Source organism: Luteibacter sp. OK325 (assembly GCF_003050935.1).
GTDB lineage: Bacteria > Pseudomonadota > Gammaproteobacteria > Xanthomonadales > Rhodanobacteraceae > Luteibacter.
In genome coordinates, this window is record NZ_QAOX01000001.1 from 287,646 (window position 1) to 345,316 (window position 57,671).

Annotated in this window: 49 protein-coding genes (2 of these 49 cut by a window edge); 20 read left to right on the plus strand and 29 right to left on the minus strand. The window is 65.2% G+C overall.

The features are described 5' to 3' along the window. The 4 genes in view from C8J98_RS01240 to C8J98_RS01255 are tightly spaced (at most 19 nt apart) and all read right to left on the minus strand, a layout consistent with a single transcriptional unit that may run on beyond the window. Positions 1-780: the 5' portion of an ABC transporter permease gene (locus tag C8J98_RS01240; protein WP_107910148.1), read on the minus strand. 543 nt of this gene lie to the left of the window's left edge; only the first 780 of its 1,323 coding nucleotides appear in the window; it begins with the start codon at positions 778-780; the stop codon falls past the left edge of the window. Positions 781-790: 10 nt separating this feature from the next. Then, positions 791-1,957: an ABC transporter permease gene (locus C8J98_RS01245; protein ID WP_107910150.1), complete on the minus strand. Its 1,167-nt coding sequence runs from the start codon at positions 1,955-1,957 to the stop codon at positions 791-793. Between the two features lie 14 nt (positions 1,958-1,971). Then, positions 1,972-2,658 (minus strand): ABC transporter ATP-binding protein, encoded by a 687-nt coding sequence (locus C8J98_RS01250; protein WP_107910152.1) that lies wholly within the window; start codon positions 2,656-2,658, stop codon positions 1,972-1,974. Positions 2,659-2,677: 19 nt separating this feature from the next. Beyond that, a complete protein-coding gene (locus tag C8J98_RS01255) occupies positions 2,678-3,934 on the minus strand; it encodes an efflux RND transporter periplasmic adaptor subunit (RefSeq protein ID WP_107910154.1) in 1,257 nt (418 codons plus the stop codon). 120 nt (positions 3,935-4,054) lie between these two features. Here C8J98_RS01255 and C8J98_RS01260 point away from each other — a divergent pair, with 120 nt between their 5' ends. Continuing rightward, positions 4,055-4,741 (plus strand): fumarylacetoacetate hydrolase family protein, encoded by a 687-nt coding sequence (locus tag C8J98_RS01260; protein WP_107910156.1) that lies wholly within the window; start codon positions 4,055-4,057, stop codon positions 4,739-4,741. Between the two features lie 71 nt (positions 4,742-4,812). Next, positions 4,813-5,220: a large-conductance mechanosensitive channel protein MscL gene (gene mscL / locus C8J98_RS01265; protein ID WP_107910158.1), complete on the plus strand. Its 408-nt coding sequence runs from the start codon at positions 4,813-4,815 to the stop codon at positions 5,218-5,220. 784 nt (positions 5,221-6,004) lie between these two features. Here the strand turns inward: mscL and C8J98_RS01270 are convergent. The 3 genes from C8J98_RS01270 to C8J98_RS01280 form a co-directional block, all read right to left on the minus strand. Then, on the minus strand, positions 6,005-9,001 hold the full coding sequence (locus C8J98_RS01270; protein WP_107911097.1) for a TonB-dependent receptor: 2,997 nt from the start codon (positions 8,999-9,001) through the stop codon (positions 6,005-6,007). A 151-nt stretch (positions 9,002-9,152) separates the two neighbouring features. Then, on the minus strand, positions 9,153-10,121 hold the full coding sequence (locus C8J98_RS01275) for a helix-turn-helix domain-containing protein (RefSeq protein ID WP_107910160.1): 969 nt from the start codon (positions 10,119-10,121) through the stop codon (positions 9,153-9,155). A gap of 18 nt (positions 10,122-10,139) precedes the next feature. Beyond that, the gene (locus tag C8J98_RS01280) at positions 10,140-10,427 is read right to left on the minus strand and encodes a hypothetical protein (RefSeq protein WP_146171485.1); all 288 of its coding nucleotides are present in this window, start codon (positions 10,425-10,427) and stop codon (positions 10,140-10,142) included. 149 nt (positions 10,428-10,576) lie between these two features. Here C8J98_RS01280 and C8J98_RS01285 point away from each other — a divergent pair, with 149 nt between their 5' ends. The 3 genes from C8J98_RS01285 to C8J98_RS01295 all read left to right on the plus strand — a co-directional run bounded on the left by C8J98_RS01285 (position 10,577) and on the right by C8J98_RS01295 (position 14,207). Further along, positions 10,577-11,290 (plus strand): response regulator, encoded by a 714-nt coding sequence (locus C8J98_RS01285; RefSeq protein WP_107910163.1) that lies wholly within the window; start codon positions 10,577-10,579, stop codon positions 11,288-11,290. Beyond that, complete coding sequence (locus tag C8J98_RS01290; RefSeq protein WP_107910165.1) at positions 11,290-12,681, plus strand: ATP-binding protein; 1,392 nt, start codon at positions 11,290-11,292, stop codon at positions 12,679-12,681. Before C8J98_RS01285 ends, C8J98_RS01290 begins: the two co-directional genes overlap by 1 nt. Positions 12,682-12,764: 83 nt before the next feature. Then, entirely contained in the window at positions 12,765-14,207 is a 1,443-nt protein-coding gene (locus C8J98_RS01295) for a M20/M25/M40 family metallo-hydrolase (protein WP_107910167.1), read from the plus strand. 103 nt (positions 14,208-14,310) lie between these two features. Here the strand turns inward: C8J98_RS01295 and C8J98_RS01300 are convergent, their stop codons facing one another. From C8J98_RS01300 to C8J98_RS01310, 3 genes are all read right to left on the minus strand, one after another. Further along, positions 14,311-17,412, minus strand: a complete 3,102-nt coding sequence (locus C8J98_RS01300; protein WP_107910169.1) for an efflux RND transporter permease subunit — start codon at positions 17,410-17,412, stop codon at positions 14,311-14,313. A gap of 9 nt (positions 17,413-17,421) precedes the next feature. Continuing rightward, positions 17,422-18,555 carry an efflux RND transporter periplasmic adaptor subunit gene (locus tag C8J98_RS01305; protein WP_107910171.1) on the minus strand — a complete coding sequence of 378 codons (1,134 nt, stop codon included), beginning with the start codon at positions 18,553-18,555 and terminating at the stop codon, positions 17,422-17,424. Positions 18,556-18,671: 116 nt separating this feature from the next. Next, positions 18,672-19,133 (minus strand): MarR family transcriptional regulator, encoded by a 462-nt coding sequence (locus C8J98_RS01310; RefSeq protein ID WP_107910173.1) that lies wholly within the window; start codon positions 19,131-19,133, stop codon positions 18,672-18,674. Positions 19,134-19,209: 76 nt separating this feature from the next. On the opposite strand from C8J98_RS01310, the gene C8J98_RS01315 reads away from it, so the two are divergent. Continuing rightward, positions 19,210-19,716 carry an O-acetyl-ADP-ribose deacetylase gene (locus C8J98_RS01315; RefSeq protein WP_107910175.1) on the plus strand — a complete coding sequence of 169 codons (507 nt, stop codon included), beginning with the start codon at positions 19,210-19,212 and terminating at the stop codon, positions 19,714-19,716. A gap of 6 nt (positions 19,717-19,722) precedes the next feature. Here the strand turns inward: C8J98_RS01315 and C8J98_RS01320 are convergent, their stop codons facing one another. From C8J98_RS01320 to C8J98_RS01370, 11 genes are all read right to left on the minus strand, one after another. After that, positions 19,723-21,387 carry a BatD family protein gene (locus tag C8J98_RS01320; protein ID WP_107910177.1) on the minus strand — a complete coding sequence of 555 codons (1,665 nt, stop codon included), beginning with the start codon at positions 21,385-21,387 and terminating at the stop codon, positions 19,723-19,725. A gap of 2 nt (positions 21,388-21,389) precedes the next feature. Further along, positions 21,390-23,270: a tetratricopeptide repeat protein gene (locus C8J98_RS01325; protein WP_107910179.1), complete on the minus strand. Its 1,881-nt coding sequence runs from the start codon at positions 23,268-23,270 to the stop codon at positions 21,390-21,392. Next, positions 23,267-24,247 carry a VWA domain-containing protein gene (locus C8J98_RS01330; RefSeq protein ID WP_107911099.1) on the minus strand — a complete coding sequence of 327 codons (981 nt, stop codon included), beginning with the start codon at positions 24,245-24,247 and terminating at the stop codon, positions 23,267-23,269. Before C8J98_RS01330 ends, C8J98_RS01325 begins: the two co-directional genes overlap by 4 nt. Beyond that, positions 24,240-24,722: a DUF4381 domain-containing protein gene (locus tag C8J98_RS01335; protein ID WP_107910181.1), complete on the minus strand. Its 483-nt coding sequence runs from the start codon at positions 24,720-24,722 to the stop codon at positions 24,240-24,242. Before C8J98_RS01335 ends, C8J98_RS01330 begins: the two co-directional genes overlap by 8 nt. Continuing rightward, positions 24,722-25,642, minus strand: a complete 921-nt coding sequence (locus tag C8J98_RS01340) for a DUF58 domain-containing protein (protein ID WP_107910182.1) — start codon at positions 25,640-25,642, stop codon at positions 24,722-24,724. The genes C8J98_RS01335 and C8J98_RS01340 overlap by 1 nt, the downstream gene beginning before the upstream one ends. Then, positions 25,639-26,631, minus strand: coding sequence for a MoxR family ATPase (locus tag C8J98_RS01345; RefSeq protein WP_107910183.1), 993 nt, complete (start codon positions 26,629-26,631; stop codon positions 25,639-25,641). Before C8J98_RS01345 ends, C8J98_RS01340 begins: the two co-directional genes overlap by 4 nt. Before the next feature lie 137 nt (positions 26,632-26,768). Next, complete coding sequence (locus C8J98_RS01350) at positions 26,769-29,006, minus strand: type IV pilus secretin PilQ (protein WP_107911101.1); 2,238 nt, start codon at positions 29,004-29,006, stop codon at positions 26,769-26,771. Between the two features lie 19 nt (positions 29,007-29,025). Then, complete coding sequence (locus C8J98_RS01355; RefSeq protein ID WP_107910185.1) at positions 29,026-29,553, minus strand: pilus assembly protein PilP; 528 nt, start codon at positions 29,551-29,553, stop codon at positions 29,026-29,028. Next, complete coding sequence (gene pilO / locus C8J98_RS01360) at positions 29,553-30,200, minus strand: type 4a pilus biogenesis protein PilO (RefSeq protein ID WP_107910187.1); 648 nt, start codon at positions 30,198-30,200, stop codon at positions 29,553-29,555. The genes C8J98_RS01355 and pilO overlap by 1 nt, the downstream gene beginning before the upstream one ends. Beyond that, complete coding sequence (locus tag C8J98_RS01365; RefSeq protein ID WP_107910189.1) at positions 30,197-30,955, minus strand: PilN domain-containing protein; 759 nt, start codon at positions 30,953-30,955, stop codon at positions 30,197-30,199. Before C8J98_RS01365 ends, pilO begins: the two co-directional genes overlap by 4 nt. Further along, the gene (locus C8J98_RS01370) at positions 30,955-32,013 is read right to left on the minus strand and encodes a pilus assembly protein PilM (protein WP_107910191.1); all 1,059 of its coding nucleotides are present in this window, start codon (positions 32,011-32,013) and stop codon (positions 30,955-30,957) included. The genes C8J98_RS01365 and C8J98_RS01370 overlap by 1 nt, the downstream gene beginning before the upstream one ends. Before the next feature lie 237 nt (positions 32,014-32,250). Here C8J98_RS01370 and C8J98_RS01375 point away from each other — a divergent pair, with 237 nt between their 5' ends. Both C8J98_RS01375 and C8J98_RS01380 read left to right on the plus strand, forming a co-directional pair. Continuing rightward, complete coding sequence (locus C8J98_RS01375; protein WP_107910193.1) at positions 32,251-34,827, plus strand: penicillin-binding protein 1A; 2,577 nt, start codon at positions 32,251-32,253, stop codon at positions 34,825-34,827. A 31-nt stretch (positions 34,828-34,858) separates the two neighbouring features. Continuing rightward, the gene (locus tag C8J98_RS01380; RefSeq protein ID WP_107910195.1) at positions 34,859-35,518 is read left to right on the plus strand and encodes a hypothetical protein; all 660 of its coding nucleotides are present in this window, start codon (positions 34,859-34,861) and stop codon (positions 35,516-35,518) included. A gap of 137 nt (positions 35,519-35,655) precedes the next feature. Here the strand turns inward: C8J98_RS01380 and C8J98_RS01385 are convergent, their stop codons facing one another. From C8J98_RS01385 to glnE, 4 genes are all read right to left on the minus strand, one after another. Continuing rightward, positions 35,656-36,951 (minus strand): citrate synthase, encoded by a 1,296-nt coding sequence (locus tag C8J98_RS01385; RefSeq protein ID WP_107910197.1) that lies wholly within the window; start codon positions 36,949-36,951, stop codon positions 35,656-35,658. Positions 36,952-37,219: 268 nt separating this feature from the next. Next, a complete protein-coding gene (locus C8J98_RS01390) occupies positions 37,220-37,465 on the minus strand; it encodes a type B 50S ribosomal protein L31 (RefSeq protein WP_046966218.1) in 246 nt (81 codons plus the stop codon). 196 nt (positions 37,466-37,661) lie between these two features. Beyond that, entirely contained in the window at positions 37,662-38,594 is a 933-nt protein-coding gene (locus C8J98_RS01395; RefSeq protein ID WP_107910199.1) for a nucleoside hydrolase, read from the minus strand. A 50-nt stretch (positions 38,595-38,644) separates the two neighbouring features. Beyond that, positions 38,645-41,533, minus strand: coding sequence for a bifunctional [glutamate--ammonia ligase]-adenylyl-L-tyrosine phosphorylase/[glutamate--ammonia-ligase] adenylyltransferase (gene glnE / locus C8J98_RS01400; RefSeq protein WP_107910201.1), 2,889 nt, complete (start codon positions 41,531-41,533; stop codon positions 38,645-38,647). Between the two features lie 126 nt (positions 41,534-41,659). Here glnE and C8J98_RS01405 point away from each other — a divergent pair, with 126 nt between their 5' ends. After that, the gene (locus C8J98_RS01405) at positions 41,660-43,552 is read left to right on the plus strand and encodes an LTA synthase family protein (protein ID WP_107910203.1); all 1,893 of its coding nucleotides are present in this window, start codon (positions 41,660-41,662) and stop codon (positions 43,550-43,552) included. Positions 43,553-43,705: 153 nt separating this feature from the next. On the opposite strand, the gene groL is transcribed toward C8J98_RS01405, so the two are convergent. Continuing rightward, positions 43,706-45,352: a chaperonin GroEL gene (groL, locus tag C8J98_RS01410; protein ID WP_107910205.1), complete on the minus strand. Its 1,647-nt coding sequence runs from the start codon at positions 45,350-45,352 to the stop codon at positions 43,706-43,708. A 60-nt stretch (positions 45,353-45,412) separates the two neighbouring features. Next, a complete protein-coding gene (locus C8J98_RS01415; protein ID WP_046968171.1) occupies positions 45,413-45,706 on the minus strand; it encodes a co-chaperone GroES in 294 nt (97 codons plus the stop codon). Between the two features lie 194 nt (positions 45,707-45,900). On the opposite strand from C8J98_RS01415, the gene cutA reads away from it, so the two are divergent. The 7 genes from cutA (at position 45,901) to accC (ending at position 52,143) form a co-directional block, all read left to right on the plus strand. After that, positions 45,901-46,230 (plus strand): divalent-cation tolerance protein CutA, encoded by a 330-nt coding sequence (cutA, locus tag C8J98_RS01420; protein ID WP_107910207.1) that lies wholly within the window; start codon positions 45,901-45,903, stop codon positions 46,228-46,230. Positions 46,231-46,302: 72 nt separating this feature from the next. Further along, positions 46,303-48,558: a protein-disulfide reductase DsbD gene (locus tag C8J98_RS01425; RefSeq protein WP_107910209.1), complete on the plus strand. Its 2,256-nt coding sequence runs from the start codon at positions 46,303-46,305 to the stop codon at positions 48,556-48,558. Beyond that, on the plus strand, positions 48,555-49,094 hold the full coding sequence (locus tag C8J98_RS01430; RefSeq protein WP_107910211.1) for a TlpA disulfide reductase family protein: 540 nt from the start codon (positions 48,555-48,557) through the stop codon (positions 49,092-49,094). Before C8J98_RS01425 ends, C8J98_RS01430 begins: the two co-directional genes overlap by 4 nt. Positions 49,095-49,105: 11 nt before the next feature. Further along, entirely contained in the window at positions 49,106-49,660 is a 555-nt protein-coding gene (locus tag C8J98_RS01435; RefSeq protein WP_107910213.1) for a DUF1415 domain-containing protein, read from the plus strand. Positions 49,661-49,828: 168 nt separating this feature from the next. Then, positions 49,829-50,278 (plus strand): type II 3-dehydroquinate dehydratase, encoded by a 450-nt coding sequence (aroQ, locus tag C8J98_RS01440; RefSeq protein ID WP_063573856.1) that lies wholly within the window; start codon positions 49,829-49,831, stop codon positions 50,276-50,278. A gap of 27 nt (positions 50,279-50,305) precedes the next feature. Beyond that, a complete protein-coding gene (gene accB, locus C8J98_RS01445; RefSeq protein WP_107910216.1) occupies positions 50,306-50,764 on the plus strand; it encodes an acetyl-CoA carboxylase biotin carboxyl carrier protein in 459 nt (152 codons plus the stop codon). Positions 50,765-50,775: 11 nt separating this feature from the next. Further along, positions 50,776-52,143 (plus strand): acetyl-CoA carboxylase biotin carboxylase subunit, encoded by a 1,368-nt coding sequence (accC, locus tag C8J98_RS01450; protein ID WP_107910218.1) that lies wholly within the window; start codon positions 50,776-50,778, stop codon positions 52,141-52,143. 225 nt (positions 52,144-52,368) lie between these two features. On the opposite strand, the gene prmA is transcribed toward accC, so the two are convergent. Continuing rightward, entirely contained in the window at positions 52,369-53,268 is a 900-nt protein-coding gene (prmA, locus tag C8J98_RS01455) for a 50S ribosomal protein L11 methyltransferase (RefSeq protein ID WP_107910220.1), read from the minus strand. Positions 53,269-53,330: 62 nt separating this feature from the next. Here prmA and C8J98_RS01460 point away from each other — a divergent pair, with 62 nt between their 5' ends. The 3 genes from C8J98_RS01460 to purH all read left to right on the plus strand — a co-directional run bounded on the left by C8J98_RS01460 (position 53,331) and on the right by purH (position 56,221). Continuing rightward, the gene (locus C8J98_RS01460) at positions 53,331-54,134 is read left to right on the plus strand and encodes a zinc-ribbon and DUF3426 domain-containing protein (protein ID WP_107910222.1); all 804 of its coding nucleotides are present in this window, start codon (positions 53,331-53,333) and stop codon (positions 54,132-54,134) included. A 222-nt stretch (positions 54,135-54,356) separates the two neighbouring features. Then, the gene (locus C8J98_RS01465; protein ID WP_052767339.1) at positions 54,357-54,590 is read left to right on the plus strand and encodes a helix-turn-helix domain-containing protein; all 234 of its coding nucleotides are present in this window, start codon (positions 54,357-54,359) and stop codon (positions 54,588-54,590) included. A 41-nt stretch (positions 54,591-54,631) separates the two neighbouring features. Further along, positions 54,632-56,221, plus strand: coding sequence for a bifunctional phosphoribosylaminoimidazolecarboxamide formyltransferase/IMP cyclohydrolase (gene purH, locus C8J98_RS01470; protein WP_107910224.1), 1,590 nt, complete (start codon positions 54,632-54,634; stop codon positions 56,219-56,221). 57 nt (positions 56,222-56,278) lie between these two features. Here purH and C8J98_RS01475 read toward each other — a convergent pair whose 3' ends face one another. After that, positions 56,279-57,274: a bile acid:sodium symporter family protein gene (locus C8J98_RS01475; protein WP_107910226.1), complete on the minus strand. Its 996-nt coding sequence runs from the start codon at positions 57,272-57,274 to the stop codon at positions 56,279-56,281. A 106-nt stretch (positions 57,275-57,380) separates the two neighbouring features. Between C8J98_RS01475 and C8J98_RS01480 the strand changes: the two genes are divergently transcribed. Then, a protein-coding gene (locus C8J98_RS01480; RefSeq protein WP_233260068.1) for a LysR family transcriptional regulator crosses the window boundary here: on the plus strand, positions 57,381-57,671 show its start. 588 nt of this gene lie beyond the right edge of the window; 291 of the gene's 879 nt are visible here — the first part of the coding sequence; it begins with the start codon at positions 57,381-57,383; its stop codon lies off the right edge, out of view.

Genomic DNA, 57,671 nt, shown 5'->3' on the forward strand with positions numbered 1-57,671 from the left:
CGACTGCACACTGCTGCCGCGCCGGTAGGCCGACCCCACGCTCTGCGTATCGGCCCACAACTCCGACTCGAGCGCGTCGTGTGACTCGAACACACCGACCACGGTCCAGGTCTGCCCGGCCAGACGCAGAGTCTTGCCGACATCGATACCCTCGAACTGCGCTTTCGCCCCTTTGCCAACGATGATTTCGCCCAGGCCCGGCCGGAACTTCCGACCTTCGACGATCTTCACCTGGTCCCTGAGTGTCCAGACATCCTCGCTGACGCCGCGAATCGGCACGTTGGAATCGCTGTTCGGATCGCCCTTGCGCGGCAGGTTGGCCACCACCACCAGTTCGCCGGAGGCGATGGGCTTGCCTTGCGCGTCCTTCTTCACGCCGGGCGCCTGCATGACCACGTTGGCACTGTCACGATCGAGAATGGAATTGAGCTCGGCCTGCGAGCCACCGCGCAGCACGATCGCAGTGCGGTCGTTGCCGGTAGAGCGCAGGGTCTCGGCGAAGCCATCGCTCATCGCGAGCATGGCCACGAGCACGCCGACGACGCCGGCGATACCGACCACCACGACCGAAGACGAACCCAGTCGCTGGGTCACGGTCGCCAGTCCCACGCGGGTGACCTGCCAGGTCTGCCGGCCCCGACGGGTCAGTGCCATCCACAGTACGAGGATCACAGCGAGCGCTACGACACCTTGCCAGGGCAGCGCGGTCCACAGCGCGAGGAAGGCGGCGACGATCAGCAACATCAACAGGCCGAAGCCAAGTTTCTTCATCGATTTCATGTCGTATTCCTCAGCGCCCGGCGAGCGCGTCGACGATGTTGAGACGCATCGCGCGGATGGCAGGCAGGGCGCCGACGAGCGCGCCGATCACCACCATCAGTACGACACCGAGAATCCACGTGGATGCACCGATCGGCGGCAGGTTGAGCGCGCCGCCACTGAGCTTCGTGACAATAGGCACGACGATGCCGGCAGCCGCCAGCCCCAACACGCCGCCCAACACCAGCAACAGCACGCCTTCGGCAAGCACCATGCCGAGCACGCTCTGGCTGGAGAAGCCAATGGTCTTCAGCACGGCGAGTTCGTTCGTGCGCTCACGTACGGCCTGCGCCATGGTGTTGCCGGTCAGCAGGATCAGGGTGAAGAACACCGCACCCATGATCGCCGAGACGATGAGGCCGATGTCACCGAGCTGTTTTGCAAACGAAGCATTGAATGCCTGCTCGGTCTGCGTCTTGGTTTCGTGGTCCGAGTTGGCCGACAGCGCATCGATGGCCTTGGCCACACTGTCGGCTTTGTCGGCGGACGTGAGCTTCACCACGTACCATCCCACCGTGGTGCCGATGCTGTGAAACGCGTTGGCATCCTCAAAATACTTGTGGTGGAAGAAGAACTGCTGGTCCGTGCCGTTGGCCGCGCCCTTGGCTGGCGTGTAAATACCGACGATGTCGAACGGCCAGGTCTTGTCGCCGTTGCGCTGCGGGAAAATCGTCGACTGCAGGGGAATCTTGTCGCCCACCTTCCAGCCGAAACGCTTCGCCAACGCCTCGCCCACGATGGCACCCGTCCGCGTGGTCTCGTAGGCCTTGCGCTGGTCCGCCGGCAATTCCATCTCGTGGTAGATGTCCAGGTAGTTTTCGCTGACCGCGAAGCTGAGCACGAAGTTCTTCGGATCCTGGTAGATGCCGCCGAACCAGTTGGCGTAGCCCACGGACTTCACCCCGGGGATGGCCTCCATGCGCGTCTGCAGGCTTGCCGGTAGCGATTGGATGATCGAATAACGCGACGTGGTGATCAGGCGATCCACACCGATCACGCTGTCACCGGAATCGAAGGCTGCACGTGTGGCGTCGAGCATGCCGAAGAGCAGGAAGGCAGCGAGGATCGACACCAGGGTGAGGAAAGTGCGGGACTTGCGCCGGAACAGCGCCGCCCAGATCAGATGCATGTATTTCATGCCGGCTTCCTCGCTCAGGCCACGGCTTGCTCGACAAGGGTGCCCTTGTCGAGATGCAGCGTGTGGTTTGCGTACTCCGCGGCCTTGGGATCGTGGGTCACCATGACGATCGTCTTGCCGTGCTCGCGATTGAGTTCGCGCAGGAGGCCGAGAATCTCTTCGGCGGACTGCCGATCGAGGTCGCCCGTCGGCTCGTCGCAGACCAGCAGCGTGGGGTCGGACACGATGGCCCGCGCGATCGCCACACGCTGCTGCTGGCCGCCGGAGAGTTCGGAAGGCTTGTGCGTGGCGCGGTCGGACAGACCCACCAGTTGCAGCGCGATGGACGCATTCTGCTTTCGTTGCGCCGCCGACAGCTTGGTCAGGAGCAGGGGCAATTCCACATTGCGCTGACCGGTGAGCATGGGCATGAGGTTGTAGAACTGGAAGACGAAACCGACGTGCGCGGCGCGCCACTTGGCCAGCGCGCCAGAGCCGAGCTGGTCGATACGTTCGCCGGCCACCGTGATGCTGCCGCCGGTCGGCGTATCCAACCCGCCAATCAGGTTCAGCAAGGTGGTCTTCCCCGAGCCCGAGGGGCCCATCAGGGCGAGGAAGTCGCCTTCCTCGATCTTCAGGTTCACACCATGCAGCACTTCGACCTTCTGCCGGCCGCGCTCGTAAACCTTGGAGAGATCCTGGATGTCGATCAGGGTGGCCATCGTTATGTCTCCGTACGCGTCAGGGTGTGGTTTTGGCGATGCTGACGGCGGCGCCGTCGGCGAGAGAATCGGGAGGTGCGACGACGACGGTTTCGCCGGTGGCCACGCCGTCGGTGACCAGGCGCATGTCACCGCTGGACGGCTTCGCGGATGTCACGGGCCGGCGCTTCGCCGTGTTGTCTGCAATAACGAAGACGACGTCATGGCCATCGCGCTGCACGACGGCCGCGGCGGGAACGAAGACCCCCTTTGGCACCGCGGACTGCGCCGGTGCACGACGCTCGAGGAAGGAAACACGCACGCCCATGTCGGGAACGATGCGGCTGTCTTTGTTCTCCAGCGCGACGCGTACCTTCACGGTGGCCTTGCCACGATCGGCGGCCGGGACGATGGCGATCACGTGGGCGGGAATCTTCCAGTCGGGATAGGCGTCGAGCACGGCCTCCGCAGGCATGTTCGGCTGCACGCGGCCGATATAGGCCTCGTTGACGTCCACATCGATCTCCAGCGAATCCATGTCGACGATGGTGCCGACGCCGGTCCGCGTGAATCCACCGCCGGCCGAGAGCGGCGAGATGATCTCGCCGACCTGGGCCGCCTTGTCCGTGATCACCCCATCGAACGGGGCGCGAACCACGGTGTAGTCGAGGTTGACCTGCCCGACCTGGACCTGCGCGTCGGCCGAGTCGGCCTGGCGCCGCGCGGTGTTGAGCTGGGCGCGAAAGGTATTTGCCTGGGTGCGGGCCTGTTCCGATACCTGTTTGGACACCAGACCGCGTCCGACCAGCGCCTCGGCGCGGTCGGCATCGCGCAGGTCCTGGTCGAGCTGGGCCTGGGTCTGAGCCACGGTGGCGTGGGCCGCTGCGGCGCTTGCCCGGGCAGCGTCCAGACTGGCGCGCAAGGCGTTGTCCTCGAGGCGGGCGAGCACCTGGCCCTTCGTTACACGGTCACCCTCTTCGATCAGCACCTCGGTCAGCGCGCCGGTAATCTGCGCGGAGACCGTGGCCTGGCGACGTGCCGTCACGTAACCCGTGGCCTGGAGCACCGCGCCGGCTTCCGCATTGGCGGATGGCGACACGGCGGTCGCGGTCTTCACCTCGACCGGGCGATGGGCAACGAAGACCCAGGCACCGGCACCCGCCGCAAGCAGTACGACAAGGACGCCAGCCGCGATGAGAGCGAGCCGGGTTCCGTTGCCCCCACCTCCGCCACCGTGGGCTTCCTTGTGCGATTTATCGATCTTCAGCTGCCGCAGCAGCTCGGCGTTCGAATTCATGCTTCCCTCTGTCCCCTGCGGTCCCATCGGATGGCAAGATCATGCGACCCGGGCCGAAGCTGCACCACTTCCGCCCATCAGTCATCTGCCGTGACAGGTGTCACCTGCTAACCTGATGCGATGAATACGATCATCCCCGCGCCGGCCCAGCCGAGCATCCCCGTCCTCGGCCAGACCGCGCGTTTCCCGGTCCGCCGTATTTTTTGCATCGGCCGCAACTACGCCGACCACGCCCGTGAAATGGGCGCCTCGGTCGACAAGGCAAACCCGATGTTCTTCACCAAGCCCGCCGATGCCATCGTCACCGATGGCGCCGACGTGCCCTACCCCTCGGCAACCAGCGACCTCCACCATGAAGTGGAAATGGTGGTCGCCCTGGGTGCCGGCGGCTCGGACCTTTCCGTCGAGCAGGCCGGCAAGCTGGTCTGGGGCTACGGCGTAGGCCTGGACCTGACCCGCCGCGACCTGCAGGCGCAGGCGAAGGCCAAGGGCGCGCCGTGGGACGTCGCCAAGGCCTTCGACCACTCGGCCCCCATCTCGGCCCTGGTCCCGGCATCGGAAGTGACACCGACAGCCTCCACGCGCATCGCGCTGGAGATCAACGGTGAGTTGCGCCAGGAGGCCACGCTGGGCGACATGCTCCTCGACGTGCCGGAGATCCTCAGCGCGCTATCGAAGCTGTTCGAGCTGAAGGCAGGCGACATCATCTACACGGGTACACCGGCCGGCGTATCCGCCCTCGTGCGCGGCGATACATTCCGTGCGACCCTCGACGGCGTCGCGACGCTGGAAGGCCGCGTGAGCTGACTTCGCGAACTGCCGACATCCATCTCGCTAGTTTTCAACGTTCCACGTTCAGCCAATAAGGAGAAAGACCGATGAGCTTCGTCGCGGAATTCAAGCAATTCGCTCTACGCGGTAACGTCGTCGACCTGGCGGTCGGTGTCGTGATCGGTGCGGCATTCGGCAAGATCGTCACCTCGCTGGTCGACAACATCATCATGCCGCCGATCGGCTGGCTGATCGGCGGTATCGATTTTTCCGACTGGAAATGGGTCCTCAAACCGGCCGATGCCGTCGCGAAGAAAGCCGAAGTCGCCGTCCAGTACGGCGTTTTCATCAACGTGCTGATCCAGTTCGTCATCGTCGCCATCGCCATCTTCATCGTGGTCAAGGCGATCAACCGCCTCACCCGCCGCGAAGAAGAAGCCCCGGCGGCGCCGGCTGCCGATGTCGTGTTGCTGACGGAAATCCGCGACCTGCTTCGTTCACAGCAGGGGCGCTAGATAAAACCATGTGGGAGCCGCTTCAGCGGCGAAAAGCCAACGGAGGGGAGGGGTGACGCGCAGAGCCTTCGGTGCCCACCCTCGCTGCTCAGACAGTCCTCCGCGCTCGGTGCGGAAGACCGCTTCGCGGCCCATGTCTTATGTGGCCTGCGGCCGCTCACTTGTGCGGAACTCGCCTCGAGGGTGGGCACCGAAGACTCTCCCGAACGCTGAGGTTCGCGTGGGTCGGGCCAAAGCCCACGGCAACATCGCCGGCAGGCACGCCGGCACAGGCGCGATGACGGTGTTCGGCAACCGGGTACCCGCAATCGCTTTCGCATGGGCCAGGAGTTCTGCGAGCGGGCGGGGCCGACGACGGCACCACGCAACGGATCTCCTTCCACTCAACCGTATCGTCGTGAGAGACCTTGGTGTCCACCCTCGAGGCGAGTTCCGCACAAGTGGAGCGGCCGTAGGCCAGATAGATACATGGGCCGCGGTAGCGGCCTTCCTTTTCGAACGCGGAGGACTGTCTGAGCAGCGAGGGTGGGCACCAAGGTCTCCTCCGCGAGACGCCCAAGTGTAAGGTGCGACGGCGAAGCCGAGCCGCCCCCCGCGGCCCCGCGAACATGGCACCGCATGCCTTCCCGAAAATGCGCGACGAACCTAAAAAAAAGAGGCCGCCGATGGGTATCGGCGGCCTATCTGGGGAGACTCGTTATGCCCGGGAGTTGAGCCGTCACCGGCTCGGGCACTTATTATTGGTATTCGGATTATTCGTGGTCAGCTGTGAACGCGGTTGCTATCAGAAGTCGTAGTTGATGCCGAAGCGGACGTAACGCGGCTGGCTGAAGTAAGTGACCTTGTTGTAGTTCGTATCGAGCGCGGTCGAGCTGCCGTACTGCACGTATGTCGCCGTCGGAACGGACTCGCCGAGCGCGTTGTAGATCATCACGTTGAAGCCAAGCTTCTGGTCGGCCCACATCGGACGGTATTCGGCCGAGAGGGAGACGATGTGCTGCCACGGCTCGCGACCGGCCGCACCCGGCGGTGAAGCGACGCCGCCGCAGTAGTGGTAGTAGCTGCCGTACCCGACCGGATTGCTCTCATCCGCGCCGTAGAAACCCAGGCACGTCTTCGGCGTGCCGGAAAGGATCGCTATGTTGGCCGAGAGCATCCACTCCGGCGCTGCCTGCCAGGACCCGTAGATCTTCAGCTGATGCTTACGATCGTTGGCGAGCAGGCCGTTGGAGTTTTCCATGAGCTTGCCGAAGTCCCAGTCCACTGTCGCGGAAACGTCCGTCTGCCCGATATCGGAGCGCACCTGGCCCTCGGTGTCGCCGTAGCTACGCGAGAAAACGTAATCCACCTTGGCCTGCCACTTACCATCGAACGGATGCTCGAAGAAGGTTTCCAGGCCGTAGTAACTGCGCTTGGCCTTCGGCATGCCGAAGTCATCCGCGGAGACGCTGACATTGTAGTAACCGCCCGCCGGGTCTGGAATGCGGTAGGTATTGCTACGCCCCGGGTTCGACAGGTAGCAACCGTTGAGCGTACTGGGATCCACGTCGTACCCGAGCGACGTCGCCTTGTCGGTAATCGTGCCGGTATCGCAGATGTCGTCGAGGATGTTGCGCAGCTTGCGGACCTGCGCCTTCATGCCCCACACGTAGTCCGGATTGATCTGCTGGGTGAAGCCGAGCAGGTATTCGTCCTGGTATTCGGACTGGATGTTGCTGGCGGCAACCGTCTTTGCATCCGGCGACTGCCCGTACTCGTTGTTCGCCGAAACCGCACCACCGGTTGCCGATGCAAGCTGGGTCACACCCGTCGGATTGCCGTTTCCGTCGATACCGGTATAGGTGTAGTACTCATTGGTGTAAAGCGACCCGGCAGCAGCGCGCAGCGCAACCGATGCGGGCATGGCCAGGTAGTAACGACCGGCGTTGCCGTAGACCTTAAGCGTCGAGTCGCCGTTGACGTCCCAGCTGAAGCCCAGGCGCGGCGCCCACTGCGGCTTGGTCATGCGAAGGAAGGCTTCACCATTCGGGTTGTAATTGGTGAACTGATCGTTGCGCAGGCCGATCTTCACCAGCCAGCGGTCGTCGACCTGCCAGCTGTCCTCGATGTACTGGGCGCGCTGTTTGACTCGAACCGAAGCAGCCGTGCTGTAAAGGTAGTGCGACACGTAGTAGCCGGTTTCGCCGCCTGCACCTGTGTTCGGAGCTGCGACAAACGGGCTGTCGCTGATCGCCGTAGCCGGGTCGCCGAAGCCGTAGTCCCACGCGTCGGCGGTCTGTCCGTCGTCGATATCGTGCGAGTTGAGGTTGTCGATACCACCGGTGATCGTGTGATCACCAATCTTCCAGGAAAGATCCAGGCGCAGGTTGTTCGTGGTTGCGCGGTGGCTGGGATCGTTGGCTGTCAGCACGGTCTGAGAATTGACGATGTTGTTGCCCCCGGTGATCGCCGGGTTCTGGTTCTCCGGATCGTCGATATACATCTGCGTGGGATCGTATCCCGGCGTATCGCTGAAGTACGTCATCTTCTGCTTGCCGTAGAGGGCGGTAAGCGTCAGGTCGTCGGTGATGTAGCTGGTGAACTTGGCGACATACACATCGGCACTGTTCTTGGTCGAGGTGTCGTAGCTGTTCAGCCCACCGGTCGTGTTGGTCGCATAGTCGTAGTCATACAGGTTGCCCTTGTACGACGTCTTCTGCGATGCGCCGGTCAGTTCAAGGATATTGTTATCGGTGATGTTCCAGTCGATCTTCGAGTACCACTTGGGGTCGTGGTACTCGTAGTTCGTGTTGTACGACGAGGTGACCGAACCCACGCTGTTGCCGACGTTCTTCGACTCTTCCACCGCGGCGAAGAAGAACAGCTTGTCCTTGATCAACGGGCCGCCGACATACGCGCTTTCCGTGGTCGTCCATGACTTGTTGTCCGAGTAGCGACGGTAGATGTTGCCCGCATCGGAACCGGTCACGTAGTACGAACCGGGACTTACACCCTCGAGCGAGGCCGGCGTCCACTGCACCTGCGCACCGAAGTGCCATTCGTTCGTACCGCGCTTACCACTCTGGCTGATGACGCCACCGTCGGAGCGCCCATAGGCGGCACCGTAGCCGCCGCTGAGGATCTCCTGCTGGTCGATAGCCCCATAGGGAAGGCTGATGCCGCCAAAGCCGCTCAGCGGATCCGTCGTGTTGAAGCCATTGAGGTAATAAGCGTTCTCGGAGACCGACGAACCGCTGAAGGAAACCAGCGAACCGCCGGTGGTGCCACTCTTGAAGCCGCTGTAGCCGGGCACGACGCCCGGCGCAAGCAAGGCGATGGCTTCGGCGCTGCGCGACAGCGGCAACTTGGCCAGCTGCTCGGACGTGATGACCGTGCGGGCGTCGACGCTGGTCACGTCGATGGCCGGCAATGCGTTGGCGGATACGGTGACCGAACCGAGACTGGTCGCAGCGGCGCTGGCGGCTGCAAAGGAAACCTCGGTACCGGAGCCGACCTGCAGGGTGACATTGTTGCGCGAGTCGACGGCCTTGCCACCCTGCATCAGCGCCACCGTATACGTGCCGAGCGGCAGCGAACCGATGCTGTAACGCCCTTGGGCGTCTACCGCCACTTCGCGCGTCAGGCCGGACGTACTCTTTGCCTGCACCGTCTCGCCTTCGGCGACCGGCGCCTGACCGAAGATACTGCCCGTGGTCGACTGGGCGATGGCCCCGGCGCTACCCAGCGCCACGCTCAGCGCGAGGCTGATCCGGCTCAGGCGCGCCCATTGAAATTTATTCATCAGCACTGTGAAGCACTCCCCGAAAGATGGATTGACGTCTCCGCCGGGCAGGCGCCCGGCAGGCGCTTTTCCCCACGTGGCCCGGCGACAACCTCAATTTAGTGTTAAGACGACGTTTCGAGGCGGCGGAAAGTGCCGTGTGACTTGTCGATTAATCGGACGTATGGACGTCCGAAAGAAGTTGCCTTCCGAGAGTTCCTTCGAGGCTGGCCTGACGGTATCCACGCGGGGAAATCCCGAAGAGCTCGCGAAATGATCGACTGAAGTTCGTCATGTCGCCGAATCCCCACGCTTGTGCCACCTGCGCGATGCTGCGATGACGCAATGCGGGATCCGCAAGTTCCCGACGGCACCGGGCAAGCCGCTCGGCACGCACCCAGCGCATCAGCGTCAGCGGTTCGTCGGCAAACAGTTCGAAGAGGTAGCTTGGAGAAAGGCCTACGCCTGCGCCGATCATCTCGATGCACAGTGATGAGTCGGCGAGGTGGTCCCGTACGAAGCGACGAACCTGCTGCCTGTACTGCTGGCGAAGTTGCGAAGGTGAAGGCTCGAGTGAGGCCGTTGACTCGAAGGCCGCCGCAAGCATGTGCGGAATGGCATCCGCCACGCGATCCGCTACGGCTTCGGTGAGTTCGCCAGCATGTGCGAACAACTCCTGGAAGAGGACACGCAGGTAACCCACGGCGCTGAGGTGCCCATGGAGGCCGATGGCGGACAACTGGTCGATCCGCGGCATGACCTCGCGCAGCGCTGCCAGTGGCATGTAGAGCGTCTGCACGGCGGCGGCCCCCATCTGCAGGCGGAAGGGCCGGGACAGGTCGATCAGGCAGAAATCCCCTGGGGCGATCTCACCCTGCCGGCCGTGCTGCTCCACGGTGGCGCCTCCCTCCAGGTGGTGGCTGAGCAGCGCCGCCCCCCGATGGATGCGAGCGAGGGAGTCTCCGGTCAACACGTGTGGACGGTGACGGAACGTGGCCAGGCGCAGTCGCTCGCCGGCATAGCCGTCCAGTATCGTGCTCACGCCCTGCCGCCGGGACAGACTTTCCCAGAACAGGCGCGTGGACGCACTTGCACCCGGAGGCGCCGGAAAGGCGGTTACATCGTGGTACTGGGTAGACAACGCAGGGCGACTCCCGAATCAGGGGCTGGAGCGGCGTGGTGGCGGGCCGTCGCCGGGCCCTGGCGGCGGCCCCGGCGGCGAATCGAACCCTTTGTCGGCCATGCACAGTTCCATCAGGTCCGCATCGACGCCATCGTCGGGGTCATCCGCCTTGCCATCGATGTCGATCCAGCAATCGTCGAGGGCAGCCTCGACCTGAGGATCCCGTGATCGAGGCGCATGCGGCGGCTCCTGGGCCCAGGCGACGGCGGCCAGCGCCACGCCGAGGGCAAACAGCAGGGGCGGCAGCGTGGAAAAGGGCTTCATGCGGGTGGCATCCATGGGACCGAACGGTGAGGCCAAGCTAGTTGGCGCTCGTCACCGCCCGTTGTCTGCGTGTGTCCGGTTTGTGTCAGTTTCTTTGCCGGGCTGGCAAACGCGCCGTAGACTGGTCTGGTATCAAGCTACGCATGGCTATGGATCTCCAGTCGCTCATCCTTGTCGTCGACGACGACCCCGAACTGCGCAGCCTGATCACGGAGTTCCTCGGTGGTCACGGATACCGCGTGCAGGCGGCCGAGAACGCCTTGCAGATGAATCTGGCGATCGAGCGCGAGCGTCCGGACCTTGTCGTGCTCGACGTGATGATGCCGGGCGAGGACGGGCTCAGCGCCGCACGACGACTGGCCGCCGACAAAGGGCCGCCGGTCATCATCCTCAGTGCGCTGGGCGGCGATACCGACCGCATCATCGGCCTGGAAGTCGGCGCCGACGATTACCTCGCCAAGCCCTGCAATCCGCGTGAACTGCTCGCGCGTGTTCGTGCTGTCCTGCGCAGGACCGGTAACACCGAGCCCGTGGCGGTCGAGGATGCGCGACCTTATGGCTTCGCGGGCTGGCGCCTGGATGTCACGCGCCGCGACCTTCGCGACCCCACCGGCATCTTCATCAACCTCTCCGACGGCGAGTTCGCCCTGTTGCGCAGCTTCGTCGAGCACCCACAACGCATCCTCAGCCGCGACCAGTTGCTCGACCTGGTGCATGGCGGGCGTTCGGAAGTGTTCGACCGCGCCATCGACACGCAGATCAGCCGGTTGCGCCGCAAGCTTAACGATCGCATGCAGGCGGAGATGATCCGCACCGTGCGCAACGAGGGTTACATGCTGGTGCCAAAGGTATCGCGCCTGTGATGCATCTGCCCCGCCTGTCGATCTTCTCGCGCACGTTCCTGATGATGGTCTGCGCCTTGCTGGTTTCCGCGGCGATCGGCTTTGCCGTGCTCGTCATACGGCCGCCCCTGCGTCTGTCCGCCGTCAGCCTGTTCGAGCTCGCGGCGGTGCTCCAGCCTGAGCGATCGCCGTTTGCCGACCATCCCCTGGGCGAAGCGCGTCCGTTCGGTGACGGCGCCGGTGGACCGCCACCGGGTGCCGATTTCGATCGTCGCGGCGAAGCCGAACTCGACGTGGTTTCGTCCGCAGGGCCACCGGCCGGGCCAGCTTCATTCGACGAGCCCGCCTCCGCGCGTATCGCCATGCGCCTTGCGGACATGTTCAATGTGCCCGGCGAGCGGCTGCGCGTCTTCGTCACCAACCACGACGCACCCGGATCGCACGGGCCGACCCGACTTGGACTGGGCGGTGGCTCCATCGTCGCCCTTCGCCAGTCCGACGGTCGCTGGCGGGTCGCCAGCGTGCCCGTCGAACCGTTCCCGACGGTACTGCAACAGCAGGTCTTCCTCCTGCTCGCCCTCGGCCTTCTCATCCTCCTGCCCGTTGCCTTCCTTTTCGCCCGTGCGCTCGCCGCACCCATCCGGCGCTTTTCGGAAGCCGCGCAGCGGCTCGGCGGCGACACCAGTGCACCGCCGTTGCCGCGTGAAGGACCGCCGGAGATGCGCCAGGCGGTGGACTCCTTCAATGCCATGCAGGCGCGTATCAACCGTCTGCTGCAGGAGCGCACGCAGATGATCGCCGCCATCGCGCATGATCTGCGAACGCCGCTCACGCGCCTGACGTTTCGCCTGGACGGCTTGCCATCGCCGCTCGCCGACAAAGTAGAAGCGGACATCCAGGAAATGAAGGCGATGATCTCTGCCGCACTGGACTTCATTCGCGACCGATCGCAGGGCGTGCATCGTCAGCGGCTGGATGTGCGCCTGCTGGTGGAAAGCGTCGTCGACGATCTCGCCGACATCGGCCACGATGTGACGGTACAGCCGGGTGCGGCGATCACCCTCGAAGGCGACCCGATCGCGCTGCGGCGCGCCGTGGTGAACCTGGTCGAGAACGGACTCAAGTACGGGGAACGCGTTCGTCTGCGACTGCGCAGCACCGGCGACGGATGCGTACTGGAAATCGACGACGACGGTCCGGGCATCCCTGAAGCCATGCAACAGCAGGTGTTCGAGCCATTCTTCCGCCTGGAAGCGTCGCGCAACCGCGATACCGGTGGCATCGGGCTGGGCCTGGCCACCGTTCGCGCGATCGTGCTGGACCATGGCGGCAGCGTGGCACTGCGCAACCGCAAGGACGGTGGTCTGCGTGCCGTCGTCAACCTGCCCGCGACAGCGCCACCCGGAACCTGAGCTGGTCCAGGCATGACTTCCTACCTACGCGGGGACACCCCGTCGTGGGGTCATAATCGACCTTTCCGTCCCCGGGGGTCCCCATGCGCCATACGCTTCGTCTCCACGCGCTAGCCGCGTGCCTTGCACTCGCCTTTTCCGCCCACGCCGCCGACAAGGCCACGACCATTCCGGACAAGGCGGTGACCGCGGCGACCGAGCTTCGCGACCGCGCGATGAACGACAACACCGGCTATGAGTTCGTTTCCGCACTCACCACCGAGGTCGGTCCGCGTCTGGCCGGCAGCGCCGCTGATGCTCGAGGCGTCGCCTGGACAGTGGCGAAGTTCAAGGCGATGGGTTTCGATAAGGTCTACACCGAGAAGGTGAGTTATCCGCTGTGGCAGCGCCGCAGCGAGCATGCCGAGATCGTCGCGCCGTTCCCGCAGCCGCTGGCACTCACCGCGCTCGGCTATTCCGCTGGCACGCCCGCTGGCGGTCTCACCGGCGACGTGGTCGCCTTCAACGATCTCGACGCACTCAAGGCGGCGGACCCGGCGAGCGTGAAGGGCAAGATCGTCTACGTCAGCACCCACATGCAGCAGCAGAAGGATGGCCACGACTACGGCATGGGTTCGGCCACGCGCACGCGCGGTGCCGTGCTCGCCGCGCAGATGGGCGCGGCCGCTTACCTGCTGCGCTCGGCGGGTACCGACGCACACAGCCGCACGCCGCACACGGGTGTCACGGGATTCACTGATCCAAAGCAGGCTATTCCCGCTGCTGCCCTGTCGCTGCCGGACGCCGACCAACTCGAGCGGGTGCTCAAGGAAGGCAAGCCGGTCACGCTCAAGCTCGAGCTCGACGTCGGCTTTGCAGGAACCTATGAAGGCGCCAATGTGATCGCCGAAGTCACCGGCCGCAAGCACCCGAACGAAGTCGTCGCCATCGGCGGCCATCTCGATTCGTGGGATCTCGGTACCGGCGCGATCGACGATGGCGCCGGTGTGGCTATCGCCGCGGCGGCCGCGAAACTGATCAAGGACATGCCGCAGCGTCCTGACCGCACGATTCGCGTCATCGCGTTCTCGAATGAAGAGATGGGCCTGTGGGGCGGTCGCGCGTATGCCGAGGCGCATGCGAAAGAGGTGTCGAAGTTCCAGCTTGGCACCGAATCCGACTTCGGCGCCGGCCGCATCTGGCGTATGACGGCGAGTGTGAAGCCCGAAGCGCTCGGCGCGATCCAGCAGATCGCCAAGGTGGTCGAGCCGATCGGTGTTGCCTACGATCCGAACAAGCCGGGCGGCGGTGGTTCCGACCTGTCGCAGATGCATGGCAAGGGCATGGCGGCCCTGTCGCTCACCCAGGACGGCACGGACTACTTCGACTTCCACCACAACGCCAACGACACTCTCGACAAGATCGACCCGAAGGCACTGGCGCAGAACGTGGCTGTCTACGCGGCGTTCGCCTATATGGCAGCCCAGGCCAACGGCGACTTCGGCTCGAAGCCGGGCGCGTTCGCAAAGGACGGCGCGCACGATTGATTGCATAGGTAAAGGTGGGAGCCGCTTCAACGGCGAAAAGCCAACGGAGCGGAGATGCCGCAGCGTCTATCGCCGATGAATCGGCTCCCACATAAGGCTGGCCTCAGTGCGCCGGATGTGTCTCGAACTGCTTCGCCGGTGCCAGGCGATCCTGCAGGCGATTCATATACAGGTAGATCACCGGCGTGAGGTACAGCGTCAGGATCTGAGAGACCACCAGGCCACCGACCACAGCCAGGCCCAGCGGGCGCCGTGTTTCGGCGCCCGCACCGATGCCCAGTGCGATGGGCAGCGTGCCCGCGAACGCGGCGGCTGTCGTCATCATGATCGGGCGGAAACGCACGCGGCAGGCTTCCGCGATCGCCTCGACCGGAGTGACGCCTCCCTGGCGCTGACGCTCCAGGGCGAAGTCGATCATCATGATCGCGTTCTTCTTCACGATGCCGACCAGCATGATGATGCCGACGAAGGCGAAGAGATCCAGCGATGCGTTGAAGATTACCAGCGTCAACAACGCGCCCACCGCGGCGGCCGGAAGACCCGACAGAATCGTCAACGGATGGATGAAGCTCTCGTAGAGAATACCCAGCACGAGGTAGATCACGAATACCGCGAGCAGAAGGAGAAGGCCCATGCCCTTCACGGAATCCTGGAAGGCCTGCGCCGTGCCCTGCACGCTGCCGCTCAGTGTAGGGGGCAGTTTCAGCTCGGCCGTCGCGCGATCGATGCGCGTTACGGCGTCGCTGAGCGAGACACCGGGTGCGAGGTTGAACGACACCGTCACGGCCGGAAGCTGGCCCTGATGGTTCACCGTCAGCACCTGCGGCTTGCGCTCAAAGCTCGCCACCGTATTCAACGGTACGAGCTTGCCGCTGTCGGCGGTGACATACAGCTTCGACAGCACGGCGGGATCGTCCTGCATGCGCCGCTCGACCTGCAGAATGACCCAGTACTGCGTGGCCGTCGCGTAGATCGTGGAGATCTGGTTCTCGCCGAACGCCGTGCCGAGTGCCGTCTGCACCTGGTCCATCGTCAGGCCCAGCGGCGCCAGTTTGTTGCGATTGACGGTGACCACCATCGAAGGACTATTGAGGTCGAGATCGGTAGTGACGTCCTGGAAACCGGGCAGTTTCTGGAAGGCGGCGACGAGCCTGCCCGACCAGTCATACAGCGCGTGCAGGTCGGTCGACTGCACCGTGTACTGATACTGCGCCTTCGACTGCCGCCCACCGACCTGGATCGATGGCGGGTTCTGGATATAAGTGCGAATACCCGGCACCTCGGCAAACTTGTGCCGTAGCTGCTGGATGATCTGGTCAGGGGTGGTGTGCCCCCGCTCGGCCGGATCCTTCAGACGTAGCAGAAGCGAGCCGGAGTTCACCGTGGCGCGCGCACCGCCGGCACCCACGCTGGACATGACACCTTCGATGTTCGGATCTTTTCGCGCGATATCGGCCAGGGACTGCTGGCGCGCGGACATCGCGGCGAAGGAGATGTCGGTGGGGCCTTCGGTGGTGACACGCAACTGGCCGCTATCGCCCGCGGGGATAAAGTCTTTCGGCGTGATCACGAACAACACGCCGGTCGCGGCGAGGCTCAGGGCGAATACGCCGACCACGATGCGTGGATGGCGCATACACCAGGCCAGCGTGCTGGTGTAGCCGTTGGTCATCGCCGCGAATCCACGATCGAACCAGACCACGATGAAGCTTCGCTTGTCGTGTGCGTGCGCCTTGACGAAGCGGCTGCACAACATCGGCGTAAGCGTGATCGAGACGAAACCTGAAATGAGGATCGACACGCTGATGACGACGGCGAACTCATGGAAGAGCCGCCCGACGATGCCGCCCATGAACATCACCGGGATGAACACCGCGACCAGCGACAGGGTCATCGAGAAGATCGTGAAGCCGATTTCGTTGGCGCCTATGACGGACGCTTCGAACGGCGTCTCGCCGAGCTCGATGTGACGCATGATGTTCTCGAGCATCACGATGGCATCGTCGACGACGAAACCCACCGCGAGCGTCAGCGCCAGCAGGGAGAGATTGTCCAGGCTGTAACCCAGCGCGAACATCGCACCGAAGGTGCCGAGCACGGAAATAGGCAAGGCGATGGCGGGAATCAACGTTGCCGAGGCATTACCGAGGAACAGGTAGATCACGATGACGACGAGAATGCCGGCGAGGATCAGCGTGAACTGCACGTCGTGCACCGAATCGCGGATGGAATCTGAACGGTCGTACATGACAGCCAGCTTCACCGAGGGCGGCAAGGTCTCGCTGAAGGCCGGCAGCAGGGCGAGGATCTTGTCGACCGTTGCCACCGTGTTCGCCCCCGGCTGGCGCTGAATGGCCAGGGTGATGGCGCGGTTGCCGTTGTACCAGCTCGCCTTCTGGTCGTCCTGCACGCTGTCACGAGGCACCGCGATGTCGGAAAGGCGCACCGGCGCACCGTTGCGATACGCCACCACGATCTGGCCGTAGTCGGCGGCGCGCATCAGCTGGCCGTCCGAACGGATGGAAAGCAGTTGGCGCCGCCCGTTGAGCGAACCGGTGGCCTTGTTGACATTGGCCGCGGCGATCGCGTCACGCATCTGGTCCACACCGATGCCGGTGGCAGCGAGGCGATCCGGATCGACCGCGATGCGCACGGCGTATTTCTGCGAACCGTATACGTTCACCTGCGCCACGCCGTCGACCATCGACAGGCGCTGCGCCAGCTCGGTCTCGGCGTAGTCGTCCACCGTGGAAAGCGGCAGCGTCGACGATTGCATGGTCAGGAACAGGATCGGCGCATCGGCCGGGTTGACCTTGCGATACGTCGGCGGCGTGGGCATGTCCTGCGGCAACTGGCGCTGCGCGGCGGATATGGCCGCCTGGACGTCCTGCGCCGCACCGTCGATGCTTCGGTCGAGCGAGAACGTCACGGTGATCGTGGTCGAGCCGAGCGAGCTGGACGAGGTCATCGAATCGATGCCGGCAACCGTCGACAGCTGCGCTTCGAGCGGCGTGGCCACCGACGAGGCCATCGTTTCCGGGGACGCACCAGGTAACGAAGCGCTGATGTTGATCGTGGGGAAATCGACGTTCGGTAGTTCGTTCACTGGCAACCGCGGATACGCGGCGATACCGAAGATGACCAGCGCTGCCATCAGCAGCGTCGTCATCACCGGGCGACGGATGCAGAGTTCCGGCAGGTTCATCCGCGCTCCTCAGCCCTTGTCGATGCGCACGCGCGCGCCGTCTACCAGAAGCATCTGGCCTTCGGTAACGACCTGCTCGCCACCCTCCAGGCCCTTGTCGATGACCGCGCGATCGGCGGCAGTGGCGCCGGTGGTGACGCTGCGCTGTTCCACCGTCTTGTCCGGCTTGACGACGAAAACGAAGGAGCCCGACGTGGAACTCTGCAGCGCGATCACCGGCACACTGACCGCGTCGGTCAGGCGCGTGGTCGGTAGCATGACGTCGGCGAACTGACCCGGGGTAAGTCGGCCATCCGCGTTGTGGAAACGGCCCTTGAGGATGATCGTGCCGGTGGTCGCGTCCACCGCGTTGTCGATGAACTCCAGCTCGCCTTGCAGTGGCGTGCCTTTATCACCAGGAATCGTCGCCTGCACGGGCAGCGCGCCGTTGCGCAGGCTGGTGCGCACCGCGGCAAGACTGTCCTCGGGAATGGAGAACGCGACGCGGATGGGGTCGACTTCGTTGAGCACCACGATATCGGTGGTGTCGGCGGTGAGCGTGGCGCCGGGATAGGCCAGGGGTGCACCGGTCACGCCGTCGAACGGCGCACTGATGGTGGTGAAGTCGAGTTGGGTCTGCGCGGCACGGGCGGCGGCGCGATCGCTTTCCAGCGCCGCGCGGGCAACACCGAGGTTGGCCTTGTACAGGTCGTAATCCGCCCGGCTGACAAAGCCCTTGCCGAGCATATTTTCGTAGCGGGCCAGGTCGGCCTCGGCTTTCACCAGTTGCGCCTGGTCCCGCGACACATTGCCCTGGGCCTCGTCGAAGGCCGCCTTCAGCGGACGCGGATCGACCCGGGCCAGCAGATCGCCTTTCTTCACGTGGGTGCCGGGTGTGAACGCGAGCACGTCCAGTTGCCCGTTGACGCGGGACCGCACGTTCACCGTCGAATACGCTTCCGCCCGTCCGATTACCTTAAGCGACAGGTCGATTTCGCCGCGGGTCGCGATCGCCGTGGTGACCGGGACGCCTGCCGCGCCCTTGTCACCGGGTTTCGGGCCGTCCTTGCCGCCCGCGTCGTGGCGCCAGATCGTCGCCGCGATGGCACCGGCGGCGACCAGGACCGCTATGAGGAGAAATTTCTTCCCTGGGGAACGTTGCATGTGAGCTCCGGCCGAATCCTGAAGGTCCGGTCGCCGCGCTGGGGCACGCGGGCATGGTCGTTGGTTCGGACATCCGTCTGGAGAACGCATGTCGGGACATTCGGTTGACCGGCCGGTCAGCTTTCTTCGGACGGGCCGTCGAGGCTCTGGAGGTTGTCTTTCATGCGGTCCAGCACCGCGAGCATGATTTTCAGGTCATCAGGGGAGATACCGGCCGTGGAGTCGCGGCGAAGGCCGCGGGCGATATCTTCCATGCCATCGATGACACCCCGTGCTTGTTCGGTGTCATGAAGGCGCCAGGCGCGCCGGTCTTTCGGATCGGCACGCCGCTCCACGAAACCGGCCGCCTGCAGGCGGTCGATGACCCGGCCCACCGCGATCGGCTCCATGTCCAGCTGTTCGGCCAGCTCGTTCTGCCGCATGCCCGGGCGCCGATGCAGGGCCTTGAGGGCCCGCCATTGCGCACGGGTCAGGCCAAAACGCACCGCCCTCCGGTCGAAGTGCTTGCGAAAGAGCAGGGTGACGTCGTTGAGCAGATAGCCGAACGAGATGTCTTCAACTTTGAGCTGGTCGGCCATAACCTTGGGCAAGGTGCGAAAGGGCGGTAGGGACATCCTAGCCAATTGCGGCGCAACCGTCACAGAAGGATTCAGCATGGCTTTGGAGTTGATCGAGACCGACATCACGCTGCTGGCGGTCGACGCCATCGTGAATGCGGCGAACGAGTCCCTTCTGGGCGGCGGCGGGGTGGACGGCGCCATTCACCGGCGGGCCGGAACGGCCCTGCTGGCCGCATGCCGGGCGCTGCCGGAGGTCGCCCCGGGGGTCCGCTGTCCGACCGGGGACGCGCGTATCACCCCCGGATTCGCCCTCCCTGCCCGCTTCGTCATCCATACCGTGGGTCCGGTCTGGCATGGCGGCAGCCGTGAAGAACCCGAACGACTGGCCGCCTGCTATCGGAATGTTCTCAAACTGGCTGAGGCACAAGGGGTCGCATCCATCGCGTTCCCCGCCATAAGCGCCGGGGTTTACGGGTACCCGGCCGATGCGGCGGCGCGGGTCGCGGTGAACACCGTGCGCGAGGCGCCGTGGCGGCCCGACCGCGTGCTCTTCTGCACCTTCGGTCCAGCGATGACCCAGGCCTACGACCGGCTGCTCTGACGGCGATTACCTGGGATAGAGCGGCGGCAGGCCGGACGAACCGTCGTCACCGGGCGGGATCGACCACGCCAGTCCCCGCGTGAACGCGGCTTTCAGCGCCGCGCCGTCCACGGCTCCGCCGGCGAAACGCGCACGCTGCAGCATGGTGATCGCGGTGCGTTGCTCCTCGCTGCCCAGCGCCGCCGACAGGGCGCCCGTGCTGCGAAGAGACGGCCGCACCGTCCGCGCCCAGGCGAGCAGCAAGCGGTCCATCGTTGCGGGATCGGCCGACGTGGAGGAAAGGAACGCCTCGCGCGCGGGCCGCTCGCGCACAGGCTCGCTTGGGACCGGCGTTGCCGCGCCTGGCGCCGGGCGGCGGCGGCCGAAAATCACCCATGCCGCGATGGTGACCAGCCACAGGACGACAGCCGCAAGGAAGAACCAACGCCAGGGTGTTGACGGTATCGACGAGGTCGGGGCGGCGGTGGCCGGCATACCCGCGGATGGCCGCGCCACGGACCCGCCAACGGCGGGCAGCGGTGTCGCACCTGCTCCGGCAACCACTTCGATATCGCGCGCCGGCAAGGTAGCGACTTCCGCCTTGTCGGTGACCACGTTCCACCAGTGCAGCGTCGTTTCGGGAATGTGCAGGGTTCCGCTACGCGTCGGCACCACGGCGAAGCCCTGCTGACGGCGTCCGGTCACCCACGCCCCGCTGGTGCCGCCGCCGGTGACCGCTTTGTCGGGATAGACGTCCGCACCGTCGATCTTCGGCAGCGACAGCGCCGGCAGTGCTTCGAAGGGCATGCCCACGGCGTCGAGGCGCATTGTCAGGGTGATTGGCTGACCGATGCGCCCCTTGCCATCGACTGGCATGCCTTCCAGGGCGAGCTTCAGTTCGCGCGCGGGAATCCAGGCAGCGTCCGGCGCCGACGAGGGGCGTTCGCGAACAGTCACGTGGAGCCGGTCGGCCACGGCACTGACCGGCGCACCGGCACCGAAAAATGAGCCAGCGTCGCTGGGATCGACCGCCGTACCCTGGAAGGTCGGCGGCTGGATCTCGAGGCTGCCCGCGCGCTGCGGAAAGATGGCGTAGTGACGCTCGATGACGTTGAAGCGTCGGCCACCGCGCGTGCTCTGGTAGTTAGCATCCTGGCCGACGCGGCGTATCTCGGCGCCTTCCGCCGAAGGATCGCCGAGCTGACCGTCGGCGAGGTTCACCGCAAAATACAGCCGCAGTGTGTAGTCGATCTGCTGGCCCACGTAGGCCTGGATCGGCTCGGCCTTTCCTTCGAGTACCACCGGCCGGTCGGCGGCCGAAGCGTTGGTGTCCGATGAGGCAGCCACGGCGAGCGATACCGGCTGGGTACGCTGGCCGCCAATGGCGAGCGCCGGGACGGTGAGTTGTCCCTCGTGGCGCGGACGCAAGGCCACGCCGAGGATGGTGTGCGCCTCGCGGCGCCCATTGACGATGCTCAGGGAGTGATTGGTCGACGTGCCCAGAACGACGAAGTCCGTCGTCAGCGGCGACAGGTCCGGCGCGTCCGCCGACTCATCGCCTATCTCGATATTCAGCGTGACCGTCTCACCCACACCGACGGTGCTGCGGTCGAGCGATGCCACCGGCGGCGCGGATTGCGCCACGGCCAGGGATGGCATTGCCAGCGCGAGGGCCAGCATCAGGTAACGCATCGTCACTCCTCCGGTTCGGCGCCGTGACGACGCTGGTATTCGAGCATGAATTTTCTCCGCAACAGGCCACCCGGATCGTCCGGTACGCGCATCAGTGCGCGGCGCACGTCGGGCGGCAGCTTCGAGGAAGCGTCTTCGGCAGAGATCTCACCGAGGTCGTGTTGCTTGTCGTCTGTCGGCTTGCCTTGCTTGCCGGCGAGTGCCGCATCCATCTGCTGTTTCAATGCGGCCTGCGCCTGTGCCGCCTGCTGGCGTTCGGCGGCCGACTTGGCCTCCGCCTCGCCCTGAGGCGCTTGCGACTTGCCTGCCTCCTTGCCCTTGTCGCCTCCCTCGCCTTCGCCGGTCTTGTCCTGCGAGCCCTGCTGGTCCTTCTGCTCGCCTTTGCCATCGGCGCCCGGCTGCTGGCCCTGTTGGCCTTGTTGACCCTGCTGATCCTTACCCTGGCTCCCCGACTGGCCCTCCTTCTTGTCCTGCTTGCTCTTGCCGTCTTGCTTGCCGTCGTTTTTTTCCTGGTCCTGCTGTTTCTGCTTCTGCAGGAAGTCGGCTACCGCCTTCCGGTTCGCGGCGGCATCGGCATTGGCAGGATTGGCTTTCAGCGCGCGATCGTAGGCGGCGATGGCGTCTTCGTAGCGCTGCTGTTTAGCGAGGGCGTTACCGAGGTTGTATTGCGAATCCGTGTCCGTGCCGTGGGCGAGTGCGGTCTCCGACGCCGTGTAGTCTCCCGCCCGGTACGCCGCCGCGCCACGTAGGCGATTGCTTGTAGCCAGTGCCTGCGCACGCTTCGCATCGCCATCGGCGAGCGCCTTCGCAGCCTGCTGCTCGCGCGTGCGGAAGACGCCCGTAAGACCGTCGGCATGGACGGGCGCCGTGGGCAGCAACATCAGCGCCAACACGAGCAACCATCCGCGTCGAAACGCCAGCGCCACGATCGGCAGCAGCGGAAGAAGCAGCCATGGGCCGCGGTCCTGCCATTGGCCCGACATCGCACCGGTGACGGCCTTGCCCTCGCCGTCGCCATGCAGTGCCGAGGCGAGCGCGGCCACGTCCGACTGGTCGTCCGTGGTAGTGACATAGCGACCGCCGCCAGCGGATGCGACGGCGGCCAGCGATGCGTCGTTGCGAGGCGCCATGACGATCGCACCCTGCGCGTCCTTGAGAAATCCACCATCGTCACCGGGGACGGGACCGCCTCGTGGCGTGCCCAGGCCGAGAACAGACACACGGTCGCCGGCCGCGCGTGCGCGCGCCGCGGCGCCCGCCGCAGCGGCGTCGGCGTGGTCGGTCACCAGCACGATCGAACCACCCCGCGCGTCGGCGTGGCGAATCAGGTCGGCGGCCATGTCGATCGCCTTGCCCGGATCGTCGCCGGCCACGGGCATGGTGTCCGGGGCGAGCGCGGTGAGCAGGTCGTCCACGCTGTGTGCGTCCGTGGTCAGCGGAGCCACGGTGAACGCTTCGCCGGTATAGGCGATCAGGGCGTTCATTCCGTCGCGGTTCGCTGCGTAGAGTTCGCGCACTTTGTAACGTGCGCGACTGAGTCGATCCGGAACGACATCGTGGGCAAGCATGTGCGGCGACATCGACACGACGACAACCTGGGCGGCGCGCTCGGCGAACAGTTGCTGCGATTGCCGGTCCCACGTGGGTCCGGCCAGAGCAAGTACGGCCAGCGCGGCGGCAGCGACGAAGGCGAGCACGGGCGCGCGCGATGCAGCGGGTTTCCCGTCGAGCAGATGCGGCAGCAGCAGCGGATCCGCCAGACGCGCCAGCACGCGGACTTCCGAGGAACGCCTGCCGACCAGCCATGCAAGCACGGGCACGAGCACGAGCAGCCAGAGCCAGCGCGGCTCGATGAAATGCAGCTGGCCCAGCCATGCGGTCATGCGACCGACCTCCGCCCGAGGTAACGCGGCAGCGCGGCAATGGCGAACAGGACAAGCGAGGCCAGCAAGGGCCAGCGAAACAGTTCGTAACGCGGCCTGAGGGCGGCGCCCTGCTGGGGCACCGGCTCGAGTGCATCGATCGCACGATAGGCCTGGGCGAGTTCGTCGCTGTCCGTAGCGCGGAAAAAGCGGCCGCCGGTCTGGTTGGCGATGTCCGTGAGCATGGACACGTCCAGGTCGGCGGACGGATTCACCACGCGACTACCGAAGAAATCCGGCACACGCATCGCCGTTGCGCCGATGCCGATCGTATAGACGCGAACGCCAGCTGCCTTGGCGGCGCGTGCCGCCTCGCGCGGCGCGATGGATCCGGCGTTGTTCACCCCGTCAGTGAGCAGGACGACGACGCGCGCCTGCTCGGGCATGTCGGCAAGGCGCTTGACCGCCACGGCCAGCGCGTCGCCGATGGCGGTTTCGCGCCCGGGCAAGCCGACCACAGCGCCATGCAATTGCGCACGCACCGCATCCAGATCGTAAGTCAGAGGTGTAACCAGGTAAGCCTGCGAGCCGAACAGGATCAGACCGAGTTCGTCACCCGCGCGGCGATCGATGAAGTCGCCAGCGATCGCTTCGACCGCGGCAAAGCGCGTGACGTTGCGGCCGGCGAGTTCCATGTCGTCGAGCGACATGCTGCCGGACAGGTCGACGGCGAGCATGGTCGCGCGTCCGCTGCGTTGCTGGGGCTCCGGCGGCCCGAGCCACTGCGGCCTCGCCGCCGCGGTCACCAGGCAAAGCCAGGCAAACGCCAGCAGCAGGGTTGCCGCGAACGGCGCGCGCGTCACGGCCGCCGCGACCAGTGACAGCCCCGGCTGCGGCAGGTTCATCGCCTGCGCGGGCTTCAAGGGGCGCAACGCATGGCGCAGCAGCCACGGCAGCGGAAGAGCGGCAAACAGCCAGGGCCATGCAAAGTCAGGCAACGACATGCGACGACCCCCTTCGCCACGCCACGCGTACCCAGGCTTCGACGTCTTGCGCGGTCGGCAGCACGTCGAGGGTCGCCTCGGGACGGTAGATGGCGTCTTCGATGGCGGCCAGGCGATGGATGTCCTGCCGGGGTGACAGGGTTGCCAGGGCATCGTGCCAGGCCACGCCCTTCAGCACCACGCTGTGCGGATCGCGCGTGCGGGCGACGCGACGCAGCAGCTGATTGGCGGCCGTGGCGAACGCCGCGACATTTCCGTCTTCCACATAGCGCGCGGTCGCGTCGCGCAGGTCGCCCAGCGCGGCGTCGACACGACGATGCCACGCTGCCCGGCGACGAAGGAAAAATACGCCTGCGACGATCGCTGCAACCAGCAGGGCGAGCAGGACCCACCACCCGGGCGCGAGCGGCCACCACATCGACACCGTCGGCACGTGGATATCACGGAGTTCGGGGCCGGCCTGCGGCATCAACGTGCCCTCCCCGTGCCAAGCAGCGCGACCACGGCATCGAGCGGGTCGGCGCTGGTATCGACCGTGCGCTGTCGCAGGTTGAGTCCGGTGGCGAGTGCGGACAGCCTGCGCACGCCCTCACCGAGCGTGCGAGCGAAGTCCACCCGCTGGCGCTCGCCCTGGAGGACGACATCGTAGTGCATGCCACCATGGGCAAACGGGTAGCGGCCTGCCGGCGGCTGGGCGAGTTCGAGCGGGTCCGCGACATTGAGGATGGACACTTCCGCCTTGCCGACCAGACCGAGCATGCGTCCGTGTGCGGCAGCGTCGACGGCGAAGCCGTCGCTGACCAGAAGCACGCGGGAGGCACCATGCATCAGGCGGCCAGCGCGCTGCAGTGCCGACGAAAGTGTCTCGTCCGCGCCCGGTGGCAGGGCATCCCAGGCGGCGATCGCGCCGGCCACGGCGAGCGCTCCGCGTGTTCCGGCCTGGGGACGAAGGAGCTGACGCTGGCCGCCGAACACGAGCACGCCGACGCGGTCGCCGCCACGCACCGCGTACCAAGCGGCCATCGCCGCAGCATGCGCCGCCTGGACCGATTTGAAGCGCGTGCGTGTACCGAAGCGCATGCTCGCGTTGCTGTCCAGGAGGATCAGGAGACGGCCTTCACGCTCTTCCTCGAAGAGTTTGGTATGTGCGACGCCACTGCGTGCTGTCAGTCGCCAGTCCATGCGGCGCACATCGTCGCCGGCCTGGTAGACGCGGGATTCGGCGTAGTCCATGCCGCGTCCGTGCAGCCGTCCCGGCCGCTGGCCACTGCGTGGTACGCGCGAGACCACGGGCGGCGTGGGTGCACGCGCCACGCGCGCGCGCAGCGCGATCAGTTCGGGCAACGACACGTGGACGCGCCCATCCGGGATGGGGACGACGGCGCTCACGGCAGCGGGACGAGATCCAGCAGGCGAGCGATCACCGAATCGATGCGCACGCCTTCGGCCTCGGCCTCATAGCTGGGTAACACGCGGTGACGAAGCACCTCGTGAGCGATCACGTGGATGTCTTCCGGTATGACGTAGTCGCGCCCGGCAAGCCAGGCATGCGCACGAGCGCAGCGGTCGAGTGCGATCGTTGCGCGCGGACTGGCGCCCCAGGCGATCCAGCGCGCAAGCTCCGGCCCGTATTTCGCCGCATTGCGTGTCGCGACGACCAGTTGCGTGATGTAGAGCTCCAGCGGTGCGGCCATGTGCACGGAAAGCACCGCGTCACGCGCGGCGAAGACATCGGCTGGTCGTAGCACGTGTGCCGGTGGTGACACCGGATGCATGGCTTCGCGAGCCTGCTCGCGCGCGAGGCGGAGGATCGCCAGTTCGGCGTCGGCGTCCGGATAGCCGATGGTGACATGCATGAGGAAGCGATCGAGCTGCGCCTCAGGCAGGGCGAACGTACCTTCCTGCTCGATGGGGTTCTGCGTGGCCATGACCATGAACAGATCGGGCAACGGCCAGGTGCGGCGCCCGATGGTTATCTGCCGCTCGGCCATGGCCTCGAGCAGCGCCGACTGCACCTTGGCCGGCGCGCGGTTGATTTCGTCGGCCAGGACGATGTTGTGGAACAGCGGCCCCCGCTCGAACTCGAAGGTGCCGGTCTGCGGGCGGAAGATATCCGTGCCGGTGAGGTCGGCCGGGAGCAGGTCGGGAGTGAACTGGATCCGGTGGAAATCCGCCTCCACGCGGGTCGCCAGGGCCTTGATCGCCGTGGTCTTGGCCAGGCCGGGCGCGCCTTCGACAAGCAGGTGGCCGTCGGCGAGCAGGGCGATCAGCAGGCATTCGACCAGGTGCGGCTGACCGATGATGCCGCGGGACAGTTCCCCACGCAGGCGGACGAACGCTTCCTGGAGGGGCGTCGTGGCAATCGGCAGCTCGGACATCGGGGGCTCTCGTGCGGGTAGAGGGTCGATGAGACCACAGCGGACCGCAGAAGTTTAGGGCCGGGAGTCATCCCTGGCCTTGGGCGCAAAAAAAAGGGCGGCCCGGAGGCCGCCCTTTTCATTCACTACGATCGCGATTAACGCAGGGAATCGGAGAGGATTCGCGGCGTTACGAAGATCAGCAGCTCAGCCTTGTTGTTCGTGCGGTTCGTGCGGCGGAACAGCACGCCCAGACCCGGGATATCGCCCAGACCCGGCACCTTGTCCGTCGTATTGGACTTGGTGATCTCGTAGATACCGCCCAGGACCACCGTCTGACCGTTGTCGACCAGCACCGAGGTGTTGATCTCGCGGGTATCGATCGAGGGCACGAAGCCACCGCCCGGCGAGGGCGTCTGGCTGGCCAGCGCGTCCTTCTTGACGTTGATCTTCAGGTATACGCGGCTGTCGGCCGTGATCGTCGGGGTGACGCGCAGTTCGAGCACGGCGTCCTTGAACTGGACCGTCGCGTTCGTTGCACCACCGCCCGAGCTGGAGGCCTGGTAGGTCACGTAACCGATCTGGGTACCCTGCTTGATCACCGCTTCCTGCTGGTTGGCGGTGATGACGCGGGGGCTGGAGATCACTTCGCTGCGGCCTTCGGTCTGCGCGGCGGACAGCTCGAGGTCAACCATGTAGTTGGCACCGAGGATAGCCAGGCCGATGCTGCCCGCAGGATTTGCGACCGGCAGGTTGACGTTGTAGCCACCCGGATAGGTGATGAGATTGGATGTATCCGTGCCAACGTTGAGGTTGTGTACGTTGGTGGCAAGGCCGGCGGCACCGGTGCCGCCGCCGCCCGCCGTGCTCGTGCCACTGCTCAGATCAGGCGTCGTGCTGATGACCTGACCGCTCGGGTTCGTGCGGAACGCCTGGGCACCCCAACGCACACCCAGCTGGCGGGTGAACTGGTCGGTCGCCACCACGATGCGCGATTCGATCAGCACCTGCTGCACCGGACGGTCCAGCGTGCCGATGAGCTCACGCAGGTCGCGGATCTTGTCCGGCGTGTCGTTGATCAGCAGCGTGTTGGTGCGGTCGTCGAACGAGACGCTGCCGCGGTTGGAAAGGAAGCCGCGCGCCGTCTGGCCTGCACCGCCGCCGCCCGACGCCTGCATGCTGCCCGAGGTCAGCAGCTTGGCGATGTCTTCTGCCTTGCCGTAGCTGATCGGGATGTAATCGGAGACCAGTTCGGCGGTGTCCTGGGCCTTCTGGCGCGCATCGGCCAGGTTCTGTTCGTAGGTGGCCAACTCGCCCTGGGGTGCAATCCAGATCACGTTGCCGCTGCGACGCTTATCGAGGCCCTTCGCACGCAGGATCACATCGAGTGCCTGGTCCCACGGGGTGTTGACCAGACGCAGGGTGACGCTGCCGCCCACGGTATCGGAGGCGACCAGGTTGAGCTTCGCTTCATCGGCGATCAGCTGGAGAGCCGAACGCACCGGGATATCCTGGAAGTTGAAGGTCAATCGCGAACCCGAATAGGTCGGCTCCTGACCCTTGGCGGCCTTTCCGGTCGGCGCGACAACCTTCTTCGCCGCCACTTCGATCACGTACTCGGTACCGCTCTGGTAGGCCGACGTCTCGATCTCACCCTTGGTGCGGATGTCGAGGCGGGCGCCGCCCGCGGAGGCCTTCGATTCGATCGACTGCACCGGCGTGGCGAAGTCGAGCACGTCGAGTCGCTGGGCCAGCTTCGCAGGCAGGCTGGAACCGGCCAGGCTGACGATGACGTGGTCGCCTTCACGATGCATCTCGGGCGTGGAAGCCGAGCTGCCCAGGGTTACCAGGACGCGACCTTCGCCATTCGGCCCACGGCGGAAGTCGATGTTCGACACCGGCGTACCGGCACTCGAGGGCAGCGCCTTGGTCGGGTCGGACACGGTGGCCGTGGTCGTCGTCGCACCGGTCGGGCCGTTGTTCACGGTGACGATGAGGTTCTTGCCCTCGACACGCGTGCGGTAGGCCGATTCGCGGAACAGCTCGATGGTGACGCGGGTGCGCCCACCGGCGGCTACCACCGAAACACCGGCCGTGGAGCCTTTGCCGATGTCGATGTGCCGGCTGCTGAACCCGTTGGTCGTGTCAGCCAGGTCGATCGCGATACGAGGCGGATTGTTGGTCGTGAAGACCTTCGGGTCCGGCGCGGTTTCGGAGAACGCGAGGGTCAGTTCGATGCGCCCCCCGGGCTGTGCGTCGTAGCTGACATTCTGCAGGGCGTTTGCTGCCGATGCGCTGCCTGCGAACACGCCGGTGAAAGCGAGCGTGGCGCCGAGCACCCAGCGGCGCGCGCGATGGCGCGCGCTACCCGGCAGATGATGGAAGTTGGTCGTCATGTGCGTCATCCCCGAGTTCTTATTTTTCGCCGACCGCGATGCTTGCCGGACGCTCCATCCACCCGCCCTGGCCATTTGGCACCAGTTCGACCAGATCGATCCGATCCTCCCCGACGGCCGTAACGCGACCGTAGGCCTGCCCCATGTATTCATTGCGGTGGATGCGATGGATCACCCCACCCGGATCTTTTACGAGTGCTTCGAGACTGGAACCAGCACCAACCGTGCCAACCATCTTCAGGGTGTCGAGCGAGAACATCTCGAGCGGCTCCTTGGGACGGTTTTCATCCGGCCGCGGACCTGACGATACATTCGTGTCCATTTCAGCCGTGCTGGGGCTGAAGGGATCGCGAGCACCCTGGTCCTGGTAGGCAAACGTCTCGAACGTGCGAATGACCGGGAGGACCGGAATCGGCTCTCCCTTCTTGTGCTTCTCGGCGTCGACCCACTCACGCAGGTCCGACGTACCCTTCGTGCAACCGACCAGTGCCAACGCGACGAACAGGACGGAAGCGACGGGCCGCAGCTTGGTGTATGTGGCGTTCATCACTTGGCCCCCTTGGCCGGCTTGGCCGGGGTCGCGGTCTCGTCGTCTTCCAGGTAGCGATAGGTCTTCACCGTGCCCTGGAGCACGAGCTGGCCGGAGCCGGTGCCGTTCTTGTCGGCGACCTTGGGCTTCAGCGACACATCGTGCAGCGTCAGGATGACAACGCGCGGCAACGACGCCACGCCGCTGATGAACGTACCGAACTGGTGATAGGTACCGACCATGCGCAGCGTGATCGGTTTCTCCGCGTAAAAGTCCTTCGGCGTTTCCGGACCCGGCTGGAACAGCTCGGTCTCGATACCCGCAGCGAGCGCCGTCTGCGAGATATCGATGAGCAGCTCGGGCATTTCCGTCCTGCTGGGCAGCTGACGCAGCAGCGTGCGCAGCATGTCCTGCATTTCGGTTAGCTGTTGCTCGAGGGCTTCCAGGTTGGCGGACTTGGCCTGTTTCTGGGAGAACTCGACCTTGAGCGAGTCCTCTTTGGTCTCCGCCGAAGCGAGGTCGTCCTGTTGCGAGCTGATTTCGAAGTACCAGCCAGCCAGCACGACCACCGCGAACAGCAGGACGGTGAAGAACAGCTTGATCGCCTTCGGCCAGCCGCCGACGTTATGGCGATCGAGGTTGCGCAGATCGTCAAAGAACTTCATGGCTTGGCTCCTGCCGTGGTGGCGGAAGCCGGGCGCGGTGCAGCGGCCGGAGTGGCAGCCGGAGCCGCAGCGGCGGTCGTCGTACCGGTAGCGGGCTTGCCGACCACGGCTTTCGCCGTATCGGCCAGCGGGGCCGGAACGGCAGCCGCGGCGGGCGCCGAGGCCGGAGCAGCCGTACTGGAGGACCCAGCGGGCGCGCCGTCCGGCGTATCGCCCGGATCGTTCAGGCGGACGTCGAGGCCGAACACATAGGGCATGCGCGAGGCGTCATGCGTGTTTTCGGTCTTGCGCAGGTCGGCATGGCCCATCCAGGGCGACGCTTCGATGTTGCGCATGTACTCGGCCACGCTGGAGTTGGACTGCGACACGCCGTCGAGCGACATGGAATCGCCCGACTGCTTCATTCCCGCCAGGCGTGCGCTCGAGGGGATGGTCTTCACCAGTTCGTCGAACAGATGGACCATCTGCGAACGGTTCGCCTGCAACTGCTCGATGATCTGCTTGCGCTGGAGCAAGCCCGCGCGAACCTTTTCGAGATCCTTGATCTTGGCGATGCGGTCGTCGAGCTGCTTGATCTCGCCCTGCAGGTACGTATTGCGTTCGGTCTGGTTGTCGATACGCGCGTCCATCCAGAAAGACCAGGCGATCAGCACCACGAGAGCGGCGCCAAAAGCCATGCCGAGCTGGATGTAGAACTCGCGTTCGCGCAGCTTGCGCCGCTCGGCGCGCCAGGGAAGCAGGTTGATATGTGCCATCAGTCGAAGCTCCTCATGGCGAGGCCGACGGCAATCATCAGCGCGGGCGCGTCCTGGGCCAGGGTCTGGGCCTGGACACGGCTGGAAAGCGCCATGCGGGCCAGCGGGTTGGCGACGACGCAGGGCACGCTGAGCTGCTGCTCGAGCAGCTCCGTGATGCCTTCGATCGAGGCACAACCACCAGCCAGGACAACCTGGTCGACGCGGCTGTACTCGCTACCGGCGAAGAAGAACTGGAGCAGGCGGCTTACCTGCTGGACCAGCGACTCCTTGAACGGCTCCAGCGCCTCCATCTCGTAGGACTCGGGCAGGCCGCCCTTGCGCTTGGCCCGACCGGCTTCCTCGTAGGAAAGGCCATAGCGACGCATGATCTCGTCGGTGAGCTGCTTGCCGCCGAAGACCTGCTCGCGGGAGTAGATCGTCCGCTGGTTTTTCAGCACGGCCAGGGTGGTCATGGTGGCGCCGATATCGACGACCGCCACCAGGGCGTCCCGGGAGACCGCCAGCTGGTCCGCCACCATGGCGAACGCGTTCTCCATGGCGAAGGCCTCGACATCGACCACCCGGGCGGTGAGTCCGCCAAGGTCCAGCGCGGCGATGCGCATGTCGACGTTCTCGGTCCGCGAGGCGGCGAGGAGGATGTTGTTCATCTCGGGGTTGTCGCGAACCGGCCCGACGACCTCGAAATCGAGGCTAACTTCCTCGATCGGGTAGGGAATGTACTGGTTCGCCTCGACCTGGATCTGACCTTCGAGGTCATCCTCCGAGAGGTCGGCCGACATGGGAATGATGCGGGTGATCACGGCGGAGCCGGCCACGGCAGCAGCGCCGTGTTTGAGCTTGGATCCGGATCGGGCCAGTGCCCGCCGAATAGCCTCACCCACCGCTTCGACCTCAACGATGTTCTTTTCGACGACGGCATTGGGCGGCAGCGGCTCGACGGCATAGTGTTCGACGCGATAGCGCCCACCTGCCTGACTGAGCTGCAGCAGCTTTACTGCGGTCGAACTGATGTCGACGCCTATCAAAGGCGCCGCCTTGGGTGTAAAGAGCCCCACGTTGTCCCCCTTCCCCGCGCCTTTGTCGGAATTGGTCTTCGGCGCGAAGGCATTAGATCTAAAACTTAACGGATTGGCAACGGGCGAAATCGACCCTTACCGGCACTAATTCACAAATCCTGTCACTGGGTTAGCGAAAACCCTTCAGAACCGGTCGAGCGTCCCCCAGCCCTTCGCCTCCCCGGCTTGGCTCTATACTCCGCCACGACCCATACGGCGGCGGCCCCTTTCCCCTCCATGCGAATCCTCAAGCGTCTGCTGCGCATTGCGCTGTACCTCGCCCTGGCCGGCATCCTTTTTGTAGCAGGCGCCATTGGCGTCGCCTACTGGCTGCTGGCCCCGCGACTGCCCTCGGTCGCGGTCCTGCGCGACTATCACATGCAAGTTCCGCTCCGGGTACTGAGCTCGGACGGGCGGCTGATCGCCTCGTTCGGCGAGACCCGACGCATTCCCGTGCACATCGCCGACGTACCCGCACGCCTCAAGAATGCCGTGTTATCGGCCGAAGATGCCGATTTCTATAGCCATCCGGGCATCGACTGGCACGGCATCGCCCGCGCCGGCATCCACGTTATCGTCTCCGGGGGCGACAAAGGCCCCGGCGGATCGACGATCACCCAGCAGGTGGCGCGCAACTTCTTCCTCAGCCCCGAAAAGCTGTATTCGCGGAAATTGACGGAAGTATTCATTGCCCTGCGCATGGAAAACGAGCTCACCAAGGACCAGATCCTCGAGCTCTACATCAACAAGATGTTCCTGGGCCATCGCGCCTACGGCCTCGCCGCAGCCGCCTCCTACTACTACGGCAAGACCCTCGATCAGTTGACCGTGGCCGAATGCGCGACGCTGGCGTCGACCTTCCAGCTGCCGTCGGTGGTCAACCCCCTGAACAATCCCAGGCGGATGATTGCCCGTCGCGACTGGGTGCTCGGGCAGATGCTCTCCAACCGCTTCATCACCCAGGCGGAGTACGACGAGGCCATCAAGGAGCCGAACGACGCCTTCCCGCATGAACAGCAGATCGAGGTGGACGCGCCATACCTTGCCGAAATGGTGCGTCAGCAGGTCCTCGAGAAGCTGGGCAACGACGCGCTCACCGAGGGCTACGTGGTCCACACGACCGTACCCAGCGACAGCCAGGCGGCGGCCAACGATGCGCTTCGCGGGCGCTTGTCCGCCTACGACCGGCGCCACGGTTACCGCGGACCGGAAGGCCATGAAGAGCTCCCTGCCCAGGCTGGCCCCGAGGACTATGACCGCGTTCTCGCCGGCTACACGAGCGTGGCGGGCATGATGCCGGCCATCGTCACCGAAACCGGGGCGAAGGAGGCGACGGTGTACCTGTCCGCGAAGGAGTCGGCGACGCTGAGCCTGGAGTCGATCGCCTGGGCCCGGCCCTACGTGAACGAGGGCCGCGCGGGCGCGGCGCCGACGCGTGTCGATGCCGTCCTCAAACGCGGGGACGTGATTCGCCTCATCCGTAGCGAGAAGGACGATATCAACGAAGACGCGAAGGCATCCGACACCGCGAAGGCCACGACCGAAGCGAAGCCCGATTCAGGCAAGGGCGCCTGGCACCTGACCCAGATTCCCGCTGTACAGGCCGCCCTGGTCTCGGTCGACCCCGAAGACGGTGCCGTCCGTGCGCTGGTAGGTGGTTTCAGCTTCCTTCGCTCGAAGTTCAACCGTGCCGTGATGGCGGCACGCCAGCCGGGTTCGAGCTTCAAGCCTTACCTGTATTCGGCCGCCTTCGAGCGGGGCTTCACACCAGCCTCCATCGTCAACGATGCGCCGGTGGCCTTCCCCGATCCGTCGCGCCCCGATGGCATGTGGACGCCGGCGAACGACGACAACAAGTTTGCAGGACCGATGCGCTTGCGCGAGGCGCTGGTGCAGTCGAAGAACCTCGTTTCGGTCCGTCTGCTCGATGCCATCGGCGTGCGCTATGCCCGCGAATACATGACGCGCTTCGGCTTCACGCCGGACGCCCTGCCGCAGAACCTGTCTCTCGCCCTCGGTACCGCATCGGTCTCGCCGATGAGTATGGCGCGCGGCTACGCCGTCTTCGCCAACGGCGGCTACCTTGTCACGCCGTACTTCATTGCACGCATCGACGACCGCGACGGCAACCCCGTCTATGTCGCCAACCCGGAGCGGGCCTGTGCGGATTGCCAGGAGCGCCTGCTCAACCCGACGCCGGCCGGGCCGCCGACCCAGCCATCCACCGCGCTCATTCCGGCCAGGCCGGCGGCAGTCAGCAGCACCGGCGGCAACGGTACGGGCGACGCCGTCCTTCCCGCGGATGCGCACGCCGACCAGACGAAGCTGCCGAAGCTCGCACCCCATGTCATCGACGTACGCAACGACTACCTCGTGACCTCGCTGATGCAGGACGTGATCAAGCGCGGCACCGGGTCGGCGGCACGCGCCCTGGGCCGTGACGACCTCGCGGGCAAGACGGGCTCGACCAACGATCATCGCGATGCCTGGTTCGTCGGCTTCAACGGCGATGTATCCACGGCCGTCTGGGTCGGCTTCGACGACTTCAGCTCGCTTGGCCGTGGCGAATTCGGCGCCAAGGCGGCACTGCCCATCTGGATGGACTACATGGGCGCCGTACTGAAGGACAAGTCGCTGCACACGCTGGCCATGCCTCCGGGCATCGCCACAGTACAGATCGACCCGGGCTCGGGCCTGCCTTCACCGGGCGGAATGAACGAAATCATGAAGGTCGAGGACGTCGACCGTCTTCGCGAACAGGCAGCGCAGAAGCAGCAGGAGGAACAGCAGGACCACGCCTACGACATCTTCTGACGTACACATACACACCACACGGGGGTGAGTCATGGCACGAGGCGAGCACCATAAGATCCACGCACAGGACCGGACGCAGCGTCACCGCGCCCTTGTCGCCCAGGAAGCGGCGCGCCTGATGAGTGAACACGGCATTCGCGACTTCCATCACGCGAAGATCAAGGCGGCCGAGCGACTCGGCATCGCCGACGCACAGGCCCTGCCCCGCAACAACGAGATCGAGGATGCACTGCGTGAACACCAGCGCATCTTCAAGGCGGATTCCCAGCCCCAGGCGCTGCGTGCCCGACGCGAAGCGGCCGTTGAAGCACTGCGCTTCCTTCGCGGATTCGACGCGCGACTGGTGGGTGCCGTGCTGGAAGGCACGGCCGACGAGCATTCGGCCGTCTGCTTGCATGTCTTCAGCGACGACCCGGAAGCACCGGTGCTGTTTCTCCAGGAGCAGGGCATCCCACTGGAGACGCAGACACGGCGCCTGCGTTGGTCGGGCAATGAGCAGAGCGAACATCCTGTACTGCTGTTCGGCGCCGACGGAATACCGTTCGACCTGACCGTGCTGCCACTGGATGCGCTACGCCAGGCACCATTGGATCGCGTGGACGACCGACCGATGCGCCGGGCGACCGCGCCAATGGTGCAGGCATTGCTGGCTGAGGAAGACATCGAAGCGTTCAACGCTTCCGCCCTGTAACGCGCTCTGTAGGAGCCGATTCATCGGCGATAGCCCGTTTCCCGCAACCGGGTTATCGCCGCTGAAGCGGCTCCCACAAGGACCCTCCGAAGCATTCTCACAGGTCAAAAAAAACCCCGCTTTCGCGGGGTTTTCTCTTAGCGCTTGTCGCTCGGAGCGTAGTCGCGAACGTCGGCGCCGGTGTAGATCTGGCGGGGACGACCGATACGTGCTCCCGGGGTCTCGTGCTGTTCGATCCAGTGCGAGATCCAGCCGGAGGTACGCGCGATGGCGAACATCACGGTGAACATCTCGGCCGGGATGCCCAGTGCCTTGTAGATGATGCCCGAGTAGAAGTCGACGTTCGGGTAGAGCTTGCGCTCGACGAAGTAGTCGTCCTTCAGTGCGGCCTCTTCCAGCTTCATGGCGACATCGAGCAGCGGGTCGTTGACACCGAGTTCCTCGAGCACCTTGTGGCACATCTCGCGGATGATCTTGGCGCGCGGATCGAAGTTCTTGTACACGCGGTGGCCGAAGCCCATCAGGCGGAAGGAATCGTTCTTGTCCTTCGCGCGCTTGACGGCGGTCTCCACTTTGTCGGCGGTACCGATCTCACCGAGCTGCTTGAGCACGGCTTCGTTCGCGCCACCGTGTGCCGGACCCCAGAGCGCGGTAATACCGGCGGCGATCGACGCATACGGATTGGCACCGGTCGAACCGACCAGACGAACCGTGGAGGTCGACGCGTTCTGCTCGTGGTCGGCGTGCAGGATGAACAGCAGGTCGAGCGCCTTGGCGACGACCGGATTCAGTTCCAGCGGCTCGCTCGGCACTTCGAACATCATGTGCAGGAAGCGGGTGACATACTCGAGGTTGTTACGTGGATAACGCGTCGGCCAGCCGATCGAGTGACGGTAGATGGCTGCGGAGATCGTCGGCATCTTCGCGATGAGGCGGATGGCGGCGAGCTTGCGGTCTTCCGGGTTATCGACGTCGAGCTTGTCGTGATAGAACGCCGACAGCGAGGCGATCGAGCCGGCCAGCATGGCCATCGGGTGCGCGTCGTGGTTGAAACCACGCAGGAAGAACTTGAGGTTCTCGTGCATCATCGAGTGATGCGTGATGTCGTGCTCGAACTTCGCGAACTCGGTCTTGTTCGGCAGTTCGCCATTGAGCAGCAGGTACGAGGTCTCGAGGAAGGTGGACTTCTCGGCGAGCTGCTCGATCGGGTAGCCGCGGTACAGCAGGACGCCCTTGTCGCCATCGATATAGGTGATGGCGCTCTTGGTGCTGGCGGTGCTGCCGTAACCCGGGTCGTAAGTGAAGTAACCGGTGTCCTTGTACAGCGTGCCGATGTCGACGCACTCGGCGCCGAGCGTGCCGCCGATGACCGGCAGTTCGCTCACGGGCTTGTTGGATTCATCGACCAATTTGACGGTTTTGGCGTCGGACACGGCGAGCTCCTCTTTCTCTCTGTACCCGTTCCGCCAGGGGCTGGCGAAACGTAGCGATGTTGGGAAAAACGACCCCGGGGGAGAGGTGTCGTACCGGCCGCCACGTGCGGCCGAAGTTCCCCATTATCGCACAGAGGCTATTCAAACGTCCGTTGGCCGGCGTCCGGATCGCACACGCAAAAAGACACGGGGCAAGCCTTGGGCTCGCCCCGTGTCTGTCTATCCTCGCGAAACGCCACCCCGCAGGCGGCGCGCGGATCGAACCGTTTTACTTCTGGCCGTAGCGCTGACGGAACTTGTCGACGCGACCGCCGACGTCGAGCGTCTTCTGCTTGCCGGTATAGAACGGGTGCGAGTGGCTCGAGATATCGAGCTTGATCACCGGGTATTCGTTACCGTCTTCCCACTTGACCGTTTCCTTGCTGGACATGGTCGAACGCGTCAGGAACGCGAAATCGGACGACAGGTCCTGGAAAACGACGGACTGGTACTTCGGATGGATGTTCTCTTTCATGTCGTGACTCTAAGAATTAGCGGGGTGAAAAGAGCGGCATTGTAACCAGCAGGGTCCCGGACATCAAGTCGGACCCGTCTGGGCAACCACCTGTGGGACTGCCTGGCCGTGTGGGAGTCGCTTCAGCGGCGATGGGTGCTTGCCGAAGCCCGGCCCGCTGCCGCGGGATCGCCGATGAATCGGCTCCCACAGGGGATTACGCCACACCGAGCGCCCCGGCTATCAGGCGGCCAAACCGTTCCTGATCCACCTCGAGCACGATACGGGCGTTCGGTTTGCCGCCCAGCCGGCCGTGCCAGTCGACCACGGTCGCCCCACGGGTGAGCCGGCCGTCCAGTTCGATGGCCACGTGGCGCGTTTCGGCACGGGTGACCATGTCCGGATCCAGTGCCACGGCCATGGCCAGGGCGTCGGCGGCGATAAAGCCCGTCCGCTCGTGCTCGGCGTTGAAACGGCGCGCCGTGGCAAAAATTTTCTCAAAGAAGGAAGCCCGGACGTCGCCCGACGCGACCCAGCCGTCGTACGCCTCGTCCGGGAAAGCGTGGCGCACGGTCGCTTCCCAGTCGACCAGGTCGAACATCCCGAATGCCTCGAAGACCACATGCGCGGCCTCCGGGTCGAACCCGATGTTGAACTCGGCCGGGATCTTGCCTGTATTCCCATGCCCGGTCACCGCGCCACCCATGACGACGAGGCGCTTGACGCGCTGCGGCAGCGCGGGATCGAGCCGGACCGCCAGGGCGAGATTGGTCAGCGGACCGAGGGCGACCAGCGTCAGCTCGCCCGGACGCGCGCGCGTCAACCGGATGAGCGCCAGCGCCGCGTGCTCGGCTTCGACCGGATGCGTCGGCTCGGCGAAACCCACGTCGCCGAAGCCGTCGGCGCCGTGGACGAAAGCTGCATCCTCATCCGGTGCACGCACCAGAGGCGAGGGACAGCCACCAAACACCGGCGTGCTCGCGCCAATCAACTCGACCAGCGTGCGCGCATTGCGAACCGTATGACCCAGCCCGACGTTCCCGGCGGCGACAGTGAGCGCGGTCACGTCGGCGTGCTCGTGCGCCATGAGGATGGCGAGCGCATCGTCCACGCCGGGGTCGGTGTCGATCAACAACGAGGGTCGGGTCATCGCAGGTCAGGTCCGTGAACGGCCGGACAGCATAGCGCCGGCCGGCCGGTTCAGACAGCCTGCGACGACGTAGCGTCGGCGCCTTCGAGGTCGAAACCCAGCTCTCGCGCCACCTGGCTCACGCCGACGCAGGCGGCATCGAGGGCCGGCGTGCGCTGCGCGATGCGCGATCGCAGGTCCAGCGTACAAGCCAGGCCCATCTGCAGAAGATCGGCATGCGCCACATGCAGCGTGTCGGCCTGGGCCTGGGTAAACAGACCCGCCGAACGCAGTGCATCGATCAGCGCACTGCTCGCCGTCGTGTCCAGCAACGCCGGATGCTCCGCCGCGCTCGCCAGCACCAGCCCCTGCAACAGGAACTCGATATCGATGAGGCCGCCCACGCCCTGCTTGATGTCGAGGCGCGCGGCGTCGGAGCGATCGCGCTCGGCGCGCCAGCGTCGGCGCATCGCACTGACATCGGCGATCACCCGCGTCGCGTCACGCGGGGCGGAAAGGATCTCCCGACGGATATCGGCGAGGACGCCACCCAGACGCACGTCACCGGCCACCGGACGCGCACGCAGCAGTGCCTGGTGCTCCCAGGTCCACGCACGATCGCGCTGATACGCCTCGAAGGCATCGACGCTGGCGACGAGCAGACCCTTCGAGCCGTCCGGCCGCAAACGGGTGTCGACGTCATACAGCTTGCCGGCGTGTGTCTGCGCACTCAGCCAGTGCATCACGCGCTGGGCAAGGCGTTGATACCAGCGCGTCCCGTCCACCGGTCGCGCACCGTCGCTCATCGCATTGGCGAGCTTGCCGTCGTAGACGAAGACAAGGTCCAGGTCAGAAGCGAAGCCCAGCTCCTCGCCGCCCAGGCTGCCGTAGCCCAGCACGGCAAAACCGCCCCCGTCGCCGGGCAGCCGTCCGTGTTGTGCAGCCAGCTCGCGTGTCGCCAGGGCGAGCACGGCGGCGACCACGGCCTCGGCCAGACCGGCGAGTCGGCGGGCGGTGGCCGGGGCATCGGCACGGCCATCGTTGAATGCCAGGCCGAGGCGAAACGCAATGCTCGAGCGGAACTCGTTGAGACGCTCGAGTTCGCGCTCCGCATCGCGCTCGTCCAGCGTACCCAGGGTGCGCGCGATCTCCACGGAAATATCGGCGCGTTTCAGTGGAAGCTGGTCGATGCGCGGATCGAGCACGTCGTCCAGCAACAAGGGCTGGGCGATCACGCGCTCTGCCAGGAAGGCGCTGTCGGAGAACACACTGGCGACGCGACGACGCGCCTTCGGTTGTTCGTCCAGCAGCGCCAGATACGAGGATCGCCTCGCCACGGCCTGCACCAGGCGCACCATGCGCAGCAGGCTTGCGGAGGGCGATGAGCTCGCGCGCGCGGCGCCGATGAGTTGTGGCATGAGCCGCTCAAGGCGCTCGCCGGAGCGGGCGGACATGGACCGTACGGCGGCGGCCTGCGGAAGTTTCGTCAACTGCTCCGCGGCGTCGGCGCCCGCGGCGAAACCCGAAGCCTCCAGCGTCGCCGCACTGAGCGAGCCATCCCGTGCAGCCGTCCACAACTCGATATCGGCGACGGGTGCCGTCGCGGTCTGCCCGGCCTCCGGCACGAGGACGGCGGCGAATTCCGCGGACACGGCAGCGCGATGCGCGGCCAGTTCCACGGCCAGGGCCTCCCACGAGGGATAGTCCAGCCCCAGCGCCAGCCTTTCGCGTGAAAGCTCGTCATCGGGAATGTCGTGCGTCTGTGCGTCGCGCAGCATCTGCACGCGGTTTTCCACGCGGCGCAGGAACAGGTACGCCGCACGGAGAAGCTTGGCGCGGGCGGTCGGAATGTACCCGCGCGCCTCGCACGCGCGCAGCGCTGGCAGCAACCCACGCACACGCAAGGCGGGATCGCGACCGCCGCGGATCATCTGGGTCAGCTGGACGACGAATTCGATCTCGCGAATGCCGCCGGGGCCCAGCTTGAGGTTACCGGCAAGATCCTTGCGCGCCACCTCGGCGTCGATGAGCGACTTCATCTCGCGCAGGCCCGCGAAGGCCGTGTAGTCGAGATAGCGCCGGTAGACGAAGGGACGCAGCATGTCCTGCAGCTCGCGCCCGGCGGCGCGATCGCCGGCGACAGGACGCGCCTTGATCCACGCATAACGTTCCCAGTCGCGACCTTCGCGCTGGTAATACTGTTCCATGGCTGCAAACGGCAGCGCGAGGCGGCCGGCATTGCCGAACGGACGCAGCCGCAGGTCCACGCGCGCGCAGATGCCGTCAACTGTCGGCTCCGCAAGAAGTCGCACCAACTGGCGCGCCTCGCGAATGAAATACTCGCCATTGTCGAGCGATCGCGTGCCATCGGTATCGCCGGCGGACGCGTAGGCGAGGATCAGGTCGATATCCGACGAGAAGTTCAGTTCATTGCCGCCGAGCTTTCCGAAACCAACCACCACCATGCGCTGCTCGACGCCGGCGCTGTCGCGCGGACGACCGAAGCGGGCGTGCAGGGAGTTCTCCGACCAGCGCAAAGCGGCACTGAGCAAGGTCTCGTAAAGCGCACTGGTCGACGACAGCGTTTCGTCGATGTCGTCGAGGCCGTTTACATCTCGAAACACCAGGCGAACGGCCTCTGCATGACGAAACCGACGCAGCATGGTCATGCAGCGATCTTCGTCGGCCGGCAAATCCAGCAGACCACCGCGTGTCGCTGCGTCCGCGCTGGCACGGAGACGCTCCAGACCGGCCGGTGCCAGCAGCTCCGGTTGGCGGCGGAATACGTCGAAGGCGAAGTCCGAAGCCAGCAGCGTCCGGCGGATGCGCTCGGCGACGCCCGCATCGTCGTGAACGGGAATGCGGGCGGCCCGGCATGCCGCCATCACGTCGGCATAACGGTGGTCGATCAGTGCGCGTAATTCGGGGCTTTCGCGCGGAGCCGGCGTGGATGCATTCATGAGGTGATCATTGTGCCTGAAGCGTCAACTTACGAAGAATCGTAGAAAAGTCCGCTGACAACTGATTCATGTCCATTCCGTTACAGTCCTTAGCCCCACCGGGATTGAACGCGGAAGTCGGCTTGTATGGCTAGCGAATCGAAAACCTGGCGTGACCGTGCGGGGCGCATCGCGCTCCCGCTCGTGACGGCGCTGATGTTCGTCCTGCTCACCGGACTCATCGACGGTAACCCCGGCGTGGGCACGGACCAGTGGATGGCCCGCCCGGGTCACCTGATTGCCAACGCCATGCCCGGCCTGATGCTGGCCACTCTCCTGCTCACCCTTACACGACGCACCTGGCTCTCCTTCGGTGTCGCGTTCCTTGTCCAGGGCATCGTATTCGCGGTAAGCGCGATCAAGATGAAAAATCTGGGCACGCCGTTGTTGCCGGCGGACTTCGGACTGGTCGGGCAATTGAGCAATGGCGGCCTCGCCCTGCTTTCGGGATACCTGCCGCGCGACATCGCCCCCTACCTGGCCATTGCGGCGTTGATCGCCGTCGTGGTCCTGCTCGTGCGTTACGAGCCCACCGTCTTCGCGCGCCGCACCTACGGGCGCCGGATCATCGCCACCTTTGCCCTCGGCACCCTTTTTGTCACTCTCTTCGCGGGCACGCCAGGCTGGGCGAAAATCTACAACGGTCAGCGCCTGGGCATGATGCCCTGGTCGCCGTCGGAGAATGCCGGATACAACGGCGTCGTCTCCAACCTCATGCAGTTCCACCTGCAGGCCTCGCGCAACAAGCCCAAGGAGAATCCCGGGGCCGCGCTCCAGCTCATCGGCGACAACGACGCCGCCTTGCGCCAGCACATGGCGCAGGCCGCGCAGCATACGAGGCAGCCACCGGACATCGTGATCATCCAGAGCGAATCGTTCTTCGATCCGTCCTCGGTGAATGGCTACGACGAGGATGTCGCACCCAACCTGCACCGCCTCACGCAGGAAGGCAGTGGCGGCGGCCTGCATGTGCCGACCTTCGGCGGCGGTACCATCCGCACCGAGTTCGAAGTGCTTACAGGCCTGTCGCTGCGCTACTTCGGCAACATGCGCTATCCATACCTCGACCTGCACAACCAGGTGGTGCCCAGCATGGTTCGCGCGCTGCGGTCGCATGGCTACGAAACCGTGGCCTTGCACGGACACAATCCGAATTTCTGGAATCGCCCGGCAGCGTTCAAGGCCATCGGCTTCGATCGCTTCGTCTCGCGCGCCGACTTCCCCGCGAATGCGAAGAACGATGGAACCTACATGGCCGACAGCGCCATGACCGACGAGATCATGGCGCAACTGCCCGACGCCGGCCCGTCACGCCTTGTCTTTGCGATCAGTATCGAAGCGCACGGGCCGTACGACGGCGCCGACAACACGAATGTCGCCGAGCGCGATGCCATTCCCGTCCCGGCAGGCGTCGAGGGAAAGGACAAGCTGGAATGGCAGAATTACGTCTACCACATGCATCACGCGGACGCCGAGCTCGGTCGGCTCGCTGACCTGCTCGCGAAACGCGAGCGCCCGACCATCCTACTGTTCTACGGCGATCATCTCCCCGCACTGACCAACACCTATAACCACGCCGGCTTCCGCGACGGCCAGTCGTTCGATACGCAGATGGTCCCGTGGGTACTGGTCGACGCCCACAACGATGGCCCTCCAACGGTACATGGCGACATGGCGTCATGGATGCTTCCTGGCCTCGTGCTGGAACGCGCCGGCATCCATGACGACGCCTACTTTGCCCTGACCCAGGTACTCGGCAGCTCGCTCGCTTCGCTCACCCGCTCGCCGGACGCCAACGCGGCACCGGAAGACGCGGGCACGAAACAGACCGATATCTCCATGGGCAACATCGCCCTGCTCCGCCTGAAGAACAAGCTTGATCCGCTGCTGGTCCGTTATGCGCTTCCTGACGCAGGCATCGACGTTGCCCGCCAGGCTGGCGGCGCCGAGCACGAGGCTGAAGCTGGTGCTGGCCAGTAAGTAGTCGCTCTATGTGGGAGCCGCTTCAGCGGCGATGGCCAGATCATCGCAACCCCATCGCCGGCATAGCCGGCTCCCACAAAGGGCCGAACCCCCAACAAAAAAAGCCCCGCTTTCGCGGGGCTTTTCGTAGTACGAGCCGAAGGGCTGGACTTAGAAGTCCATGCCGCCCATGCCGCCCATGCCACCACCGCCACCACCGTGGCCGTGGCCGTCGTCCTTCTTCGGCACTTCCGTCACGGCCGCTTCGGTCGTGATGATCGAACCGGCAACCGACGCGGCGTACTGCAGTGCCAGGCGGGTGACCTTGGTCGGGTCCAGGATGCCGAAGGCGATCATGTCGCCGAACTCGCCGGTCGCGGCGTTGTAACCGTAGTTACCTTCACCGGCCTTGACCTGGTTGACGATGACCGAAGCCTCTTCACCGGCATTGGTGACGATGGCGCGCAACGGAGCTTCCAGCGCGCGACGGGTGATCGCGATGCCGACGTCCTGGTCCGAGGTCTTGCCCTTCAGGCCTTCGAGCGCCTTCAGTGCACGGATCAGGGCGACGCCGCCGCCCGGGACCACGCCTTCTTCGACGGCTGCGCGCGTAGCGTGCAGGGCGTCTTCGACACGGGCCTTCTTTTCCTTCATCTCGACTTCCGTCGCGGCGCCGACCTTGATGACGGCAACGCCGCCGGCAAGCTTGGCAACACGCTCCTGCAGCTTCTCACGGTCGTAGTCCGACGAGGTCTCTTCGATCTGCGCCTTAATCTGGCCGATGCGCGACTGGATGAGCGTGGCTTCGCCGGCACCGTCGATGATGGTGGTGTTTTCCTTGGTGATCACGACGCGCTTGGCATGGCCGAGGTCGTTGATCGTGGCCTTGTCGAGCGCCAGGCCGACTTCCTCGGAGATGACCGTGCCGCCGGTGAGGACAGCGATGTCTTCCAGGATGGCCTTGCGACGATCGCCGAAGCCCGGCGCCTTGACGGCGGCGACCTTGACGATGCCACGGATCGTGTTGACGACGAGGGTGGCCAGGGCTTCGCCCTCGACTTCCTCGGCAACGATCAGCAGCGGCTTGCCGGCCTTGGCGACGGCCTCGAGCACCGGCAGGAGCTCACGCACGTTGGAGATCTTCTTGTCGTGGATGAGGATGAACGGGTCGTCCAGTTCAACCTGCTGCGACTGCTGGTTGTTGATGAAGTACGGCGACAGGTAGCCGCGGTCGAACTGCATGCCTTCGACGACGTCGAGCTCGTTCTCGAGACCCGAACCTTCTTCAACCGTGATCACGCCTTCCTTGCCGACCTTGCCCATCGCCGTGGCGATGATGTCACCGATGTTCGCATCGGAGTTGGCCGAGATCGTGCCGACCTGGGCGATCGCCTTGTCGTCGGCGGTCGGGTTGGAGAGCTTCTTCAGCTCCCCGACCGCAGCCGTGACGGCCTGGTCGATACCGCGCTTGAGGTCCATCGGGTTCATGCCGGAGGCAACCGCCTTGAGGCCTTCCTGGACGAACGCCTGGGCGAGGACGGTCGCGGTCGTCGTGCCGTCGCCGGCTGCGTCGGCCGTCTTCGAGGCGGCTTCCTTGACGATCTGGGCGCCGATGTTCTCGTACTTGTCGGCGAGTTCGATTTCCTTCGCGACCGAAACGCCGTCCTTGGTGACGGTCGGGACGCCGAAGCTCTTCTCGATCACGACGTTGCGGCCCTTCGGGCCCAGGGTGACCTTGACCGCGTTGGCGAGGGTGTTGACACCCTTCAGCATGCGGGCGCGGACGTCTTCGCCGAAGCGGACTTCTTTCGATGCCATGGTCTTTGAATCCTTAAATGTTTAGTAGGTGAGATCGGGAGGAACGGGGCGAGCGAGCGCTCAGCCTTCCAGGACCGCCACGATGTCGTCTTCCTTCAGGAAGACCAGGTCTTCGCCGTCGACCTTGATTTCCTGGCCGGCGTACTTGCCGAACAGGACCACGTCGCCTTCCTTCACACCCATCGGGCGGAGCTGGCCGCTGGCCAGGAGGAGACCGGTACCGGCAGCGAGGACCTTGCCACGGGTGGGCTTCTCGGTGGCGCTGTCCGGGATGACGATGCCACCGGCGGAAACGCGCTCTTCTTCGAGGCGCTTGACGATGACGCGGTCGTGCAGCGGGCGCAGTTTGCTCATGACTTCTCCAAACATGTGTTTGACGGATAAGGAAAAAGGTCCACCCTGTTAGCACTTGCTCAGGGTGAGTGCCAGAATTTTAGCCCTAAGCTTTCCTGATTCGGAAGAGCTGTGGTTGCTCGACAGATGGCGGCGGGACGAAACCGTTCAAGGCCCCGGGTTCAAAAAAGGCCTGAACAGGCCACAATCGGCCCATGTCCGAACCCATTGCCGTCCTCATTGCCTGCCCTTCGGGCGAACCCGCCGACTCCCTCGCCCGAGCCCTCGTCGAAGCGGGACTGGCTGCCTGCGTGAACCGACTGCCGGGCGTGAGGTCCACCTACCGCTGGAAAGGCGAGATCGTCACCGACGAGGAAGATCTGCTGGTGGCGAAGACGACCCGCGAGGCGTTTGCGGCCGTGGAGCGCTTCGTCCTGGCGCGACATCCTTATGACGTGCCGGAAATCGTTGCCCTCCCCGTCGTGGCCGGGCATGAGCCCTACCTGGCATGGCTGGAGGCTAGCGTCAGCGTCGACGCAAGCTAACCCGGGTTCGCCCGGTCATAATGATCGACGCCCCACGCGCCTCGTCACCGCTCTTGCTCCACGGAGATCACCATGTCGTCGCTTCACCGCCTTGCGCGGAATCTGGTCGCCGCATTCGGCCTGTTGCTCGTTGCCCTGCCCGCGTTCGCACAGAACGATGACGACCTGCTGCCTGTCACCGAGGCGTTCCACCTCACGACAGACGCCAGCCAACCCGGCATGGTCAAGCTGCACTGGCGCATCGCGCCGGACTATTACCTCTACCGTGGCCGGATCAAGATCAAAGCGGCGGATCCTGCCGCAGTGTCGCTGGGCGACCCGACGCTACCGGACGGACTGAAGAAGCACGACGAATACCTTGGCGATGTCGAGATCTATCACGGCGATATCGAAGCCAGCGTGCCATACAAGTTGCTCGCCGCCGGCACCACAACGCTCGCCCTCGACGTGCAGTATCAGGGCTGCCACGAAATCGAGCCGAAGATCTGCTACCCGCCGAATACCGAGCACCTGAAGCTCACCATCGGTGGCGCGTCGACCATTCCGACGGGTCCCGCGCCCGCTGCCGCACCGGCAGTCGGCGCACCCGCGGCGAGCGGTGCCTCGCTGCTCGGTGCCCCCGCCACGGTCCCCGGCACGGACGCAACAGCCCTGCCGGCCGAACAGGCCTTCCGCTTCGAAGCCCTGGTGAAGTCGCACGACGCGCTGCTGCTGCGCTGGACGATGCCGAAGGACTACTACCTTTACCGCGACAAGACCGAGATCACGGTCGCCTCGCCTTCCGGTGTGACGGCCGGTGAGCCGGACTGGCCGAGCGGCGTCGCGCATCACGACGAACACTTCGGCGACACCATCGTCTACTTCGACCAGGTGGAGGTGCCCGTCCCACTGAAGGGCGCGGCGAACGCGAAAACCGCCGAGCTCGACGTCGCCTACCAGGGATGCCTCGAGAACGGCATCTGCTACCCGGTCATGAAGCGCCATATCAGCGTCGACTTCGCGGCGGGCACGGTGAACGTTGCGGCACCGACCGCCTCGGCGCCGGCAGCCGCCGCGGTCAAGGAAGTCGCGCCGACGCCCCCGCCTCCTGGCCTGGTCCCGAAGAGCGAGGCACCGCTCGGCTTCATCGCAGCGATTGGCCTGGCCCTGCTGGGTGGCCTCGTGCTCAACCTGATGCCATGCGTACTGCCCGTGCTGTCGCTGAAGGCGATCACCGTGCTGGAGAGTGGTGAGAGCCAGGGCGCCGCACGCAGGCACGCCCTCTGGTACACCGCCGGCGTGCTGGTGGCCTTCGCCGCACTGGGCGTCATCATCGTCGGCATCCGCGCCGCCGGCCACGGCATCCAATGGGGTGCGCAGTTCCAGCAGCCGCTGGCTATCGGCATCCTCGTCTACGTCATGCTCGCCGTGGGCCTGTCGATGTCCGGCGTCTTCGAGATCGGCGGCTCGCTGGGCAATGTCGGCAGCGGCCTGGCCTCGCGCTCGGGACCGTCGGGCGACTTCTTCACCGGCGTCCTCGCCGTCGTCGTGGCCAGCCCATGCACGGCGCCGTTCATGGGTTCGGCGATCGCGTTCGCGTTCGCCGCCCCTGTAGCCGTAGCCTTCCTGATCTTCCTCGCGCTCGGCCTCGGCCTCGCGCTGCCCTTCCTGCTGATCGGCTTCGTGCCGGCGATAGCCCGCCTGCTGCCGCGTCCCGGCCGCTGGATGGAGACGCTGAAGCAAGCCCTCGCCTTCCCGATGTACCTCACGGCGGTGTGGCTGCTCTGGGTACTGACCAAGCAGCGCGGCGCGGATGCGACGGCGCTGGTGCTGGCCGGCGGCGTGCTGCTTGCCATGGCGCTGTGGTGGTACGGGCGCACCCGCCATCGCAGCGGCGGCTTGTCCTGGCTCTTCACCGCCGTTCTGGCCGTGGGCGCCGTGGCGGCGCTGTGGACCGTGCACGGCCTGCCGGCGCCGACCGCGACCACGGTCGCCACCGACGGCATCGTGCCTTATTCGCCCGCGAAACTCGCCGAACTGCGCGCCGCCGGCACGCCGGTACTGGTCGACATGACGGCGGACTGGTGCATCACCTGCAAGGCTAATGAACACGCCGTGCTCGACACGGATGCGTTCAAGGCCCTGCTCAAGCGCACCGGCACCGTGTACATGCGCGGCGACTGGACCGACGTGAATGCGACGATCGCCGCCTTCCTCGAGCAGTACCACTCCGTGGGCGTGCCGCTTTATGTGGTCTACCCGAAGGGCGGCGGCGACGGACACAAGCTGTCCACCGTGCTCACTTACGACACGGTGCAGCAGGCACTCGAAGCTGCCGCGTCGCCATGACACGCGGCCCGACCTTCTGGATCGTCGTGCTGGCGATCCTTGGAGCGACGGGCGGCTTGTGGGTCGAACATCGGCGCCTGCATCCACCACCGCCACAGGGCGTCACCGTGGCCGATGTCGGCGATCTGCCGCCGGAGGCGAGCTTCGTCACCGTCGAGGGCAAGCCGCGCCAGCTGTCCGACTGGCATGGCAAGCGCGTGCTGATCAACTTCTGGGCCAGCTGGTGCGGACCATGCCGACGCGAGATGCCGCTGCTGGACGCAGCGTACTCGCGACATCGCGACCGGAATGTCGCGGTCCTCGGGCTCGCTGAAGATACGGCGGCCGGGGTTCGCGGCTTTCTCGCCGAACGACCGGTGAGCTACCCCGTGATGCTGGTGGACGCCGATGCGCCCGGTGGCTCGCTTTCTTTCGGCAACACGCGCCGGGTATTGCCCTATAGCGTCCTGATCGGCGAAGACGGGCGTATCCTGCGCCGCAAAGTGGGTACCTTTACCGGTCCCGAACTCGACGAATGGCTTGCCCCCGCACGATGAAGGAAGTTCCCATGGATGGTCTGCCATCCCCCGACGAAGCGATCGACCGGAGCCGCCTCTGGCTCGAGAAAGCGGTGATCGGCCTCAACCTGTGCCCGTTCGCCAAAGCCGTGCACAAGAAAGGCCAGATTCGCTACGTCGTCAGTGCGGCAACACAGCCGCTCGAACTGCTCGACGATCTCAAGCGCGAGCTGGAATATCTGCGCGACGTGAGCGCCGAAACGGTCGACACCACGCTGCTGATCCACCCGGGCGTGCTGGAAGACTTCGAGGATTTCAACGAATTCCTGGAGGTAGCCGACCTTGCCGTCGAAGACCTGGGCCTCGAGGGCGAGATCCAGGTGGCCAGCTTCCACCCCGAATTCCAGTTCGAGGGCACCGGCCCCGGCGACATCACCAACTACACCAACCGCTCGCCCTACCCGACCCTGCACCTGCTGCGCGAGGACAGCATCGACAAGGCCGTGGCCGCCTTCCCGGACGCCTCGAAAATCTTCGAGGCGAACATGGCGACGCTGGATGAGCTCGGTGTCGAGGGCTGGAAGAAGCTGTTTCCCGAGGGATGACCCTGTGGGAGCCGCTTCAGCGGCGATGCTCCTCTCACCATACGGCACAGCATGGAAAGTCGCGATCTCCAGCGATCTACGCCGATCTTCACCGAACTGGACAAGCCGGAGGGACAGGAGCACACTGCGCGGCGTTCCGGAACCCCGGACCCAAGGCACAGGTGAACAGTGGCCAGGATCCTCGTCCTGCACGGACCCAACCTCAATCTGCTCGGCGTGCGCGAACCATCGGTCTACGGGCATGAAACCCTCGCCGACATCAATGTCTCGCTGCAGGCGCGCGCCCAGGCCGCAGGCCACGAACTGAGCTGGTTCCAGTCCAACGCCGAGCACGAACTGATTGCCCGGATCCATCAGGCACGCGACGAAGGCGTGGCCTGGATCCTGATCAACCCGGCCGCATTCACACATACCTCCATCGCCATTCGCGATGCCCTCGCTGGCGTGTCGATCCCGTTCATCGAGATCCACCTGTCCAATCCGCATGCCCGCGAGGCGTTCCGCCACCATTCGTATATGTCCGACCTGGCTGCGGGCGTGATCTGCGGCTTCGGCGGCGACAGTTATCGTCTGGCGCTCGAAGCCGCCCTGCTCCGCCTTGCGGTGCCTGCCGCCTGACCCCCATTCCACCATAAGGTTTGTCCCATGGACCTGCGCAAGATCAAGAAACTCATCGACCTGCTCGAGGAATCGAACCTCGCCGAGCTGGAAATCAAGGAAGGCGAAGAAGTCGTCCGCCTGTCGCGCGTGCCCAAGGGCACCGCACCGCAGATGTACGCCGCGCCGATGCAGGCCGCCCCGGTGGCAGTTGCTCCCGTCGCCGCCGTGGCGGCCGCACCCGCCGCCCCGGTCGAAAGCGGCCTTCCGGCCGGCCACGTAACCAAGGCACCGATGGTCGGCACTTTCTATGCGTCGTCCACGCCGGGCGCTCCGGCGTTCGCCACGGTGGGCAAGCAGGTCAAGGCCGGTGAAACGCTGGGCATCATCGAAGCGATGAAGATGTTCAACCAGATCGAGGCAGACGTCTCGGGTACCGTCGTCGCTGTCCTGGTCGAGAACGGCCAGCCGGTCGAATTCGACGAACCCATGTTCGTCATCGCCTGAGGTCCCACGTCATGCTCGAGAAGGTAGTCATCGCCAACCGCGGCGAAATCGCGCTGCGGGTGTTGCGCGCGTGCCACGCGCTCGGCATCAAGACGGTCGCGGTGCACTCCACCGTGGACCGCAACCTCAAGCACGTCGGCCTTGCCGACGAATCGGTGTGCATCGGCCCGGGTCCCTCGGCCGAGAGCTACCTCAACATTCCGCGCATCATCGCCGCCGCCGAAATCACCGACGCCCAGGCTATCCATCCGGGCTACGGTTTCCTTTCCGAGAACGCGAACTTCGCCGAACAGGTCGAGCAGTCCGGTTTTGTCTTCATCGGCCCCACCGCTGACGTGATCCGCCTGATGGGTGACAAGGTCGAGGCGATTCGTGCGATGAAAGGCGCCGGTGTGCCTTGCGTGCCGGGCTCGGGTGGTCCGCTGGGTGACGATACGGAAGAAAACATCCGCATCGCCCGTGAAATCGGCTACCCGGTCATCATCAAGGCGTCCGGCGGTGGCGGTGGCCGCGGCATGCGCGTCGTGCGCACCGAAGCCCACCTCGCCAATTCCATCGTCATGACCAAGCAGGAGGCCAAAGCGGCTTTCAGCAACGATCAGGTCTACATGGAGAAATTCCTGGAAAATCCACGCCACGTGGAGATCCAGGTGCTTGCCGACGGCCAGGGCAACGCCATTCACCTGGGCGAGCGCGACTGCTCCATGCAGCGTCGTCACCAGAAGGTCGTCGAGGAAGCGCCAGCTCCGGGCATCACGCCGGAAATGCGCGCCGAGATCGGCAAGGTCTGCGTCGACGCCTGCTTGCGTATCGGCTATCGCGGCGCGGGCACCTTTGAATTCCTGTTCGAGGGCGGCCGCTTCTACTTCATCGAGATGAACACCCGTATCCAGGTGGAACATCCGGTGACTGAACTGGTGACCGGCATCGATCTCGTTCGCGAGCAGCTGCTGATCGCCGGTGGCGAGAAGCTGTCGATTCGCCAGGAAGACATCGTGTTCACCGGTCACGCGATCGAGTGCCGCGTCAATGCCGAAGATCCCGATACCTTCATGCCGAGCCCCGGCACGGTGAAGCGTTTCGAGGCCCCGGGTGGCCCGGGCGTGCGCGTCGACACGCACCTGTACGACGGCTATCGCATTCCGCCGAACTACGATTCGATGATCGGCAAGATCATCGTCCACGGTCCCGACCGCGCCACCGCCATCGCGCGCATGCGCATGGCGCTGACCGAGACCGTGATCGAAGGCGTGAAGTGCAATATCCCGCTGCAGCAGCGCATCATGGCCGACGTCGGTTTCCAGCAGGGTGGACAGAACATCCACTACCTGGAAAAGCGCATGGCTGAGCAGAAAGAAACGCCGCCGCCTTCGGCGTGATGTTTCGATAACGGGCCGGAGCCGCACGGTGATGCAACTGTGTGACTCCGGCCTTTGTCGTGACTCATCGCGAGAGTCGGTGATTACATCATCTGCAGGGCTCGGCTTCGCCATCGCATCCGGTTCGTGCGCGCCTCGGCAGGGGAGGCGTCGGCTGGGAGGCCCCTCCCTCAAGGCGCAAGCGCCACCGCGAGAGCGAAGCCGAGCCCAGACCGCGAAGAACTTCTAACCGCGGCGACGTCCGCTGATGCGCACCCAGTCTTCCAGCGTGCGCACTTCGAGATCCTCGAACCACTCCGCATAACGCACGAGGAGCTCCTCGTGCTGACCATGAAGAATGCCCGACAGAGCAAACGGAGCGCCCGGCTTCACGGCAGCCGCGAAAGTCGGCGCAAGTTCGCCGAGCGGCCCCGCAAGGATGTTGGCGACGAGGACGTCGGCAAGTTCCTTCGGCGCCTCGCCCGGCAGATAGACGGCCAGATCGGCGTGCACGCCATTGCGCTCAGCATTGTCGTGCGAGGAAATCAGCGCCTGCGGATCGTTGTCGATGCCGACCGCGCGGGCAGCGCCCAGCTTCAGCGCGGCGATGGCGAGAATGCCCGAGCCGCAGCCGTAGTCGAGCACGAGCTTGTCGGCCATCTGCTGGCTGTCCAGCCACTCCAGGCACATGGCGGTGGTCGGATGGGTGCCAGTACCGAAAGCCAGGCCCGGGTCGAGCCGCACGACGACGATGTCACCCTCGACCGGCGGCTCGATGTTCCACGGATAGACCCATAGGCGGCGGCCGAACGGCATCGGCTTGAACTGATCCATCCAGGCGCGCGTCCAGTCCTGGTCGTCGACGACCCGCCAGGTGATCTGCGCGGGCTCGATGAAGGGCAGGTCGTCGGCAATGGCGGCTGTGAGGCCGCGCTTGTCGGCGTCCGCGTCGAAGAGCGCGTTCAGGACAATCTGGTTCCACAGCGGAAGTTCGCCCACGCCCGGCTCGAAGATGGCCTCTTCATCGGGCGTTTCGGCGTCGGCGTCCTGCAGGGTGATGGACAGCGCGCCCAGGTCTTCGAGGGCGGTTTCGACCCGCGGCTGCTCGGCGGCGCGGATCGTCAGGGAGAGTTCGAGCCAGGGCATCGGGACGGCCATTCGGTGGACGGATCGACGATTCTACCGGTCGCCCACGTTATGATCTAACGATGTATACGCAGTGTCCCGAGTGCCTTACGGTCTACAAACTGGAAGCCGAGCTTCTGGTGCCTGCGTGCGGCTGCGTGCGCTGCGGGCATTGCGAGGCCGTGTTCAACGCCCTCGGCACGCTGGCCGCGCAACTGCCGCCGGAGCCGTTCACGCGGCTGCCCGAGCGGGCACTCGATCAGGAACCTCCCCTCGTCGAGGTGGCGGTGTTCCGACCCCGCCCGATACCGGACGCGCCGGAAGATCCAGGCACCGAGCCGGCGTACGCCGAGGCGCCTGCCGAGGATTTCTCCCAGCTGACGTTCACCCCCAAGTTCGCCAAGGCCCGGCGCCGCTCATGGCAAGGCGCTGTATGGACGGCAGTCTGCATCACGCTGATGCTCGGTCTCGGCGCGCAGCTCGCCTGGGCCAAGCGCGACTCGCTCATCGCCGACCCGACCATCGGGCCTGCCTTGCAGGCCGGATGTTCCGTCGTCGGCTGTCGCTTGCCTCTGGTCGCGGAACCGACGCGCCTGCGACTGATGGCCCGCGACGTCGAACAGCATCCTTCCGTTCGTGACGGGCTGCTCATCACGGCGAGCGTACGAAATGATGCGTCGTTTGCGCAGCCCTACCCCGTCGTTACCATCGTGCTTTCGGATGCCAATGGACAACGCCTGGCCATGCGCCGGTTCGAGCCGACCGACTATGTGGGCGACGCCGGTGTGCGCGCACGCGGGCTGGATGGCGGAGCCACCACGGCGATGGTGTTCGAAGTGCAAGACCCGGGCCAGCGGGCAGTCGCCTTCGCCTTCAGCTTCGACTGACCGTTCGAAAAAATTTCTTTTTACAAGCCTGCACATCACCCTCCGGGACGAGTACACTCGATTCCCTTCGCGACGCTCGACCCCCTTGTAAGGTGTGGCCGTGTCGCAATCCAAGCGACCATACTGAAAGAACCGACCGGGGACTCGTGTCCCGGCCTGCGAGAGGGGAATGCCTTGAACGCTGTGAGACTAACTGCCGGTGAGGCCGCCAACGAGACCTCCATGCAGAGTGCCCTCAGCGAATGCGTCAGCCGTACCGTCCGTCGTTACCTGGCGGACATCGGCGATACCGAAGGCGGCGAAGGTCTCCATGCCCTGGTGATCCGCGAAGTCGAAGGTCCCCTGCTGCGCGAAGTCCTTGCTTTCCACGAAGGCAACCAGAGCCGCGCTGCGGTCGCCCTCGGCATCAATCGTGCCACCCTGCGCAAGAAGCTGGCCGCCCACGGCATTTCCTAAAGGGCCGCTATAATGGAGCGCTTTCCTCCCCGGAAGTGCCCATGCCCACGCCCGATCTCGTTTCCGTCCGCCGCGCGCTTGTCAGCGTTTCCGACAAGCAGGGCCTGACCGAACTCGCCCGCCGCCTCGTCGCGGCCAACGTCGAAATCCTTTCCACGGGCGGTTCCGCGAAAGCACTGCGCGATGCCGGCATCCCGGTGCGCGATGTCGGCGACCTCACCGGCTTCCCCGAGATCATGGACGGCCGCGTGAAGACGCTGCACCCGCGCGTGCATGGCGGCCTGCTCGGCCGCCGCGGCACCGACGACGCCGTGATGGCCGAACATGGCATCGTGCCGATCGACCTGCTCGTGCTGAATCTCTATCCGTTCGAACGCACCGTGGCCGATCCGGCATGCACGCTGGAGAACGCCATCGAGAACATCGACATCGGCGGACCGGCGATGCTGCGCGCCGCGGCGAAGAACTGGAACGATGTCGGCGTGCTTACCGATCCGACGCAGTACGAAGGCGCGCTTTTGGAGATCGAAGGTAAGGGCGGCCTTTCCCGCGCCACGCGCTTCAGGCTCTCGGTGGCGGCCTTCAATCGGGTCTCGAACTACGACGCCGCCATCAGCGATTACCTCTCGGGCGTCACGCTCGATGAGAGCCACACGGCCATCGCCGGACACGCGGAGTTCCCGGAGCAGTCCAACGGTCGCTTCGTGAAGGTGATGGATCTGCGCTACGGCGAGAATCCGCACCAGGCCGGTGCGTTCTATCGCGACCTGTACCCGGCGCCGGGTACCCTGGCGACGTTCCGCCAGTTGCAGGGCAAAGAGCTCTCGTTCAACAACATCGCCGACGCCGATGCGGCCTGGGAATGCGTGCGCCAGTTCGACGCGCCCGCCTGCGTCATCGTCAAGCATGCCAATCCCTGTGGCGTGGCCGTGGCGAGCGATCCCCTGGCCGCCTATGAACTTGCCTACGCCACCGACCCCACCTCGGCCTTTGGCGGCATCATCGCGTTCAACCGCCCGCTGGATGCGGAAACGGCAAAGGTGATTCTCAAGCGGCAGTTCGTCGAGGTCCTGATCGCCCCGGCGGTCGATGCCGGCGCGGTGGAAGAAGCGACGAAGAAGGCCAACGTGCGGGTGCTCGAGATCCCGCCGGGTGATGGCCGCAACACGCACGACATCAAACGCGTCGGCTCCGGCCTGCTGGTGCAGACCGCCGACGATCGCCAGGTACAGCGCGACGAACTCAAGGTCGTCAGCAAGCGCCAGCCTACGCCGGCCGAACTGGACGACCTCCTGTTCGCCTGGCGCGTGGCCAAGATGGTCAAGTCCAACGCCATCGTCTACGCCCGCGACAATCGCACCGTCGGCATCGGCGCCGGACAGATGAGCCGCGTGGTCAGCGCGAAGATCGCCGGCCTCAAGGCCGAGGAAGCGGGCCTTGTGGTGCCGGGTAGCGCCATGGCCTCCGATGCCTTCTTCCCGTTCCGCGACGGTATCGACGCGGCCGCCGCCGCCGGCATTCGCGCGGTGATCCAGCCGGGCGGTTCCATGCGCGACAACGAGGTGATCGCCGCGGCGGATGAGCATGATATGGCGATGGTGTTTACCGGTGTTCGGCATTTCCGCCATTGAGCCAGGAGCATCGCCGCTGAAGCGGCTCCCACAATCGCTGCTTTTGTGGGAGCCGATTTATCGGCGAAGGGTGCTCGCGACCAGCTTCGACTGCGCCTCACGCCGCACCGCATACCGCCGCGCCAGCACCGCACACGTCATCAGCTGGATCTGATGGAACAACATGATCGGCAATACGATCAGCCCCAGCGGATGGCCGGCAAATAGCACCTTCGCCATCGGTACGCCGGACGCCAGGCTCTTCTTCGAGCCACAGAACACGATGGTGATCTCGTCCTCACGTGAGAAGCCAAGTGCCCGGGCGCCGTAACGCGTGGTCAGCAAGGCGCACGCCAGCAACACCACGTTGACGACGACCAGGCCACCGAGCACCGGCAGCGGCAACTGCTTCCACAACCCCTGCAGTACGGCCGCACTGAAGGCCGTGTAGACCACCAGCAGGATCGATCCCCGATCCACGAAGGTCAGCAAGGTGGCGTGCTTGCGCACCCAACCGCCTATCCAGCGCTGCGCGACCTGGCCGGCGACGAAGGGCACGAACAACTGAAGCACGATCGATCCCACCGCATGCCACGACAGGCCGCCCTGCCCCGTGCCGGCGATCATTACCCCGACCAGCAACGGCGTAATGAAGATGCCGAGCATGCTCGATGCGGAAGCCGAAACGATCGCCGCGGGCACATTGCCGCGTGCGATCGAGGTAAACGCGATCGACGACTGCACGGTCGATGGCAACGTGCACAGGAAGAGGATGCCCAGGTAGAGGTCGGGTGACACCAGCGGGGACAACACCGGCTTTAGCAACAGCCCGAGCACCGGAAACAGGACGAAGGTGCTCGCCAGCACGGTGAGGTGCAGCCGCCAGTGGGTCATACCTGCCACGACGGCTTCCCGCGACAGCTTTGCGCCGTGCAGGAAAAACAACAGGGCGATGGCGATATCCGTCAGCCCGGCGAAAGCCTGCGCCGTCACACCACGACAGGGCAGGAAGCTCGCCAGCAATACGGTGGCGATCAGCGAGAGGGTGAAGCCATCGGGCAGGAAGCGGCGCATGAGCGTGACCAGCGGGGGACGGGAGATCGCTATTGCACCCCCTGCCGACTGATAAGACAAATTGTTTTATCTGATCCGGTGATACATTAATCGCATGAATGTCTCGATGCGCCAGCTTCGCGCCTTCCTCGCCGTGGCCAGCCACCGGCATTTCCGTCGTGCCGCGGACGCCCTGCATCTGACCCAGCCCGCGGTGAGCCGCCTGATCGCCGACCTGGAGGCTGAGCTCGACGTGCGGCTGTTCGACCGCAGTACGCGCGAGGTGGTGCCCACCGAGGCCGGGCGCTACCTCGAGCAGGCGGCGTCCCGCGTGCTGGACGAACTGGATGGCGTGCTGGCGCAGGTGCGCACGCAATCCGATCCCCTGCGCGGGCGCGTCCGCATGGCGGCCGTTCCG

Coding starts and splice junctions, on each gene's coding strand:
- C8J98_RS01405 (WP_107910203.1), top strand. CDS start 41,660: ATGGCTAGCGAATCGAAAACCTGGCGTGACCGTGCGGGGCGCATCGCG.
- C8J98_RS01395 (WP_107910199.1), bottom strand. CDS start 38,594: ATGACCCGACCCTCGTTGTTGATCGACACCGACCCCGGCGTGGACGAT.
- C8J98_RS01435 (WP_107910213.1), top strand. CDS start 49,106: ATGGATGGTCTGCCATCCCCCGACGAAGCGATCGACCGGAGCCGCCTC.
- C8J98_RS01325 (WP_107910179.1), bottom strand. CDS start 23,270: ATGACCGCATGGCTGGGCCAGCTGCATTTCATCGAGCCGCGCTGGCTC.
- mscL (WP_107910158.1), top strand. CDS start 4,813: ATGAGCTTCGTCGCGGAATTCAAGCAATTCGCTCTACGCGGTAACGTC.
- C8J98_RS01310 (WP_107910173.1), bottom strand. CDS start 19,133: ATGGCCGACCAGCTCAAAGTTGAAGACATCTCGTTCGGCTATCTGCTC.
- accC (WP_107910218.1), top strand. CDS start 50,776: ATGCTCGAGAAGGTAGTCATCGCCAACCGCGGCGAAATCGCGCTGCGG.
- C8J98_RS01305 (WP_107910171.1), bottom strand. CDS start 18,555: ATGCAACGTTCCCCAGGGAAGAAATTTCTCCTCATAGCGGTCCTGGTC.
- C8J98_RS01350 (WP_107911101.1), bottom strand. CDS start 29,006: ATGACGACCAACTTCCATCATCTGCCGGGTAGCGCGCGCCATCGCGCG.
- purH (WP_107910224.1), top strand. CDS start 54,632: ATGCCCACGCCCGATCTCGTTTCCGTCCGCCGCGCGCTTGTCAGCGTT.
- C8J98_RS01320 (WP_107910177.1), bottom strand. CDS start 21,387: ATGCGTTACCTGATGCTGGCCCTCGCGCTGGCAATGCCATCCCTGGCC.
- pilO (WP_107910187.1), bottom strand. CDS start 30,200: ATGAAGTTCTTTGACGATCTGCGCAACCTCGATCGCCATAACGTCGGC.
- prmA (WP_107910220.1), bottom strand. CDS start 53,268: ATGCCCTGGCTCGAACTCTCCCTGACGATCCGCGCCGCCGAGCAGCCG.
- C8J98_RS01295 (WP_107910167.1), top strand. CDS start 12,765: ATGCGCCATACGCTTCGTCTCCACGCGCTAGCCGCGTGCCTTGCACTC.
- C8J98_RS01355 (WP_107910185.1), bottom strand. CDS start 29,553: ATGAACGCCACATACACCAAGCTGCGGCCCGTCGCTTCCGTCCTGTTC.
- C8J98_RS01375 (WP_107910193.1), top strand. CDS start 32,251: ATGCGAATCCTCAAGCGTCTGCTGCGCATTGCGCTGTACCTCGCCCTG.
- C8J98_RS01255 (WP_107910154.1), bottom strand. CDS start 3,934: ATGAATTCGAACGCCGAGCTGCTGCGGCAGCTGAAGATCGATAAATCG.
- C8J98_RS01245 (WP_107910150.1), bottom strand. CDS start 1,957: ATGAAATACATGCATCTGATCTGGGCGGCGCTGTTCCGGCGCAAGTCC.
- cutA (WP_107910207.1), top strand. CDS start 45,901: ATGTCCGAACCCATTGCCGTCCTCATTGCCTGCCCTTCGGGCGAACCC.
- C8J98_RS01390 (WP_046966218.1), bottom strand. CDS start 37,465: ATGAAAGAGAACATCCATCCGAAGTACCAGTCCGTCGTTTTCCAGGAC.
- C8J98_RS01425 (WP_107910209.1), top strand. CDS start 46,303: ATGTCGTCGCTTCACCGCCTTGCGCGGAATCTGGTCGCCGCATTCGGC.
- C8J98_RS01380 (WP_107910195.1), top strand. CDS start 34,859: ATGGCACGAGGCGAGCACCATAAGATCCACGCACAGGACCGGACGCAG.
- accB (WP_107910216.1), top strand. CDS start 50,306: ATGGACCTGCGCAAGATCAAGAAACTCATCGACCTGCTCGAGGAATCG.
- C8J98_RS01415 (WP_046968171.1), bottom strand. CDS start 45,706: ATGAGCAAACTGCGCCCGCTGCACGACCGCGTCATCGTCAAGCGCCTC.
- C8J98_RS01300 (WP_107910169.1), bottom strand. CDS start 17,412: ATGAACCTGCCGGAACTCTGCATCCGTCGCCCGGTGATGACGACGCTG.
- C8J98_RS01315 (WP_107910175.1), top strand. CDS start 19,210: ATGGCTTTGGAGTTGATCGAGACCGACATCACGCTGCTGGCGGTCGAC.
- glnE (WP_107910201.1), bottom strand. CDS start 41,533: ATGAATGCATCCACGCCGGCTCCGCGCGAAAGCCCCGAATTACGCGCA.
- C8J98_RS01460 (WP_107910222.1), top strand. CDS start 53,331: ATGTATACGCAGTGTCCCGAGTGCCTTACGGTCTACAAACTGGAAGCC.
- C8J98_RS01270 (WP_107911097.1), bottom strand. CDS start 9,001: ATGAATAAATTTCAATGGGCGCGCCTGAGCCGGATCAGCCTCGCGCTG.
- groL (WP_107910205.1), bottom strand. CDS start 45,352: ATGGCATCGAAAGAAGTCCGCTTCGGCGAAGACGTCCGCGCCCGCATG.
- C8J98_RS01365 (WP_107910189.1), bottom strand. CDS start 30,955: ATGGCACATATCAACCTGCTTCCCTGGCGCGCCGAGCGGCGCAAGCTG.
- C8J98_RS01290 (WP_107910165.1), top strand. CDS start 11,290: ATGCATCTGCCCCGCCTGTCGATCTTCTCGCGCACGTTCCTGATGATG.
- C8J98_RS01285 (WP_107910163.1), top strand. CDS start 10,577: ATGGATCTCCAGTCGCTCATCCTTGTCGTCGACGACGACCCCGAACTG.
- C8J98_RS01250 (WP_107910152.1), bottom strand. CDS start 2,658: ATGGCCACCCTGATCGACATCCAGGATCTCTCCAAGGTTTACGAGCGC.
- C8J98_RS01465 (WP_052767339.1), top strand. CDS start 54,357: ATGCAGAGTGCCCTCAGCGAATGCGTCAGCCGTACCGTCCGTCGTTAC.
- C8J98_RS01430 (WP_107910211.1), top strand. CDS start 48,555: ATGACACGCGGCCCGACCTTCTGGATCGTCGTGCTGGCGATCCTTGGA.
- C8J98_RS01280 (WP_146171485.1), bottom strand. CDS start 10,427: ATGAAGCCCTTTTCCACGCTGCCGCCCCTGCTGTTTGCCCTCGGCGTG.
- C8J98_RS01335 (WP_107910181.1), bottom strand. CDS start 24,722: ATGCCGCAGGCCGGCCCCGAACTCCGTGATATCCACGTGCCGACGGTG.
- C8J98_RS01345 (WP_107910183.1), bottom strand. CDS start 26,631: ATGTCCGAGCTGCCGATTGCCACGACGCCCCTCCAGGAAGCGTTCGTC.
- C8J98_RS01260 (WP_107910156.1), top strand. CDS start 4,055: ATGAATACGATCATCCCCGCGCCGGCCCAGCCGAGCATCCCCGTCCTC.
- C8J98_RS01475 (WP_107910226.1), bottom strand. CDS start 57,274: ATGCGCCGCTTCCTGCCCGATGGCTTCACCCTCTCGCTGATCGCCACC.